The organism is Neobacillus sp. YIM B06451 (assembly GCF_032667185.1).
In the GTDB taxonomy this organism is placed as follows: domain Bacteria; phylum Bacillota; class Bacilli; order Bacillales; family Cytobacillaceae; genus Bacillus_D.
Genome location: NZ_JAVFKJ010000001.1, coordinates 863,674 through 919,446, shown reverse-complemented (window position 1 = coordinate 919,446; position 55,773 = coordinate 863,674). Strand labels below are relative to the sequence as shown.

The 55,773-nt window shown below is 44.1% G+C and carries 66 protein-coding genes (2 of these 66 cut by a window edge); 21 read left to right on the top strand and 45 right to left on the bottom strand.

Annotated features, from left to right (window positions below; translation table 11 throughout):
- Positions 1-306, bottom strand: partial view of an SDR family oxidoreductase gene (locus RB160_RS04460; RefSeq protein ID WP_396954666.1) — the beginning only. The gene continues 408 nt to the left of window position 1, outside the view; only the first 306 of its 714 coding nucleotides appear in the window; it begins with the start codon at positions 304-306; its stop codon lies beyond the left edge, outside the window.
- Positions 307-577: 271 nt separating this feature from the next.
- Here RB160_RS04460 and RB160_RS04455 point away from each other — a divergent pair, with 271 nt between their 5' ends.
- On the top strand, positions 578-808 hold the full coding sequence (locus RB160_RS04455) for a hypothetical protein (RefSeq protein ID WP_316568995.1): 231 nt from the start codon (positions 578-580) through the stop codon (positions 806-808).
- 291 nt (positions 809-1,099) lie between these two features.
- Positions 1,100-1,234 (top strand): BA3454 family stress response protein, encoded by a 135-nt coding sequence (locus RB160_RS04450; protein ID WP_316568994.1) that lies wholly within the window; start codon positions 1,100-1,102, stop codon positions 1,232-1,234.
- Between the two features lie 84 nt (positions 1,235-1,318).
- Here RB160_RS04450 and RB160_RS04445 read toward each other — a convergent pair whose 3' ends face one another.
- Together RB160_RS04445 and RB160_RS04440 are read right to left on the bottom strand one after the other, a co-directional pair.
- Complete coding sequence (locus RB160_RS04445; protein WP_316568993.1) at positions 1,319-2,017, bottom strand: hypothetical protein; 699 nt, start codon at positions 2,015-2,017, stop codon at positions 1,319-1,321.
- 208 nt (positions 2,018-2,225) lie between these two features.
- Positions 2,226-3,185, bottom strand: a complete 960-nt coding sequence (locus RB160_RS04440; RefSeq protein WP_316569058.1) for an NAD(P)H-dependent flavin oxidoreductase — start codon at positions 3,183-3,185, stop codon at positions 2,226-2,228.
- 904 nt (positions 3,186-4,089) lie between these two features.
- Here RB160_RS04440 and RB160_RS04435 point away from each other — a divergent pair.
- Together RB160_RS04435 and mntR are read left to right on the top strand one after the other, a co-directional pair.
- Positions 4,090-5,931, top strand: coding sequence for a M6 family metalloprotease domain-containing protein (locus tag RB160_RS04435; RefSeq protein ID WP_316568992.1), 1,842 nt, complete (start codon positions 4,090-4,092; stop codon positions 5,929-5,931).
- Positions 5,932-6,169: 238 nt separating this feature from the next.
- Positions 6,170-6,589 carry a transcriptional regulator MntR gene (gene mntR, locus RB160_RS04430; protein WP_316568991.1) on the top strand — a complete coding sequence of 140 codons (420 nt, stop codon included), beginning with the start codon at positions 6,170-6,172 and terminating at the stop codon, positions 6,587-6,589.
- Positions 6,590-6,685: 96 nt separating this feature from the next.
- Here mntR and RB160_RS04425 read toward each other — a convergent pair whose 3' ends face one another.
- On the bottom strand, positions 6,686-7,456 hold the full coding sequence (locus RB160_RS04425; RefSeq protein ID WP_316568990.1) for a thermonuclease family protein: 771 nt from the start codon (positions 7,454-7,456) through the stop codon (positions 6,686-6,688).
- A gap of 193 nt (positions 7,457-7,649) precedes the next feature.
- Between RB160_RS04425 and RB160_RS04420 the strand changes: the two genes are divergently transcribed.
- Positions 7,650-8,999, top strand: coding sequence for an alkaline phosphatase family protein (locus RB160_RS04420; RefSeq protein ID WP_316568989.1), 1,350 nt, complete (start codon positions 7,650-7,652; stop codon positions 8,997-8,999).
- Positions 9,000-9,250: 251 nt separating this feature from the next.
- Here the strand turns inward: RB160_RS04420 and RB160_RS04415 are convergent, their stop codons facing one another.
- A complete protein-coding gene (locus RB160_RS04415; RefSeq protein ID WP_316568988.1) occupies positions 9,251-10,489 on the bottom strand; it encodes an ATP-binding protein in 1,239 nt (412 codons plus the stop codon).
- 219 nt (positions 10,490-10,708) lie between these two features.
- A complete protein-coding gene (locus tag RB160_RS04410) occupies positions 10,709-11,197 on the bottom strand; it encodes a L,D-transpeptidase family protein (RefSeq protein WP_316568987.1) in 489 nt (162 codons plus the stop codon).
- A gap of 378 nt (positions 11,198-11,575) precedes the next feature.
- Here RB160_RS04410 and RB160_RS04405 point away from each other — a divergent pair, with 378 nt between their 5' ends.
- The gene (locus RB160_RS04405) at positions 11,576-11,728 is read left to right on the top strand and encodes a hypothetical protein (protein ID WP_316568986.1); all 153 of its coding nucleotides are present in this window, start codon (positions 11,576-11,578) and stop codon (positions 11,726-11,728) included.
- Between the two features lie 423 nt (positions 11,729-12,151).
- On the opposite strand, the gene RB160_RS04400 is transcribed toward RB160_RS04405, so the two are convergent.
- Positions 12,152-13,402 (bottom strand): MFS transporter, encoded by a 1,251-nt coding sequence (locus RB160_RS04400; protein ID WP_316568985.1) that lies wholly within the window; start codon positions 13,400-13,402, stop codon positions 12,152-12,154.
- Positions 13,403-14,192: 790 nt separating this feature from the next.
- On the bottom strand, positions 14,193-14,639 hold the full coding sequence (locus RB160_RS04395) for a ferritin family protein (protein ID WP_316568984.1): 447 nt from the start codon (positions 14,637-14,639) through the stop codon (positions 14,193-14,195).
- A gap of 511 nt (positions 14,640-15,150) precedes the next feature.
- Here RB160_RS04395 and RB160_RS04390 point away from each other — a divergent pair.
- On the top strand, positions 15,151-16,098 hold the full coding sequence (locus RB160_RS04390) for a MerR family transcriptional regulator (protein ID WP_316568983.1): 948 nt from the start codon (positions 15,151-15,153) through the stop codon (positions 16,096-16,098).
- A 41-nt stretch (positions 16,099-16,139) separates the two neighbouring features.
- Positions 16,140-16,658 (top strand): MerR family transcriptional regulator, encoded by a 519-nt coding sequence (locus RB160_RS04385; RefSeq protein WP_316568982.1) that lies wholly within the window; start codon positions 16,140-16,142, stop codon positions 16,656-16,658.
- Positions 16,659-16,794: 136 nt separating this feature from the next.
- On the opposite strand, the gene RB160_RS04380 is transcribed toward RB160_RS04385, so the two are convergent.
- Complete coding sequence (locus RB160_RS04380) at positions 16,795-18,081, bottom strand: aldehyde dehydrogenase (protein WP_316568981.1); 1,287 nt, start codon at positions 18,079-18,081, stop codon at positions 16,795-16,797.
- Positions 18,082-18,251: 170 nt separating this feature from the next.
- Between RB160_RS04380 and RB160_RS04375 the strand changes: the two genes are divergently transcribed.
- Together RB160_RS04375 and RB160_RS04370 are read left to right on the top strand one after the other, a co-directional pair.
- Positions 18,252-19,283 carry an LLM class flavin-dependent oxidoreductase gene (locus RB160_RS04375; protein ID WP_316568980.1) on the top strand — a complete coding sequence of 344 codons (1,032 nt, stop codon included), beginning with the start codon at positions 18,252-18,254 and terminating at the stop codon, positions 19,281-19,283.
- 151 nt (positions 19,284-19,434) lie between these two features.
- Positions 19,435-20,103 carry a DUF975 family protein gene (locus RB160_RS04370; RefSeq protein ID WP_316568979.1) on the top strand — a complete coding sequence of 223 codons (669 nt, stop codon included), beginning with the start codon at positions 19,435-19,437 and terminating at the stop codon, positions 20,101-20,103.
- Between the two features lie 208 nt (positions 20,104-20,311).
- Here RB160_RS04370 and RB160_RS04365 read toward each other — a convergent pair whose 3' ends face one another.
- From RB160_RS04365 to RB160_RS04350, 4 genes are all read right to left on the bottom strand, one after another.
- Positions 20,312-21,766, bottom strand: a complete 1,455-nt coding sequence (locus tag RB160_RS04365; protein WP_316568978.1) for a DUF4153 domain-containing protein — start codon at positions 21,764-21,766, stop codon at positions 20,312-20,314.
- 68 nt (positions 21,767-21,834) lie between these two features.
- Positions 21,835-22,470 carry an HAAS signaling domain-containing protein gene (locus RB160_RS04360; protein WP_316568977.1) on the bottom strand — a complete coding sequence of 212 codons (636 nt, stop codon included), beginning with the start codon at positions 22,468-22,470 and terminating at the stop codon, positions 21,835-21,837.
- Positions 22,451-22,798, bottom strand: a complete 348-nt coding sequence (locus RB160_RS04355) for a PadR family transcriptional regulator (RefSeq protein WP_316568976.1) — start codon at positions 22,796-22,798, stop codon at positions 22,451-22,453. The genes RB160_RS04360 and RB160_RS04355 overlap by 20 nt, the downstream gene beginning before the upstream one ends.
- A 73-nt stretch (positions 22,799-22,871) precedes the next feature.
- Positions 22,872-23,318 (bottom strand): VanZ family protein, encoded by a 447-nt coding sequence (locus RB160_RS04350; RefSeq protein WP_316568975.1) that lies wholly within the window; start codon positions 23,316-23,318, stop codon positions 22,872-22,874.
- A gap of 97 nt (positions 23,319-23,415) precedes the next feature.
- On the opposite strand from RB160_RS04350, the gene RB160_RS04345 reads away from it, so the two are divergent.
- Positions 23,416-23,538, top strand: coding sequence for a hypothetical protein (locus tag RB160_RS04345; protein WP_316568974.1), 123 nt, complete (start codon positions 23,416-23,418; stop codon positions 23,536-23,538).
- Positions 23,539-23,566: 28 nt separating this feature from the next.
- Positions 23,567-23,899, top strand: a complete 333-nt coding sequence (locus tag RB160_RS04340) for a hypothetical protein (protein WP_316568973.1) — start codon at positions 23,567-23,569, stop codon at positions 23,897-23,899.
- A 183-nt stretch (positions 23,900-24,082) separates the two neighbouring features.
- On the opposite strand, the gene RB160_RS04335 is transcribed toward RB160_RS04340, so the two are convergent.
- The 5 genes from RB160_RS04335 to RB160_RS04315 all read right to left on the bottom strand — a co-directional run bounded on the left by RB160_RS04335 (position 24,083) and on the right by RB160_RS04315 (position 26,877).
- Entirely contained in the window at positions 24,083-24,922 is an 840-nt protein-coding gene (locus tag RB160_RS04335; protein WP_316568972.1) for an STAS domain-containing protein, read from the bottom strand.
- Between the two features lie 204 nt (positions 24,923-25,126).
- Positions 25,127-25,459, bottom strand: coding sequence for a replicative helicase loader/inhibitor (locus RB160_RS04330; protein ID WP_316568971.1), 333 nt, complete (start codon positions 25,457-25,459; stop codon positions 25,127-25,129).
- 77 nt (positions 25,460-25,536) lie between these two features.
- Entirely contained in the window at positions 25,537-25,683 is a 147-nt protein-coding gene (locus tag RB160_RS04325) for a hypothetical protein (protein ID WP_316568970.1), read from the bottom strand.
- Between the two features lie 194 nt (positions 25,684-25,877).
- Positions 25,878-26,264 (bottom strand): DUF2500 domain-containing protein, encoded by a 387-nt coding sequence (locus RB160_RS04320; RefSeq protein ID WP_316568969.1) that lies wholly within the window; start codon positions 26,262-26,264, stop codon positions 25,878-25,880.
- Position 26,265: 1 nt separating this feature from the next.
- Positions 26,266-26,877: a hypothetical protein gene (locus RB160_RS04315; RefSeq protein ID WP_316568968.1), complete on the bottom strand. Its 612-nt coding sequence runs from the start codon at positions 26,875-26,877 to the stop codon at positions 26,266-26,268.
- A gap of 383 nt (positions 26,878-27,260) precedes the next feature.
- Here RB160_RS04315 and RB160_RS04310 point away from each other — a divergent pair, with 383 nt between their 5' ends.
- Positions 27,261-28,088: an undecaprenyl-diphosphate phosphatase gene (locus RB160_RS04310; protein WP_316568967.1), complete on the top strand. Its 828-nt coding sequence runs from the start codon at positions 27,261-27,263 to the stop codon at positions 28,086-28,088.
- A 168-nt stretch (positions 28,089-28,256) separates the two neighbouring features.
- Here RB160_RS04310 and RB160_RS04305 read toward each other — a convergent pair whose 3' ends face one another.
- Entirely contained in the window at positions 28,257-29,006 is a 750-nt protein-coding gene (locus tag RB160_RS04305; RefSeq protein WP_316568966.1) for a hypothetical protein, read from the bottom strand.
- 36 nt (positions 29,007-29,042) lie between these two features.
- Positions 29,043-29,327: a DUF6958 family protein gene (locus RB160_RS04300; RefSeq protein ID WP_316568965.1), complete on the bottom strand. Its 285-nt coding sequence runs from the start codon at positions 29,325-29,327 to the stop codon at positions 29,043-29,045.
- A 169-nt stretch (positions 29,328-29,496) separates the two neighbouring features.
- On the opposite strand from RB160_RS04300, the gene RB160_RS04295 reads away from it, so the two are divergent.
- Positions 29,497-30,255: an NERD domain-containing protein gene (locus tag RB160_RS04295; protein WP_316568964.1), complete on the top strand. Its 759-nt coding sequence runs from the start codon at positions 29,497-29,499 to the stop codon at positions 30,253-30,255.
- A 212-nt stretch (positions 30,256-30,467) separates the two neighbouring features.
- Here the strand turns inward: RB160_RS04295 and RB160_RS04290 are convergent, their stop codons facing one another.
- From RB160_RS04290 to RB160_RS04280, 3 genes are all read right to left on the bottom strand, one after another.
- Entirely contained in the window at positions 30,468-30,749 is a 282-nt protein-coding gene (locus tag RB160_RS04290; protein WP_316568963.1) for a hypothetical protein, read from the bottom strand.
- A 73-nt stretch (positions 30,750-30,822) separates the two neighbouring features.
- On the bottom strand, positions 30,823-31,077 hold the full coding sequence (locus tag RB160_RS04285) for a hypothetical protein (RefSeq protein ID WP_316568962.1): 255 nt from the start codon (positions 31,075-31,077) through the stop codon (positions 30,823-30,825).
- Positions 31,078-31,869: 792 nt separating this feature from the next.
- Positions 31,870-32,160, bottom strand: coding sequence for a hypothetical protein (locus RB160_RS04280; RefSeq protein ID WP_316568961.1), 291 nt, complete (start codon positions 32,158-32,160; stop codon positions 31,870-31,872).
- Positions 32,161-32,609: 449 nt separating this feature from the next.
- Between RB160_RS04280 and RB160_RS04275 the strand changes: the two genes are divergently transcribed.
- The 5 genes from RB160_RS04275 (at position 32,610) to RB160_RS04255 (ending at position 36,132) form a co-directional block, all read left to right on the top strand.
- Positions 32,610-33,473 carry a deoxyribonuclease IV gene (locus RB160_RS04275; protein WP_316568960.1) on the top strand — a complete coding sequence of 288 codons (864 nt, stop codon included), beginning with the start codon at positions 32,610-32,612 and terminating at the stop codon, positions 33,471-33,473.
- A 3-nt stretch (positions 33,474-33,476) separates the two neighbouring features.
- Positions 33,477-33,698: a hypothetical protein gene (locus RB160_RS04270; RefSeq protein ID WP_316568959.1), complete on the top strand. Its 222-nt coding sequence runs from the start codon at positions 33,477-33,479 to the stop codon at positions 33,696-33,698.
- A 128-nt stretch (positions 33,699-33,826) separates the two neighbouring features.
- Positions 33,827-34,657, top strand: a complete 831-nt coding sequence (pheA, locus tag RB160_RS04265) for a prephenate dehydratase (RefSeq protein ID WP_316568958.1) — start codon at positions 33,827-33,829, stop codon at positions 34,655-34,657.
- Between the two features lie 213 nt (positions 34,658-34,870).
- Positions 34,871-35,554 carry a Na-translocating system protein MpsC family protein gene (locus tag RB160_RS04260; protein ID WP_316568957.1) on the top strand — a complete coding sequence of 228 codons (684 nt, stop codon included), beginning with the start codon at positions 34,871-34,873 and terminating at the stop codon, positions 35,552-35,554.
- A gap of 266 nt (positions 35,555-35,820) precedes the next feature.
- Positions 35,821-36,132 (top strand): hypothetical protein, encoded by a 312-nt coding sequence (locus tag RB160_RS04255; RefSeq protein WP_316568956.1) that lies wholly within the window; start codon positions 35,821-35,823, stop codon positions 36,130-36,132.
- A 54-nt stretch (positions 36,133-36,186) separates the two neighbouring features.
- On the opposite strand, the gene RB160_RS04250 is transcribed toward RB160_RS04255, so the two are convergent.
- The 6 genes from RB160_RS04250 to RB160_RS04225 all read right to left on the bottom strand — a co-directional run bounded on the left by RB160_RS04250 (position 36,187) and on the right by RB160_RS04225 (position 41,191).
- Positions 36,187-36,525: a hypothetical protein gene (locus RB160_RS04250; RefSeq protein ID WP_316568955.1), complete on the bottom strand. Its 339-nt coding sequence runs from the start codon at positions 36,523-36,525 to the stop codon at positions 36,187-36,189.
- A gap of 12 nt (positions 36,526-36,537) precedes the next feature.
- Positions 36,538-37,095, bottom strand: a complete 558-nt coding sequence (locus tag RB160_RS04245) for a hypothetical protein (RefSeq protein ID WP_316568954.1) — start codon at positions 37,093-37,095, stop codon at positions 36,538-36,540.
- A 107-nt stretch (positions 37,096-37,202) separates the two neighbouring features.
- Positions 37,203-37,802 carry a response regulator gene (locus RB160_RS04240; RefSeq protein WP_316568953.1) on the bottom strand — a complete coding sequence of 200 codons (600 nt, stop codon included), beginning with the start codon at positions 37,800-37,802 and terminating at the stop codon, positions 37,203-37,205.
- The gene (locus RB160_RS04235; protein ID WP_316568952.1) at positions 37,799-38,935 is read right to left on the bottom strand and encodes a sensor histidine kinase; all 1,137 of its coding nucleotides are present in this window, start codon (positions 38,933-38,935) and stop codon (positions 37,799-37,801) included. The genes RB160_RS04240 and RB160_RS04235 overlap by 4 nt, the downstream gene beginning before the upstream one ends.
- Before the next feature lie 131 nt (positions 38,936-39,066).
- The gene (desA, locus tag RB160_RS04230) at positions 39,067-40,104 is read right to left on the bottom strand and encodes a Delta(5) desaturase DesA (RefSeq protein WP_316568951.1); all 1,038 of its coding nucleotides are present in this window, start codon (positions 40,102-40,104) and stop codon (positions 39,067-39,069) included.
- A 328-nt stretch (positions 40,105-40,432) separates the two neighbouring features.
- A complete protein-coding gene (locus RB160_RS04225; protein WP_316568950.1) occupies positions 40,433-41,191 on the bottom strand; it encodes an NAD-dependent protein deacylase in 759 nt (252 codons plus the stop codon).
- 109 nt (positions 41,192-41,300) lie between these two features.
- Between RB160_RS04225 and RB160_RS04220 the strand changes: the two genes are divergently transcribed.
- Positions 41,301-41,681, top strand: a complete 381-nt coding sequence (locus RB160_RS04220) for a hypothetical protein (RefSeq protein WP_316568949.1) — start codon at positions 41,301-41,303, stop codon at positions 41,679-41,681.
- Positions 41,682-41,793: 112 nt separating this feature from the next.
- Here RB160_RS04220 and RB160_RS04215 read toward each other — a convergent pair whose 3' ends face one another.
- The 13 genes from RB160_RS04215 to RB160_RS04155 all read right to left on the bottom strand — a co-directional run bounded on the left by RB160_RS04215 (position 41,794) and on the right by RB160_RS04155 (position 52,440).
- On the bottom strand, positions 41,794-43,572 hold the full coding sequence (locus tag RB160_RS04215; RefSeq protein ID WP_316568948.1) for a glycoside hydrolase family 3 protein: 1,779 nt from the start codon (positions 43,570-43,572) through the stop codon (positions 41,794-41,796).
- A gap of 174 nt (positions 43,573-43,746) precedes the next feature.
- Complete coding sequence (locus RB160_RS04210; protein WP_316568947.1) at positions 43,747-44,343, bottom strand: tetratricopeptide repeat protein; 597 nt, start codon at positions 44,341-44,343, stop codon at positions 43,747-43,749.
- A 58-nt stretch (positions 44,344-44,401) separates the two neighbouring features.
- Positions 44,402-44,926: a YbaK/EbsC family protein gene (locus RB160_RS04205; RefSeq protein ID WP_316568946.1), complete on the bottom strand. Its 525-nt coding sequence runs from the start codon at positions 44,924-44,926 to the stop codon at positions 44,402-44,404.
- A gap of 63 nt (positions 44,927-44,989) precedes the next feature.
- Entirely contained in the window at positions 44,990-45,457 is a 468-nt protein-coding gene (locus RB160_RS04200; RefSeq protein ID WP_316568945.1) for a DinB family protein, read from the bottom strand.
- A gap of 120 nt (positions 45,458-45,577) precedes the next feature.
- Positions 45,578-45,736: a hypothetical protein gene (locus tag RB160_RS04195; protein WP_316568944.1), complete on the bottom strand. Its 159-nt coding sequence runs from the start codon at positions 45,734-45,736 to the stop codon at positions 45,578-45,580.
- Positions 45,737-45,806: 70 nt separating this feature from the next.
- Positions 45,807-46,391 carry a lysophospholipid acyltransferase family protein gene (locus tag RB160_RS04190; RefSeq protein WP_316568943.1) on the bottom strand — a complete coding sequence of 195 codons (585 nt, stop codon included), beginning with the start codon at positions 46,389-46,391 and terminating at the stop codon, positions 45,807-45,809.
- A 178-nt stretch (positions 46,392-46,569) separates the two neighbouring features.
- Entirely contained in the window at positions 46,570-47,640 is a 1,071-nt protein-coding gene (locus tag RB160_RS04185) for an alpha/beta fold hydrolase (protein WP_316568942.1), read from the bottom strand.
- 27 nt (positions 47,641-47,667) lie between these two features.
- Positions 47,668-48,327: a TetR/AcrR family transcriptional regulator gene (locus RB160_RS04180; protein WP_316568941.1), complete on the bottom strand. Its 660-nt coding sequence runs from the start codon at positions 48,325-48,327 to the stop codon at positions 47,668-47,670.
- A 309-nt stretch (positions 48,328-48,636) separates the two neighbouring features.
- Entirely contained in the window at positions 48,637-48,771 is a 135-nt protein-coding gene (locus tag RB160_RS04175) for a hypothetical protein (RefSeq protein WP_316568940.1), read from the bottom strand.
- A gap of 223 nt (positions 48,772-48,994) precedes the next feature.
- On the bottom strand, positions 48,995-50,809 hold the full coding sequence (locus RB160_RS04170) for a S41 family peptidase (protein ID WP_316569057.1): 1,815 nt from the start codon (positions 50,807-50,809) through the stop codon (positions 48,995-48,997).
- 20 nt (positions 50,810-50,829) lie between these two features.
- The gene (locus tag RB160_RS04165) at positions 50,830-51,432 is read right to left on the bottom strand and encodes a histidine phosphatase family protein (RefSeq protein ID WP_316568939.1); all 603 of its coding nucleotides are present in this window, start codon (positions 51,430-51,432) and stop codon (positions 50,830-50,832) included.
- An 85-nt stretch (positions 51,433-51,517) separates the two neighbouring features.
- Positions 51,518-51,790: a hypothetical protein gene (locus RB160_RS04160; RefSeq protein ID WP_316568938.1), complete on the bottom strand. Its 273-nt coding sequence runs from the start codon at positions 51,788-51,790 to the stop codon at positions 51,518-51,520.
- A 17-nt stretch (positions 51,791-51,807) separates the two neighbouring features.
- Positions 51,808-52,440 carry a pyridoxamine 5'-phosphate oxidase family protein gene (locus tag RB160_RS04155; RefSeq protein ID WP_316568937.1) on the bottom strand — a complete coding sequence of 211 codons (633 nt, stop codon included), beginning with the start codon at positions 52,438-52,440 and terminating at the stop codon, positions 51,808-51,810.
- Between the two features lie 179 nt (positions 52,441-52,619).
- Between RB160_RS04155 and RB160_RS04150 the strand changes: the two genes are divergently transcribed.
- Complete coding sequence (locus tag RB160_RS04150; protein ID WP_316568936.1) at positions 52,620-53,633, top strand: S66 family peptidase; 1,014 nt, start codon at positions 52,620-52,622, stop codon at positions 53,631-53,633.
- Between the two features lie 173 nt (positions 53,634-53,806).
- On the opposite strand, the gene RB160_RS04145 is transcribed toward RB160_RS04150, so the two are convergent.
- The 3 genes from RB160_RS04145 to RB160_RS04135 all read right to left on the bottom strand — a co-directional run.
- Complete coding sequence (locus RB160_RS04145) at positions 53,807-54,214, bottom strand: GNAT family N-acetyltransferase (RefSeq protein WP_316568935.1); 408 nt, start codon at positions 54,212-54,214, stop codon at positions 53,807-53,809.
- Between the two features lie 133 nt (positions 54,215-54,347).
- Positions 54,348-55,319 carry a DUF2268 domain-containing putative Zn-dependent protease gene (locus RB160_RS04140; protein ID WP_316568934.1) on the bottom strand — a complete coding sequence of 324 codons (972 nt, stop codon included), beginning with the start codon at positions 55,317-55,319 and terminating at the stop codon, positions 54,348-54,350.
- 293 nt (positions 55,320-55,612) lie between these two features.
- Positions 55,613-55,773, bottom strand: partial view of an LTA synthase family protein gene (locus RB160_RS04135; RefSeq protein WP_316568933.1) — the 3' portion only. 1,726 nt of this gene lie beyond the right edge of the window; 161 of the gene's 1,887 nt are visible here — the last part of the coding sequence; the start codon falls outside the window, past its right edge — the gene reads right to left on this strand; the stop codon is at positions 55,613-55,615.

Below are 55,773 nucleotides of genomic sequence, written 5' to 3'. Positions count from 1 at the left end.
GAAATCTTCCTCCGGATAATCAAGCAGCATCGGCATCGGGCTGGGTCCTAGAATAGAAGCGTTGTTGATTAGGATATCGATATGGCCGAACCTTTCTTCTGTCAACGCGACAAAACGCTCAACATCACGTGCGATTGATATATCCGCCCGAATTGCAAGAACCTCTTCAGCCCCGGCCTCCTCGGCTTCCTTTTTCACCTTTAGCAATGCTGCCTCACTCCGCGCGCAAATCGAGAGCCTCGCCCCCTGTTTAGCAAATGCCAGCGCCAATGCTTTTCCGAGTCCCCGTGAAGCTCCAGTAATCATAACGTGTTTTCTGTTGGTCAATTTGATTTCCCCTTTCGAATTTCGCTAACTGGTTTTCATGCTTTTATGATAGCCGGTTCCAGAAACTGAAACCTCGGAAAGAAGCTTGAACTTCCATACAACTTTAGTCTGAGATTAGGGAAACTAAACCAATTGATTCCGCTTTATTAGGAATTGTATTTATTAAAACTATTTTTAGCGAAAAAGGGAGGAAAAAAGCGTTTTTTGGCGAAACTAGAAAGAGAGTTGAAAAATGAAGGGGGACGTTGAAATGGATAAGGTAACCAGCATTGCATTCATTCTTTTTCATGCCACCGATGACCCTGATGTAAAAACAAAAGCCGTGGATTTGCTCAATGGAGAGACCGATCTTCGAGAGCTGAGATCTGATCCGGACATTGTAAATCTTTTGGAAACCGCCGAAGCGGCATTGAAAAAGCAGTCCGTCAACAAGGAAGAAATCCAGAAGTTTGTAGAACAGTATTTGTTTGTAGAGGCATAGAGTCATGCTCCCTTTTCTGGGGGCTTTTTTTGTGCATAATTTGTCACAAAAACAAGTTAATTATAGTGATTACCCCTATTGTTTACCACTTTCCTGCGTGGTAAGATGAGGTGCTGGTATTTTCTTGCAGTTTTCTATGGAACCAGATTCTTTTTTAAAAAATAGTAGGCATGTCCGTCTAAATTGTGAATAAGATGGAAAAAGCATACAGGTTTAAGCTGTCTGGTTAGTTGGTATATAGAAGTACTGCTTGTTATAGCAGTAAAGTAATTTTTCGAAAGGATGGTTGAAATGGTTCAAGTAAACGTAAAGGTTGAATACCTTGGCAGGAATTACATGACGAATGTGATTACGACCCCTCAGGCAAGCGATGAGGAAATCATGCAGCAGGCTCTTGAGCAAGTCAAGAAGCAATGGTCGGAATAAGATGATAGCCTCTGGGGAAGAAAATAGACAATAGACGGAGCTGGCCCACTTTACAAAAAGGGATTGGCTCCGTCTATTTTAGTTTTAATCGAGTTCGTAGCCTTTCATTTTATCCATGTGGCTAGCGATCATTGCGATAATCGTACCCGCTTCTTCTTTTGTAAAAATAAAATTCGTTTCATCTTTCACTAGTTCATCGTCTTCTGTCCAAATCCGGTTTACCCTACGAAGAACTCCGTCGCCGGTGCCCTCCACAACGCCAAACTGGTAGGTCACTTCCACCTCGTCTTCCTTTTGAAACGCGGTAATTTCAGGGGTTTCCCACTCAACATCTATTTCCTCATACACCTCATCGTCGGAGTAAGCGATAATCGTGACATCTTCGTCCCCCGCTGCATCAAGGATGTCATCAATCTCATCCTCTTCTTCCTCGTCATCATAGAGCTCGTAATCAAAGTCTTCTGGATCATCGTTCATAAATTCATGAAAGCTTTCATGGACTGCATCGATGATGTTTTCAATATCAGGCAAGATTGTCCTTGATGGCTGTTCAAGGTCAGGGTCATACGTTTCAACATAAAACTCTTCATTGTGCGGGTCAAAAAATAGCGTGCAAAAATAATCGCGTCCGTCGCAATCATCCGTTTCCACAAAGAAATCAATCCTCGGGTGCCTCGAACTCCGTTCAATTGACATTTGGCCCGCCTGGTCGTATTTTTCACAAATAGATTCCAAATGGTCCTGCAATTCAGAAGTTACCCGGTCAAACCACTCCAATGACATATGCATCCTTCCCTTCGGCTGTTTTCTGGGTTAGTATGCCACTTGCAGCGGTAAAATGAGTTGGCACATTTTTGAAATGTTGTGGGTTTCAGAATCCTAAGCCCAAACTTTCGAGGTCACAAATCAACTGCCAATGGCCAGGATTTTTTAATCTTTTTCATGAGTAAAGCCAAAAACGCCGACATGAGATATGCCGGCGTCCGTGGTATTATCCTGCCTGCTCTGTAGCAAAATAGTATTCGCTGGCAATCGTTTCTATGATTTGGCTGACGGATAGGATGTCCGAAATTTCTCCTACTCGCGCCCCAGCGAAAACAAGGCCCATATCCACATCGCCATTCAGCGAGCGAACAAGTGAATCCATCGTGCAGAAACGGTATGTGCAGCTTTTCAGGCAATCCAGGCATTTAGCGACCTTGAATTTCCCGTCATCCTTAATAATGTCTGTAAAAGCATTGCGGATTGCCCTGCCCTCTAGGCCGACTGTTGTTTTTACAAGGACAAGGTCTTCCTTTTTCGCTTCAATATATTTCTGTTTAAACGCAAGCGGCGCATCGCATTCTTCGCTTGCTACAAAACGCGTTCCCATTTGCACGCCTGATGCGCCGAGCCTGAACGCTTTGGACACATCCTCCCCGGTTAATATGCCGCCAGCCGCGATAACCGGTATGTTCACCGCTTCAACGACCTCAGGCAGAATATCAAACATCGGGCGATCTGTGCCAAGATGGCCACCCGCTTCAAATCCTTCCACTACTACCGCGGCAGCGCCCAGCCGTTCCGACAGCCTTGCAAGTTTGGCGGTCGATACAATGGAAAGTACAGGGATGCCCGCTTCTTTCCCCCAGGCATACATATCACGGGAAATGCCAGCGCCGGAAATAATAAAGTCAACTTTCTCTTCCAATGCCGCCTTCATTTTCTCAGCAAAATCCTTCACTGCAAAGAGGACATTGACGCCAATATAACCGTTTCCGTTAGAAAGATCGCGAGCCCGCCTTATATGGAAACGCAATTCGTCAATCGTGATTCCGGTTCCAGAGATGATCCCAATCCCTCCTGCTGATGCTACGGCGGACGCTAGGCCGCTAAGCGAAATACCTACCCCCATACCCCCTTGGATGATTGGGTAGTTCGGGGCGATATCCCCGATTTGTAATTGTGGCATCTTCAACGTACATTCCTCATTTCCTTATCGACTATATATATTCTTCCCAATTTTAAACCCGAACTGAAGAATTTTCCGTGATTTTTATCACCAGTTACTAATAGCTGATGATATTTTTTAAGATATTGTAAAGCTTGTTGTTTATTGCTCTTAACCTTAAAAGTGGTTTTAACGAATTGGTTAATACCTGCCGGGGGTTAAAAGAAGATTTATTGACGAAATATCAACATGTGGTTTATTTTGGCAATTCTTTTTTTGGTTTTTCCCGTTTATTATTTTTAGTACGAGGTATATAGATAATGCAAGACCAAAACAACACAGGAGGGACTGGTTAAATTGCAATACGCAATGGTAACAGCGACTCAGGTTTTTGGGCTTGCAAGTGGTGAAGGAACATTTGCAGAGCTGTCGAAAGGCACGCTCGTCTATAATCGATATATTTAAGATCGATTCGACCCCGTGCAAATCGTAACTTCGCCAAAGTCTGGTAAGTCCTGATATTTCGGGACAAATGGTATGGTAGGTCCTGCTTTAGCGGGACAGAAAAAAGGTGCGAACATTTATGTTTGCACCTTTTTTCGTTGTCTTGAATTTCAAGCCCTTTTTCCACGCTAAGTTATTAACATTTTTGATGGAATCAGTCAGGGCCAACTATCTGATCTCTCCCCTTGTAATTATTTCGCCTCCCTAAAATTTTTTTGAATGTAATCTAGTTATTTGCGACTTAAAAACAGGTCTAAAGCCATCGTTTTTTTAAAAAAACATCCGTCTTTCGTATTGATTTTTTATGTAATTTTTCAATTCCTGTGTTTTATATGGGGGAAATTTGAATAGAAAGTCTCGTTTAAATTAGCGAATTATTCTGATATATTCGAATAGTAAATTCTTAAAGGAGTGGTGATAATTGTTAAAAGTTCTTTCTAAATCTGCAATTGCGCTTGTTTTAGCTGGAAGCATCGGCTTTGCAGGCGTACAAACTCAGGCTGAGCCTGCGGCAAAAGCAAAGGCGTCTTATGACCTAAGCCTTGCGAATTATATTAGTGCCGCTCCTGAACTGGCCGACAAGGCTAAAGAGCTTGGCATCGACCTTTCCAAAGCTGATCCTGCCGAAAAATTCGCAGAAAAAACCGGCGCCAAGTTCAAGCAAGCAGGCAACAATCAAGTTGCTTACAAAAAAGCGTCTGGAGATATTCCGGTGCTAGTGATCCTAGCCAAATATCCGGATGAAGATGAACCGGTCGGGGACATGCCTGGACAAGTACCGGCACATTATTACGAGGATCTAATTTTTGGTACGGAATACAATCCTTATGAATTGCCGCAATTCAAGAAGTATGCGGAAGTCAACGGGGTTAAGGCTCCGACTAATAAAACAATGCAGAATGTCTATAAAGAGTCCTCTTATGGGAAAACGAACCTTGTCCACCTTGAGGATGCCGACTTTGAATGGGTGGAAATGCCTAAGGGCGCTTCCTATTATCTTGACCAGGAAGGAAAATATGCTGAAAACGGAAAATATGTGTATGGAAACGTCAACGGGGATGCACACACTGGTGAATTCGTGCGCGACCTTTTAAAAGCCGCGGATGAACAAATCGACTTCTCAAAATACGCCGAAAACGGCGAAGTGCCGAATGTGTTCATCGTCCATGAGGGAACCGGTGCGGAATTCAGCCGCGACCCTGCTCAATGGTGGTCCCACAAATGGAACTTGCTGAGCGCGCTCTATTACGGCAAATACTATGAAACTGGCAAACCTGCTGATGTCCATGCTGGCATGAAGCAGTCAGACTGGATGAACAAAACGATTGCTGAAGACATGACTTACGATGGCGTGATTGTAAACAACTACAACATGCAGCCTGGAATTGGCGGAAACGTTGCGGGTTATGATGCGGCAACCGACACGTATAAAGAAGAATTAAAATCGGGCCCTTTCCCTGCCCAAACAGGGGTTTATGCCCATGAGTTCGGCCATGCGCTTGGATTGCCGGATTTCTATGACACAGTTTATTCATCTGAAGGTGTAGGAAACTATTCGATGATGGCCGGCGGTTCGTGGATGCGTTTCCCTGATGCCGCTCCATTCTCAGGCAACTCACCTACCCATTTCGACCCGTTCTCAAAGATCTTCCTTGGTTGGGTTGAACCAGTTGAAGTAAAGCCTCAAGATGGCGTCAAGACAATAACCCTTCCTCCAGTCAATGCCGCAAAAGCAGATAATGCGATTGTGAAAATGGAGGTTCCGGGTTCAAATGGAACAGAGTACTTCCTATTTGAAAACATCCAGCAGCAGGGCTTTAACCAAGGCTTGATCCGACAGGGCAAAGATTCCAAAGGCCTCTTAGCTTGGCATGTTGACGAAAATGTCATCAGCCTGTATCAAACGGCCGGGTTCCGCCCTAACAATGTTGAAAACTGGATGAACAAACGATTCCAGTACAACCAATCCCAAACGGCCAGCGATGGCACCGTTGTCACCCATTACGGCCTATCTGTCCTTCAAAAGGACGGCCTGTATGAGCTAGAAAAGAACTTGAACCGCGGAAATGCCGGCGACTTCTTTAAGTCGGGCAACAAGCTTACCCCGGTTAGCGGGAATGTCCATACTGGTTCATATTACTTCTGGAAAGGCTACAGCGACACGCCAGCAGATTCAGGGATCCATGTAACGGACATTAAGGAAAACAAGGACGGTTCCATCACCGCTAAGTTCTTCTATAATTTCGATAGCTCCAAAAAGTAATTTCAACGAAGCCGGGTCCGATTTTCGGGACCCGGTTTTTTTCAAAAAATAAACGTTCAAGTTTTCGGTAAACACTAGTTGGGATTATTCAATATGATCTTTTGCGGCATCCCTCGCTTTTAAATAATCCCCCTCCCCGCCGGACTCCAGCACATCCCAGCAGAATAGTTCGATATCTTGTAAGGCTCGGCACAGTCTTATATAATAGTAGATAGTATAGGATGAAAGTGGGAAGAAAATGCCGACACCGAGCATGGAAGATTATATTGAACAAATTTATTTGCTAATTGAACAAAAAGGCTATGCCCGGGTTTCGGATATTGCTGTCAATTTATCTGTCCAGCCTTCCGCTGTTACAAAAATGGTCCAAAAGCTCGATAAGGATGACTATCTTGTTTATGAAAAATATCGCGGGCTGGCGCTGACTCCTAAAGGACGTAAAATTGGTAAGCGCCTTGTTTACCGGCATGATTTGCTTGAGCAATTTTTAACCCTCATTGGCGTAGACGAGGATAATATATACGAAGATGTAGAAGGAATCGAGCATCATTTAAGCTGGAATGCAATCGACCGGATTGGCGACCTTGTCCAGCTCCTCCAAGACGATCCAACCCTTACAACCAGGCTGAAAGAACTTCAGGAAAAAAACGAACTTTAAAAAAGGAAGCATCCGTTGTAGCGGACGCTTCCTTTCTTAATAGTAAAAGAGTGATTAAAGCTGGTTAAACAATTGTACTCACCCAAGCTGTATTTCTCACCTTTTTGACTTCCGGTAGCCTGCCTTCCGGGCATCAGTTTCCGTGCAAAACCAGACAATTTCCTTAATGTCCGATTCGTAATATGTGCCCCCAGGAACATGATAAATTTTTGAGTTCGCATTCCCCTTTATTTTTCCTTCACATTTTTCCTGGATTTTGGATGCATCCCCGCCGTTTGTTCCCTTAGCCGAAATGTCAGACTGGTACCCTTCCTCTTTCGCATAATTTTCAATGGACCAAATACCAACGGCTTTCTTTTTCGCTTGATCTTGGATTTTATAAAAACGGTCTACATATTTTGTATTTGGCGGATACACATAGGCTACCCGGGCAAGGCCTTTTTCAAGTAGGAGTTCATTGAACATTTTGCCGTCAACATACACATAGGCAAGGAGCCTTCCATATTTGTCCCTTCCCCAGTTAATACCTGGCTCAACCTCAATTTCCTTTCCTTTATGGAGAACCTTTTTTGCAAAATCGGATGCTTCCGGCCCGAACGGCTGGACACCGAGGCGGGGGTGCTGCGTTTCAGGAGTATCCACACAAAGAAGCCGCACCGTTTCTTCCTTTCCTTTCAGCGAAATGACAACTGTGTCCCCGTCTATGTTTCTAATTACCTTTGCTTTATAAAGCACCTTAGCCGATTTTATTTCGGCTGGAACTTTTCCTGTTTCAGTGCCCTCGGTTTTCAAAGGAAGAGAGCATCCTGTCGCGACCAATAAAGACAACAATGCCACAAAAAACCATTTCCAACCTTTTGATGCCATAATCCCTCCACCTTCTTCTAAGAAACACCTATTTCGCTTTTGAAAGGCTGTACTTTTAACCCATTATCTGACGCAGTCTATTCTTATTGTGGTAAAATTCAGGAAAGGCGCGTCCGAAGTTTTTGAAGACGATCTACTATGTTTAACGCACCGCTTTTCTTTCAATATACCATACTCTTTCACGGAGGATGTTATGAACCCGCTAACCAATCACCTTATCGTTTTATCATTTGATTGCCTTTCTTCACTCGATGTCCCAGCGCTGTTAAAGCTTCCAAACTTCAAAACATTCATTGATGGTAGCTCGTATTGTACCAATGTCCAAACCATTTATCCTTCTGTTACGTATCCTTGCCACACTTCAATTATTACAGGTAAGTATCCTAGTAAGCACGGTGTCGTGAACAACACTTTCATTCAGCCGGGAAGGACTTCCCCCGACTGGTACTGGCATCGGCGCACTATTAACGGGACAACGCTGTATGATGAAGCGAAAAAAGCTGGTATGAAAACAGCCGCGCTCCTCTGGCCGGTAACTGCCAAAGCGAAAATCGACTACAATATGCCTGAAATTTTCGCAAACAGGCCTTGGCAAAATCAAGTGATGGTGTCCCTTTTGAATGGCACTCCCCTTTATCAAATGGAAATGGAAGCCCGGTTCGGCAAAATCCGCAGAGGAATCAAACAGCCTGAGCTTGACGACTTTGTCCTTGAGTCAACCGTCCATACAATCAAGGCTAAAAAGCCCGGGTTGATGCTCGTCCATTTTGTTGACCTTGATTCGCAGCGCCATCATCACGGCTTTTCATCGAAGGAAGCGAATGCCGCACTAAAACGCCATGACAAAAGGCTTGGAAGGGTGTTACGGGCTATTCAGGAAGCGGGATTGTCTGACTCCTCTACGGTCTTTATTCTAGGTGACCACAGCGCTCTGGATGTATCGAAAGCGATAAAGATGAATGTGCTATTAAAGGAAAAGGGTTTGATCAAAACAGACATAACCGGAAAAATAACCGGCTGGAAAGCTTACTGCAAAAGCTGTGACGGGTCCGCCTATCTGTATGTAAATAACCCAGCGGATACTGAAACGAAGAGAGCAGTTGAAAACGTGATTGACTCACTCCATCACGATAAACGGAACGGAATTGAAAAAGTCTACTCTAGCCGTGAAGCTAAGCAAATGGGTGCTGACGGAAACGCTGATTTCATGCTGGAGGCAGTAAAAGGGTTTTATTTTGAGGATAATCATGAAGGAATGTTCCTTGAGGATGTCACCAAAGAGTCTGTTTTGAATAAAAACTTTTCGTTTGCGTGCCACGGCTATTCTCCGTTCAAGGAAAACTACAGCACAGTCTTTTTTGCTAAGGGCAAGGGCGTGCTTAATGGGGTCCGCATTCCTTCGATGAAGCTTATTGACGAAGGGCCAACGTTCGCAAGGCTGTTAGGCGTAAGCCTCGGCGATACGGATGGCCGGATTTTGGAGGAAATACTGGAATTAGCACCTGGCAACGTTAAACTTAATAAATCATTCATCACTTCCTGAGTTTTAAAGGCATCCGTTAAAACGCCGGCCGTTTTGGCCTAAACCGCTGGATCGTTCCGTTCATCCGCAAAACAGTTTTCTAGGTAAAAGAATCGCCAATCACACTGCATAAAAATTTCTGGAAGTGTCAATAATAGGAAAAACCCCTTCTCAGGAAACGCCCAACTCCCCCGGGCCGTCTTCTGAAGGGGTTTCTTTGTATATTTTTTAAGTGAATAAGGAGACCCAGTCACATACCTATCGTTTTATCCCTACTCCTCTATTTCCTTTTTAAGGTGCGACCTCGTCATGGCCGGCAAGACGATGATAATAGAAGTCCCTACTCCTACCTTACTTGAAAAAATAAGTTTGCCATTGTGGCTTTCAATGATTTTGAAACAGGTCATCAGCCCGAGCCCAGTCCCCTTTTCCTTTGTCGTGTAAAATGGCTCGCCAATCGTTTTCATTCTTTCCTCCGGGATTCCGACTCCTTCATCCACTATTTTTACAAACACTTCCTCCGGCTGGGATTTCTGGACACTGATATAAATATTTCCGCCTTCAGGCATGGCTTCAATTGAATTTTTTAAAAGATTGATAAAGACCTGCTTTAATTGATTCTCTTCGCATATGATTGGTGGAATATTTGGCCCAACAGCAGTTGTGATTTGAACATTGTTCAAAGCGGTTTGCGTGTTAATTAACGTGACAACGTCCCGTAAAATCTGTACGAGATTGCCTTCCCGGAAAACAGCGGCTGTGGGTTTTGCAAGCAAAAGAAATTCGCTGACGATGCTGTTTATTCTGTCCAGTTCCGTAAGCACGATATCGTAATATTCTTTTTTATCGTTTTCGGCTTTGAAAAGTTGAATGAACCCTTTAATAGAAGTTAATGGATTCCGGATTTCATGTGCGATTCCGGCCGCCATTTGGCCAAGGAGAGCAAGCTTTTCAGATTTCTGGAGGAGCCGGTCCGTCTCCTTCTTGCGGTTCGTAATATCTTTCCCAAGTGTTAGGTGGCAATCCTTTCCCCCATATGTTATCGCCATTGAGGAGGCTTCAAAAAAGAAGGGTTCCCCGTCCAGCCGCTTTACCTTGTATTCCATGATGGAGAGTGGCCTTTGTTCCTGCTCAGCGAGGTTGATTCTTTCTTTTACTCGGTCAATATATTGGGAATCGGTGTATTCAAAAATATTCAGGCCAATGAGCTGCCCCTTATTTTCAGCCCGCATCATTTTAACCGCTGCCTCATTGACATAAAGGACTTGATAACCCCTGTGGATGATGACGGCTTCCGGCAACGATTCGATTAAACGCTTGTAACTGTCCTCGCTCTCCTGCGTTTTTTTTACATAATAAGAAAGCCTGTCGTATTGCCACCCAACAACAAACGCCATCACAATGAAGAAAAGGGTGTGGAGCCTAAAAAAATTTTCCCCATAGTAAAACTTATCAAATAATAGCAAACCAAGCGACAGGATCACCATCGTTATCCGTCCGACAATCTTCATGAAAGCACCCCGCCATTACAGGTTAAGAGCGTATAAAGGTTTGATTAAAAGGGCCGATTTTAAAAACGTTATGGCCTACTCCTTTACATTCGACAAAAAAGACGGGAATCCTTTAAAATTTTCAAAAAATGGCAAAAAATAGTGAAGCAATGTTCGGTTTTTTAAAAGTTTCCTTTCATGTGGGAGCTTTTTAAAAAACGAAAGGGCCAACATCCGGAGTCAGTTCCGGATGATGACCCTTGTTCCATTCGGGACGATTGATGCCAGTTCGAGAACATCCTTATTGTGCATCCTCACGCAGCCATGGGAGACAGCCTTCCCTATCGAAGAAGGCCGGTTTGTGCCATGGATTCCGTACCCCGCACGCGATAGCGACAGCCACATGACACCGAACGGGCCGCCTGGATTCGGCTGTCTGTTTACAATGACAAACTCCCCTGTAGGCGTTGCAGTCAGCATTTTCCCGACCGCAATCGGATAAACTTTCACGAACCTTCCGTCTTTAAAGAGGGCCAGAGTCCTCTTTTTTACCGAAATATCAATATGGTAAGGAATCGAATTCGGATTGGGCAGGACTGGAATCGTGATCCGCTGTCCAGGCTGTACTGCCGCGACGCCTGGATTGGCCCTTCGGAGGCTGCGGAGGCTGACTCTGTAGTTCATCGCAATGATGGCAAGCGTCTCGCCCGGTTTAACTATATGCACCATTGGTTTCACGCCTTTTTTTCATATCCTATTCATGTATACCCGGGCAGTTGCCTGCTCTTCCCTATGTCCCAAGGATTTTATGGCTTGGAAATACATTAAAAATAGCACCCTTTTCCTTATAAAAAGGCTATTTCAATAGCGTGGAGGCGACTCATTAATGGTACTAATGCGGAAGAAAAAAATATACAATGCTAAAAAGCCATGAGTTCAACAATAATTGGAAATTTATATTGGGTAAATTTTGTTAATCGAGGGTGAAGAATTTAACATTTGCCGCCTACTCTTGTAAAGAATTGTTAATTTAACTGTTTTTAAGTTCTTTCTACTGTATGATAGGCCTGTAAGTCAATCTCGCAACTATTAAGGAGGCAAAGGAAAATGAAAGATATAAAGGGAATGAAAAAAGGGCTATTAGCGTTCTTGGCAGCTTTCATGTTAACAGGTATTGCCACAGGTTGCAGCAGTGATGATACAGATGCAGAAGATCCTGACACTGAAGAAACCGAAACTGAAGAAGATTCAGAGGAATAAGTTTAAAGTATTCAGACCCCTGCCAAATCGGCAGGGTCTATTTTTTAAAGGAGAAGAATATTTTACTGTTTTTTATAACCCTTCCCTAATCTATCGTAGGCATCTACATACTTTGCCTTGACATTTCCAATCCAGCTCGGAGCATGGTCCATATCACTGCCCTCCATCCACTTTAGCAATCTCGCAAATAAATATCATTTGCAAGCCGACGGAAACAAGAAAACTGATCCAGCCTTTTATTGTTTATCGGTATTATCGTATGATAACAGTTAATAAAAGACTGTGCTTGCGGACTAAAAGCCTCCACTATCATCAATAAAATCATTATGTGCGGTGACAATATCAAAAACATGATTTCAATCCAATAAAATAGGCTCAGTGCTAAAAAAGCGCACAGCAAAAATTTGCTCTACGCCTCCTTATTTATATTCCTTCCTTATGTCCAATGCTGCCCGGATTCTTTTTCAATAAAGGCAGCAGGACGATAATTCCAATAATGAGAAGAATCGCCGATGTTTCGTAAATGTAAACGATCGATAAATGTGTCTTTAGCCAGCCTGCAATCGACATTGTCAGGACCGTAGCACCCATGAAAATCGGATTTAATAATCCATTCACTCTTCCAATGAAAGATTCCTCTGTGTTTTGCAAAATCATTGTATTGATTCCAATTTGAATGCATGGCATGAATAAACCTGAAAAAAACTGTGCTGCAAGGGTCAGCCAGAGTGCTGTCGACATGCCCATTCCAATGAAACCAATGACACTTGCTGCCATCCCAATGGCAAGAAGCACCTGGGGCTGTACCTTTCGGGCAATTGCTACTGTTATGCCTCCACCAAGAATCATGCCGACTCCAAATGCAGCCATGAGCCATTGTAAATTTTCTTTAGGAAGCCCAAGCCTCTCTGTGATCAGGAATACACCCAGTGGCTGCGTCAAACCGATAGCCAACCCGGATACAGCAAAACAACCACCAAGCAAGATTAAGGCCCTGCGGTTCCAAACATAACGGAAACCTGCCTTCATTTCGTCTACCAATGTAGTCTTCTGCTTTACTTCTGTTAAAGCCGGATCAGCCGGAAGCATTAGCAGGACAGCTGCCGAACAAATAAACGCAAACCCCATAATGGCAATCGCTGCCAGGATACCAAAATGCTGATAGACGAATGTGCCCAAAACCGGTCCCAAAATCAAAAAGAAAGCAAAAAGTGTTTGGTACATGGACATCCCCATCTGGACAAGTTCTGCAGGAACATGCAGTTTAAACAACTTCATGCCGGACGGCTGTGAAAATTGTGAAAGGATTGAAGATACCAACGTTGCAAAGAAAACTACTTTCCAACTGCCAAAAAATAACGTCAACATTACGATAAATACAGACACTGCACTTAATATGTCACACCAAATCATGGTCTTCTTTGGCCGCCACCTGTCGGCAAATGTTCCGCCTATAATTGAAAATAAAAAGATTGGTGCAAACTCAGCAACTGAAATAAGCGAAACCGCAATCGGGTCGCTATCGGTCTTTTCAATTACAAATAACAGAATGGAATAGTTCCTAACCCAAATTCCAATTTGCAGGAATAACATAGACATCAATATTGTCCTAATTACCTGGTTACGGAACAATGCCCCCATTCCCAGTTTTTCATTTCCAGTTATCTCGGACATAAAAAATCCCCCTATCCCTTTCTGGACAGAAGGCTATCATTTGGGCAAAAGAAAACAGGGTCCCCCCGCAATTCTATTTCACCTAAAGACAATACCTATCCCATCCAGAAAAATGTGTTTGTCTCCAATTTAACTGCGAGCGTTTTTCTGAAATAGGATTATATCATCATCGCCCCAGGCCACCCTTTCTCGCTTTAGTATCAACATATTACCTTTTTATCCCTTAAATATCAATAGGACCAATGTTATTCTGGTTGTTAAAATTTGGTTAAAGGCGGGCGGATAAAGTGAATCATCAATCAGGCTTTTACGGGTGGTTGTTTCAAACTTGGATTCTTGAGGAGGGGATCTTACTTCCCATTAGTGAGGGGCATTCTTTAAGTATAGCAAGTAAAATAATTGTTTTCACTTTGGCAGTACTGGATTATATAACGTGACAGGACTTGAGGAAATATATCATGGGAAGAAATTATGCGATTGATTTTGTTAAATTTTTGCTATTACGGCAGTTGTAATCATCCACACATTTTCTAGCACGACCAACTGGGCTATTTTTTCTTGATCATTTTTCAAAGTTTGCAGTACCATTTTTCTTTACCGCGTCCGGGTTTGTGGTTTTCGGTATGACATACAAAAGATTTCCTTCTGGTGCATGAAACATTTGATGACTAAAAACAAACAGGCCATAGGGTTATCCATTTTGGCCTGTCTGCGATTACAAATCCTTTTCCCTGCCAGGAGTGGCATTAAAGGGTTTTTTGGATAGGTTCTGTAGGGTTAATGCTTTATCTCAGCGGCCGGCCGTCATGAAATACAAAAACCAAACTGCATGGTTTTGCTCATCAGCCGCTGCATTCCTGAAAGCTTCCCGAACTTCAGGGGACGTTGTTTCCAGCGCTATTCGGTGATAGAAATCAACTGTTTCCTGCTCATCATGGAACGCGAAATCAAGGCCTTCTCTATAGGTTGATGGACAGACTTCAATTGCCTGGACATCCGGCTGCCTTCCAGTCATGCGTGTGTAAATCCTGACAAACTCGTTGTAATGCCTCTGCTCATCCTCCCTAATTTCCCTAATTTGCCGGCGTACCCGTTCATTTGGCGCGAGTCTCGCAATCCGCTCGTAGCACTGGATTGCGGAAAATTCCCCATTGATTGCCCGCAGTATATCGGCCGCAAGCTGCTCCTGCTGCCTCCTGTAAAAATCATTCTCATAATAATTTGGGTACATTCTCATCCCTCCTCCTTCCTTTAATATATGGGCGGACTGGGAAGCTGGTGAGTAATGCTTACTGTTCGGTGGCGGTATTTGATGTCTAGTAATCTAATTCGTTCATAGGACCGTTACAAGCGAACCTGTCTTGATGGGGTGTGTCAGGACCGTTTTGAGAGCTTTCCCTTAGCGAAAAGGTCTTAACGATGGGTCTCAGGACCGTTTTGAGTAATTTTTCTTAGCGAAACGGTCTTGATGAAGAAACGTGCCCTGCAGCAATCTTATGGAGGCGGTTTGATTGCCTTTTTCGGATAGCCTAAAAAATTTGTCTGTATGTCGGGAACATTATTTTTCGCCAAAGCTTTTTCGTGTCGAGATGGCAAATTCTTTAGCCTTTGTTTGATTTGCTCAGTTTCCCACTAGTTTTGATAGCTTTTGTCATGATGCAGGAAAACGCCGCTTTTTCAGCTAAATTTATAAATTACCAATTTTTTTAAAGCTTTGAATGACATTTTCAAAGAGAGGATGCGTGCAGATGAAAGAAGGACAAATCATGAAGGCATATACAATCAAGGAGGTTTCCAGGATTATCAATGTTCCCCAAGGTACGCTCCGCCAGTGGGAAAGCGACTTCACTGGGCTGCTAACGATTCCACGTACAAGGCAGGGTTCACGGTTTTATACCGATACGGAAATCAGCCTTTTAGTAAAAATCAAGCAAATGCGCGAGAAAAACCTTGGCAAGGAAATGATCAGGGAATTAATTCTGGAACATTTCAGGCAGAGTTCGGAGGCAGCTTCCGAAACGCTCGCAGCACCAATTACGGTAGTTGGGGAAACAAAGCCTGTCCCTTCCGAACCTTCTTCGCCAACTTTGGATATGGAAGCATTTTTCTCAGCAATGGAAATGTACAAGCAGGATTTTCTTGCTGGAGTTAGGGAAGAAATTCGAGGTACGATTCGAAAGGAACTAATTGAGGAAGTAAAAAAGGAGGTATCGAAAGGATCACTTAACACAGTAAAAACCTTATCCGATTCCATTTATAAATCCGGGGAACGTGTTGCCGCGGAAGTTGAAGAACTATCTTTTGAGGTTGCGAGGTCTTCGGAACAAGCTTCCGAAACAGCCCGCTTCCTTTCCAACAGCATTTCGAATGTTTCGAAGGCAAGCTCCGAACAATTCGCAAACCTACACAAAAGGATAACCCAACAATCGGAACGGTCGTCAAAAGAAATGAAAGCCCTGATCAAATCGATGGCGGATTCCAATTTAGTAACCGAAAGCGTAGTGGAGAGCTTTAATGAAACAATGGCCAAGGACAGGGAATTTTACCTAGAAACCTTGCATATGGAGCGGGTGGTACATAGCCAGGAAATGGATCGGCGGGAAGAATTGCTTCAAGAAATCGTCTCAAGCTTTAGGGACACCGCCGCCGCAAAAGAGAAAAGATGGTGGAAATTCTGGGGCAGACAAACGAATTGATGTTTTTTTAAAAAGCTCATTATCAAAACGGGGGAATAAAAATGAATTCAAGCGAAGTTGCCAAACTTCTTGGAGTGTCTACAAGCACGATTCAACGATGGGTCAAACAGCTGAATTTACCGATGGAACGGAATGAGCGCGGCCACTATACCTTTAAAGATGAAGACATCGCCCTGCTTGAAAACATCCGTGAACAAATCCAGAATGGCGCCCTTTTGCAAGACATCGCACCCGTGAATGAAAAACAATCGAGAAAAGGAAATGTCAAAGCCATTGAAGTGCATCCTGACATGGACAAAATCCTGGATATGTTTACTGACCTGGAAAGGCGGATAGATACGAAAGCCGATTCGGTTACCGCCTATCAGCTCCTCCAGCACCGAAAAGAAATCGAGGAACTCCAAACGCAGGTGGCCATCCTTACCGCTGTCATTGAAAAGTGGGAACAGCCTGCTGCAACAGTGGAGCTTCAAAGCGCGGCACCACATGGGCTGGATACTGCAACACTTGGAAAAAGAAAGAAAAAACGCAAATTCATGAGTATGTTCTTTGGATTTTAAACTCTAAAAAGGCGCACAACAGCCGTGCGCCTTCTTTCTTTTGAAGGTAGCGGCTATTTTAAAAACAATTTGATTTTCCTAAGCGCATCTTTTGTATGCTGGTACCGGAAGGGCAAATCGAATTTGGTTGTCTGTTTCATGATGCTTTTATCATGGGAAAAAACATCAAAGCTGGCCTTCCCGTGGTAGGCACCGATCCCGCTCTCCCCCACCCCGCCAAACGAAGATAAGGTGAAGCAAGATGCATGACAGTATCATTGATGCAGCCGCCGCCAAAGGAAATGTTCGCGAGAATCTCCTTCTGAACCTCTTTGCTTTCGGAAAAAAGATACAAGGCCAGGGGCTTCGGCTGATCATTTACCTTTCTGACAACTTCAGATAGCGAATCGTACTCAAGCACTGGTAAAATAGGCCCGAAAATTTCCTCCTGCATGACAGGCGACTCCCAGTCCACGTTGTCAATCGCGGTCGGTTCAATCAAAAGTCGTTCAGGGTTTTGCCTCCCTCCAAAAAGAACCCTTCCGTTCACAAGGAATCTGCTGAGCCTGTCGAAATGGCGTTTGCTGACGATTCGTGTGAAGGTTTCCCGCTCATGCGGCGCTGAACCGTAAATTGTCGAAACTGCCTCGCCAAGCAGGCGAATAAACTTATCCTTTATCGATTTTTCCACATAAAGATAATCAGGCGCGACACAGGTTTGTCCAGCATTGATGTACTTTCCCCACGCGATCCGTTTAGCGGCAAGTTCAAGGTTCGCGTCACTGTGGACGATGCACGGGCTTTTCCCGCCTAGTTCCAGTGTTACCGGGGTAAGGTTTTTGGCCGCCGCCTCCATGATAATCTTTCCTACAGGTACGCTTCCTGTGAAAAAGATGTAGTCCACATTGGAGTCCAATAATCCTCGGCTTGCTTCGGCGTCCCCTTCAACAACAGCGATGTAATCTTCGGGGAACGTTTTCCCAACCAAATCTGCCAAAAGCCCCGATGTTGCAGGCGTCAGTTCGGAAGGCTTGAGGATTGCGCAGTTACCTGCTGCAATCGCGCCAATCAGCGGTGCAACCGCAAGCTGGAAAGGATAATTCCAAGGGGATATGATGAGGGCGACACCGTATGGTTCCGGATAAATATAGCTTTTAGATCCGGCCATGGCGACCGTGGATTTCACTTTACGGGGTCCAGCCCATTTGCCAATATGCTTTTCGGTAAAATTCAATTCACTTACGACGACGCCAATCTCCGTTAAATAGGCTTCAAACTCACTTTTATTCAAATCCCGCTTCAATGCATCCATCAATTCACGCTCATGCGTTTTTATCAAGCTGCGTAGTTTTGACAGGGCCTCTTTCCTGAAATGGATATCCTTAGTCTTTCCTGTTGAAAAAAATGCCTTCTGCCTCTCGACCAGGCTAGAATATGTACTCATAGAGGAAGCCCCCTTCGTATTGCTCGCTGTTGCTTCTATCGTAAAGTTTCCCATTGGCGAGTGCAAGATTACGGCCTTTCCATTCCAGCCTTCCAGAGCACCCCGTTTTGAGAAAAGGCTTTTCCTTGTTACAATCACTTTGACAGCAATAATTGAAAGAAGTGATATTAATGACGATAAATAATAGAAAGCAAGTCCGCTTTTCTGTCCTCGACCTTTCCCCTATTGTTGAGGGCAGCACAGCAGCAGATTCACTTCGGAACACAATCGACCTCGCAAGAAATGCGGAAAAATGGGGCTATACACGCTATTGGCTTGCTGAACACCATAATATGCCTGGCATCGCAAGCTCCGCTACTGCCGTTGTAATTGGCCAGGTCGCCGCCCATACGGAAACGATTCGGGTGGGATCAGGGGGCATCATGCTGCCGAACCATTCTCCTTTGGTGATTGCCGAGCAATTCGGTACGCTGGAATCCTTATTTCCCGGCCGGATTGACCTTGGGCTTGGACGCGCACCAGGAACCGACCAGCTCACTACCTCGGCCCTCAGAAGGGATTGGCGAATGAACGCGGATGATTTTCCGAACCAGGTGGAAGAGCTTAGGGCGTATTTCGATCCATCAAGGCGTGAAGGCGTCATTCATGTTCGGGCGATTCCGGGAGAAGGCTTGGATGTCCCAATCTGGCTGCTTGGATCAAGCGGCTTTAGCGCGCAGCTGGCTGGAAAGCTTGGCCTGCCATTCGCGTTCGCCAGCCATTTCGCGCCTGAAAATACCCTGGCCGCTTTAAACCTTTATCGGCAAACATTCCAGCCTTCAGAAGTACTGGAAGATCCATACAGCATGGCAGGGGTCAATATCATCGCTTCCGATTCAGAAGAAAAAGCCGAATTCCTCGCAACCTCCATGCAGCAACAATTCCTTTCCCTGCTTAGGAACCGCCCGGTAAAACTTCAGCCGCCAGTGGAAAACATTGAGGAGATTGCCAGTCCATATGAACTAACCCTTCTCGAGGGCAGACTTTCCTCGACGATAACCGGCACAAAGGAATCCGTAAAAGAAAAGCTTCATGCCTTCCTAGAAGAAACTGAGGTAGATGAAGTCATCATCAACGCGCAAATCTTCGACCATCAGGAACGGCTCAAATCGTTTGAAGTAGCAGCTGAAATCATGAAGGAATTGAATCATACTGAAAAATAATGGATTAAATACGGTAAATCCCGCCAAAATTCGGCGGGATTTTCTTCGTAGTAAGCCAACATTTTCAATTTCCAGTAAAATCATACAACCAATCTCATCCTTTTTGCTATATACTAGCAATATAATTACTATTTCTATAGGGGGAAAGAGATTGAGAATCAGAGACATTAAGAAAGACGCCCTCGCTTCACTTAAAGGGCGGTGGGGAATTGCGATTCTCCTAATGATTATAACGTATGCGATTTATTTGATAGTCCCTATGGCCGCGGAAATAATCGCTAGTGGAGGCTTTGGAGCCTGGGTTAATCAGGACTCGAATCCTGCTGCTGCCGGACTATCAACCGTTATTTCGTTGGCTTTTGCTCCGTTGCTGTTAAGCTTATATTGGGTGTTCCTGGATATACGGCGAGGCCGCGAAGTGACTATCGGCAGCCTTTTTAGCAATCTTTCGGGGATCATGTATATCAAAATGCTCGGCCTTTACTTGCTTGTAACCATTTATACAGTCCTTTGGTCACTGCTTTTGTTCATTCCTGGGATAATTAAAGGACTCGCCTATTCGCAAACTTTCTTTATCCTTAAGGATAATCCGGGAATCGTCCTCAACGACGCAATCACACAAAGCAGAAAGCTGATGGACGGGTACAAAGGCAAGTACTTCCTTCTGAACCTTAGCTTCATCGGCTGGGGCTTGCTCTGTATTTTGACGCTTGGAATCGGCTTTATCTGGCTTGCTCCTTATATGACGGCGTCACTTGCATCCTTCTACCAGAGGCTGATTGAAAACCGCGACGCCCAGATGGCGGCAGCAATCGAATAACTGGCTCTTTGAAAAAAATGGTGTAAATTCGAATAAGCTAAAAAGCGGCCTCCAGTGTGGTGGCCGCTTTTTACGTCCCCTCCTGTACAGGGACAGACACAGTATCTTTGCGTAACTGCTATGAAGACATTTTTGAATGGGTTTCCCCTCCGAAAGTGTCTTCATCAATTACTAGTTATCCCTTCCCATCCCTAACCACCATGCTCTACTACTCCAACCCAAGCTGCTTCAACGCTTCTTCTGCCTTTTCCCTTGTCAGGTTAAAAGATTGCCAGCGTTCTTGTTCCGGCAAGGATTGTTTCTTTTCCAAAAGCAGTTCCTTTAGCCCTGGTGTTTCCGGCTGTTCGCGGTACAGTTTGATCAGCCCGAGTGTGCCTGTATCCGACATGTACGCCAAATAACGGAGGTCAATTTTTCCCGTCTCCTCGAATCTATCGAGGTTACGGTCGACCACGATCTTGTCGATGCCGACAACGTTAATCGCTGTATAAAAAATAAGCGCGGAAATGAAGTAAAAATGCAGAAGCGACAGCCTGGCGAGCCAGATTTTAGCGAACGTATAGCAAAAAATGACAAGTAGGAAAATCATGAATGAATGGACCAGAACTCTTGTAAACGTAAAACCGTATGCTTCTTCATACATCATCAGCCTCATAAATGCGGAAGTCAGGATGACGCCGGTCGAAAGCACAAGAACCGAGAGCGCCCCCTGAACCGTTCTCCAAAGGCGGAATCCCCCATTTTTTGAAAAAGTAAGAACAGCTACCGTAACGCTCAAATTTATCAATGAAACGAATACAAGTTCGAAAAATCCCCGACGCGCATACTCCGCATACGTAAACCCTTCACCAAGCGTCCCGCTGAAAAAGTATTTGAACTGGACGGCGACGAACATGACATACACAGCATCAAGAATGACAAGAACAGTCAGAGCAGTAACAGGATCGATCAGCGCAGCTGGCCCTCCATTTTTCAGCTCCTGGATTTCCAGCCTTCTTTTTAAATTGACCTGGAGGAACCCGAAAAACGCAAATGTGTAAAACAAGGCAGCTACAATCCGGAAGACATTCTCACCGCTAAAACTGAACCAATCCGGGAATCCCGATAAAATCCTTTCGAATTGGCTATCCGCTGAAATTAGCAAGTTGAGGACAACCGCGAGGACAGGCAGGGAAACGACGGCACCAATCAGGATTTTCTTTGCGACAACCCCTTTCCCCCCGCCTGTTTTCCGAATCGCAAGCCGTCCAAACAACCGTGTAACCCCCAAATTATAGGCAATCGCACCGCCAATCCTTTTTAAAATAATTACCAGGAATACTGGATGGGCCCAGTTAACTTGCTTCGGGCCCGTGATGAGAGCAATATGGAACACGACAAGGGCTGGAATGGCAAGGAGATTCAATCCGTAAAAAACATCAGAATCAAAAAGGAAATAACTTGCTGACAGCAGCCAAATTGCTCCTAGCACGAGCCAGCCCAGGCGCTGGTGTCTGAAAGGGAAGCCGCGGAACCTCCAGAAGAAAGCCGAATAGAATGCCGCAATGAAAACAAAATACGAAATACCAATTTGGCTTCGTGTAAAAGATTCCTCCGCTAAAATTCCAATACCGAGGCAGATCGCCAAAAAAAACCAATCCTCTTTTCTCATTCTAATATCCATTGTTTTCCCTCCTGGTATATAGTTTACCTTTATATATAGATTTACTAGGTATATGTGCAAAAAAAAGCTTATACCGATGCCTTGCGCCCCCATTTGTATGCGAATAGGCAAATTGGATACAGCGCGGCAGTCAAGACGATACAAGCTGTAATAAAGGCTTTGGTCAATAGCGGATGGAACCACTCATGCGGGATCGCTCCGGACACCGTCAGCAACATCAGAGTCAAATTTGGGATAAGCGCCAGCAAAAAGGTTTTTTTGACGAGTGACCTTCCCTTATGCCCGAAACTCCGGCCTATTTCATAGCCGAGCAGCGCCCAAAAGAATATGTAGACAAATGCGATAATGAACGGTATAGATGTCAGGTAGCTCCATAAATATCCGAGCCATTCCCATTCCAAAACATTATGAGCTACTGTCAGAGCCGCCCCGCCGGTAAACAGGAAAACATTCAGGAGCACGAAAAGCCACTTCATATTACTCGGTGTGACTGAAAGTTCCTCTTTCCAAATGGCGGCGATTTCTTCAGGGCTCCCGAGCCTTTTGTAAACCACCTTTCTGGCTTCTTCCTCATCGGATGACATGAATTCGACAAGCATTTCATCGAGATGCGATTCGTATTCGAGCAGGATGGAATCCTTTTCTTTAAAGGATCCCAGCCTCCGTTCAAGTTCACTTAGAAAATCATTCTTCAGCTGTTCCATGGTCCGTTCTCCCAATCATTTTGTTCATCATTTGAACAAAATCCTGCCATTCACGTGTTTTTTCTATCAGCAGATTCCGGCCCTCTTCCGTAATCCGGTAATATTTCCTTGCCGGGCCCTTTTCTTGCTCCTGCCAGTAAAACTCTATATATTCCTGTTTTTCAAGCTTGTGAAGCGCTGGGTAAAGGGTGCCCTCCTTCACGGTAAAACCGTTGCCGCTCCTTGCTTCTAGTTCCTTGACGAGCTCATACCCGTACATATCCCGGTCTGCGAGCAACTGAAGGAGCAAAAGCGATGTGCTTCCTTTAACAAGTTCACGATTGAACATCTTTATCACCTACCTAGATTTGTTAGGTATATAGAAATACTACACTTAAAGTCCACTGAATGTAAAGTCATATTTAAATATTTTTGCTAATTGGAACAACTCTTCTTAACAAAGCGTAAACTCCAAACCCAATCATCCCTCCCAATGTATTGAGGAACAGGTCATCAACATCAAAAGCGCCAACCCTGAAAGCAAACTGGGCTATTTCAACGGAAAGGGACAACAAAAACGAACAAGCCACTATCTTGGCCCAGGTGGCCAATTTTCCAAAAAGAAAGGGTATGAAAAAACCGAACGGAAGGAATGCTAGGATGTTTCCGAAAAATTCATCCGTTAACAGGCTGGGCCCCAAACCGTTCCAGGAAGAAAAATACCGTTGTATTGTGTGAAAAGGGATAAGGTTATAATCAATGATTCCCTTCACCCCTGTCCGATAGGCGGAGAAAAATAAGAGATAAAATAATACGATTGTGTAAAAAGAAAAACATGTCCATACAAATGCTTTCAGGATTTTCTTCACTCGTTTCCGCCCACTTTCTGTTGGTCTTTTTACATTGTAAATGATTTCTGGCGGTGTGATAATGAAAATGCGAATTAATATTTAGGAGGGTTGGAAAATGGGAATGAGGTTTCGCAAGAGCTTCAAAATAGCGCCTGGGGTTCGGATGACGGACTTCAACGGCCGGATTTCCCGGAAGCGGGTTATCCTATTCATCTTCGAGCGGTGGCAGGGCTTATAAAAGTGAGGCGTATAGGAGGAGAAGCGAATTGGCGCGGCTCGAACGGGAAAGCCTAAAGCTGCAGGAACAGGAATATGCCCGCCTTCAGGTGGAATTGTTTGATAACAAACTGGCGATGCTGACCTCCATCCATCATGAATGCGACGAGCCTATCAATTGGCTAGAGGTTGCTAGCAGGAAGATAGACTTTGATAGCAATAGTCTCGGGCCAAAGGAAAAAGCAGCGCTGGCAAGGCTTTCATCGTATGAGCCTGGCTTTTTCGACCGGCTTTTCATGAGGGCCGATAAAAAGCGGCAGGAACTCTTGGCAAATGTCGAATTGGCGAAAAAAAGTGAGTATAATCCTAATCCTTTTGGTTAAATACGATCGGGATATGGTGAATAGCCTTCATTTCATGGTGCTGGACCCTTCCGAAGCACTGGGGAATTTTCCCCATGAAATGATGTTCAGGAAAACAAAGGGTTTTGCTGAAGTAGAACCCATACTTTCTTAAAAACAAATGGCCCCACCGCTTGCTGGAGCTGGAGGCCATTTTTCTATCGGTTAGGAGTGCTTTATCGAATCAAGTGCCTGGGTAAGCGATGGCAGGATGGCTACATTTTCGAATTTTAGGCCAAGCTGAACAGCCGTTTGCGCGATTTCCGGCCGAATCCCTGATAAGGTTGTTCGGACGCCGATCAATTTCAGTGCCTTAATAAGGTTAAACAGTTCATTCGCGACCATTGTATCCATTATCGCAACTCCGGAAAGGTCGATGCACAGGCTTGAAACGCCCTGTTCGACGCACTGGGTCAGGGTGTTTTCCAGAATAATTTTCGCGCGGGCCGTATCAATGTCTCCGATTAGCGGCAAAAGGGCCGAATCTCCTTGAAGCTTGATAACAGGTGAACTGAGCTCATTGATTAAATCGTTTTGAGAGGTCAGACGAAGCATTGTCTTTTTGTAATAGCTTTCCACAAAGATTGCGATTGAAAGATTGAATGCGTTTATTGTCGTTTCGTACCAAGATAGCGCCTGCTCCAGGCTTACGCGTTCTTCGTTTTGCCGAATGAATTGGTTTATGTATTTTAATGCTACTTTCTGGCTGTTCATGTATTCCCGGATCACATAATGCAACGGAGTTTCCAAATGCTTGGCGTCGTCAGCCAAATCCTGTGACCATTTCCTGAATTCACCTTGTAGATGGGCCTCGCCTTTCGTAAACAGCTTATAAAAGCGCAGGAAATACTCCTGGTTCTGCCGTTTCAGTTCGGCTATGATGTCAGGGTTATTGGTTGAATAAACGGAAGAAGGATCTTTGTCATCGACCATAGCATACCAGTCTTCCGATAGCTGCCATGTTCTGCTCATAAAAAATTCGTATAATTCGTTGTTTAATGCCATGAATTTCCCCCCCATTTTTGCCTGTCTATCCTATTTTAGCGAATATAATCGAATATCTAAAATCATACGCTGCTTCTATCCATAAAAATTAGTTCCCAATATGAAAAAGCCCGCGATATGCAGGCTTTTAGGGGTTCAATTTGTTATTTAATTGGCTTGTGCGCATGCGTTGAAAGGTTTTTTGCGGCTTTTCTTAAGGTTTTTTTATAGGCCTGCAAAATATTCGTTCTGCCATGGCATTTGCGGCGGCTCTTTTGGCAGAAGGCTGTCATGCTTCATTTGAATCCATCCCTCTTCTTCCAAAAGCATGCCTTCCCTTCCGCTTAATAGATCATCCTCATTGTATACGGCGATTTCGGCCATCAATGGAGGATAAGGGCTTTTCCTGATATGGGCGGAAAGCTTTTTCATCACCAGCGAATAATCCATTTCCCGGCAAACAGCAAACCAGTTCTCAACCGTTTCATCTTTCACCGTAAACTCAGGATAAACAGATTCGATCAGCACCAGAATTTTCATCAATTCATGCTTCTCCATTCACTTTTACCTCCCGCTATATTGTCCCAAATCCTGTCTGGCCCGCCTTTACCAAATAAAATAAACAGGAAATTCGGTTACTCGCCGTGGTCAAGAGAGTAAGGGTTCTTGCCAATGCTCAGCCTCGCTTCATCCGTGAGGACGAAAGGCTGTGAAATTGCCTGGTTCTCCTCGTTTCCCTCTGGATGAATGCTGCCATCAAAATGAAGTGGTTTCATTTCCATCTGTTTTCCCTCCTTGTCGGCTTACTTTTCCACAAATTCCATGTGTTCATGCATACAAGGATCCTGTCTATTTTTTAATATTCCTACTTTTCAGTATAGTTTATTGCTCTAAAAATTGCCAGTACTATTGATGAGAGACAAATCCAATTTGGCATTGTCGATATATAGGAGGGGTCTAGCCTTTTCTGGCTTGGTTAGAAGTCTTTCGCTGCAAAGGCTTTTGTGCGGGTGAAACCATGGTATCGGGTGCCCTGGAATGTCAGTTCTCCCGCATCACCTTCCGCGAGCTGGCCAAATTCCTGCCCGTTGACTGCAAATTCCATTCTATCCCCGCTCTCGACTTCAAATGTGGTGTAATACCACGTTGATGCGGTGGAATCGCCGGAGCCGCCGCTTACCTCTGTTCTCTTAGAAACGACGACCGCCTTCACATTCAAACGAGGCTGTTTGTTGTTGTTAGACCATTCGCCAATTCCTTTGAAAACCGTAAAAAGAATAAGTCCAATGACTACCACGAAGATAACCGTGACAAAAACAGGAACCATATTAAACATAAAGGAATCTTCAGGAAAACCACCCATCTTACCCCTCCTTAACCTTTTTTCGCTTTAACAATTCATCCCTGTAATATGTTGCAGACAACAGTTTTATACCTCTTAATTTTGAAATATGCGTATCCAAAAGTGATAAAGCTTCCGAATAGTTGCCCATTATGGCGTGTTCCTCGACCTCAAGCCATGTCCGGTAATCTTTGTCAGCCACCTGGCCGCGATGGTTGTTGTAGCCCGTTTCATCCCCTTCTTCAAGAGCAATCACAGCGAGGTAATAATGTTTAAACGTACCCTCTTTCATTTTTAAAAGGAGTCCCCTTGCATCACCAAATTGCTTCTCCTTCAGGTACAGCATGGCATGTGCCATATCCTTTATGTAGCCCGCCCTCATCTTATTGGCAATTTGCGCCGCTGAATCCGTTTCTCCATTAAGTAGATAATACAAAAACCGATAATATAGATTACGCGATTTTTGTAAATAAGCGAACATCCTTTTGGTATCCTTGCTCCAGAGAAGCGGCATAATATAAGGGATGCTTACGATTATGTACAACGCAACAGCCAAAAAGGTTAAGAACGGGGAAAAATCCAGCATCCCCATAGTAAAAGCAAGAATGAATAAGCCCAAATACCAAAAAAACATCTTTGTACCTCCTACAATTTCCAAACCATTCATAATATTTACTTTACCACAAATTAAATTAAGTTGGGGGACGGCAATTTGTTTACTATATTTATGTTATGTAAACTAGATTCGTTTTCCTTTCCCCTTTTTCCTTGTCTGATTCAGCAAATTCCTTTATCATTTACTCTTAGGCAAATAAGAAAAGCGCAAGCGCCCGTTTAGCGCCGTATGGACTGGAGGGCCCCGATGGAGATAAAGGAAACACGATGAACGTAAGTGAATCGATGTTGACTTATCGTAGCGAGGGGACCGAAGTACACTAGGCGCTGGGCGCTGGAGCTAGACAGAGTTTACACATTTCTTTTTGCTACTAAATTGCTACTAGAATTGGAGTTTGAAAAATGAATTTTTGGGAATTAATTGTTGCACTCATACTTGGAATTGTTGAAGGTTTAACCGAATTTGCGCCTGTTTCCTCTACAGGCCATATGATACTCGTTGATGACTTGCTGCTACACTCAAAAGAACTTTTCACACCGCCAGTAGCCAACACGTTTAAAGTTGTTATCCAGCTTGGCTCGATACTCGCAGTCGTTATAGTGTTTAAGGAACGGATCTTGAGCCTACTCGGCCTCTCGAAAAAAACACCAACCGAGGCAGCCGGAGAAACATTAAGCCTTCCGAAAATTTTCGTTGGCCTCCTCCCCGCCGGAATAACGGGGTTAATGTTCGAGGATTATATCGATACTTATCTTTTTTCGGTGAAAACCGTCGTTATTGGCTTGGTACTTGGAGCAATTTTAATGATTATCGCCGATTATGCTCGGCCAAAAAAGCCAAAAGCGGAAACCGTCGACCAAGTTGGCTACAAGCAAGCACTCGGGATTGGTTTATTTCAGTGCCTCGGTCTATGGCCGGGCTTTTCCCGTTCGGGTTCGACGATTGCGGGCGGTGTCCTTCTCGGAATGAGCCACCGCGCCGCATCGGACTTTACGTTCATTATGGCGGTACCAATTATGGCGGGAGCAAGTGGAATCTCCCTTTTGAAAAATTGGCAGTACTTCACCATCGACGTCCTGCCCTTTTTCATCACCGGATTCATCGCCGCATTTGTCGTCGCGCTTATATCGATCCGCTTTTTCCTGAAGCTAATCAACCGGATTAAGCTTGTACCGTTTGCGATTTACAGGATTTTGCTTGCAGGATTCATTTATTTTCTCTACTTTTAACGAAAAGTGGACTCCTGAATTTTAGGAGTCCTTTTTTCATGCAGGTGAATCACACTACTTTGCGGACCCTCATCGTCTGCACAAAAATAAACCTGGACCACAGCGGCCTAGTTCCATCCGTGCTTGTGGCAAATCAACCACACAGTATGAGCCTTATTATTCGCTATTTTATTTGCCCGGGGCTTTATGATCCATAAAAAATTGATCGAGATTTTTCTCTGCCTTATTCTCCGGCAGTTGTTCTTTTGAGGTGCGCCAGCTGTACGCTGGGATTTCTTCTTTCATCTTAAAAACATCGGGGTCTTGTTTTCCTTCCTCGTAGTAGAGCCATTCAATTGAGAAATCCTTAAGTTCCCTCTGTTTTGTGTGGTCAAGTAAATCGGCAACCTTGCCTCTTTCTTTTTCCTTATCAAACGATTTTTCGATTTCTGCAATAAAAATGTACTCGCTCATTACATGTTTGTGTTTTTGATAGATTTGATTATATGTATCTTCCAAATTATATTGTTTGGCTACATCTTCCGGAATACTGATGTTAATCGCATAGGAAACGTGTCCAAACTTACCCATGAAAGGCTTCCAGGATTGAATTGCTTCACTTCTCCATTTTGTTTCCTTAAAGGATTCGTCAATAATTTTGCCATTTTCCGCGACGTGGACCTGGAACGTTAAATGTTTGTCGCCAGCTGGGTACACCATCGACGTGTATGTCCCTTCCCTGTCGCCAAGCGCCTTTCCATATTCTATCTCACTTACCTCGAATTGTTTGCCATATGTTGCTGAAAGCTGCTCCAGCATCATCTCCTCCGCGGCTGCCAACTCCTTTTTCGGCTGGAAATAAAAATAATAAGCAAGGACGCCGGTGCCGAACAAAAGCAACATGATTATAATTGCCGCATAACTCGATTTTCTTTTCATAGAACACTTCCTGTCACATATTTTTTTTAGTACTGATTACCTTTTGTGCAGCCTAAGCTTTTGCGGGCTTTCCCCACTTATTCTTTCAATCACGCCTCTAGCTTCAAGATCGAGCTTCACAGCGGTACAATACCAGGAAGGCGAGCCATCAAAACTGCCTTTCAAACGGTTGCCAACCTCCTCCATAAGCTCCTTGAATGTGATGGTTCCTCTATCGTTAAGGATAGCCAGGATCGTTTCCTTCACAGTGAGATATTTTTGTTCTTCGATTGCGGCACCTTTTTTTCCGGGTACCGGATTTAGCAGTTGAATCTTAGTCATTTTTTTCCACTCCCCCTTTATTAAAATAAATGATTTCCACCATCTCGACAATTATTAATTGAATTACAGTCACTATTCGCTTTTATGGACAATTTTTGTAAAATTTATCCTTTCCTGGCGGTTCATTATGGTATGATAGTCCTATATGTTGTTAGTGGGAGTTGTTTGTATGGGTACTTTCCTGGCAGATCTTTTGGATACGTTCAAGGAGCTTTTATTCAATCCGGCTTCCTTCAAGGGAAGGGTTGGTGAAAAACAGGTCAGCAGGCTCTTGCAGACGCTTGAAGCTGAAACCCATATCCTGTTGAATGACTTGTATATTCCCAAAGAGAATGGCCAAACAAGCCAGATTGACCATATCTTTATCTCCACCAAAGGGATATTTGTCATAGAAACAAAGAATTACAACGGATGGATAACGGGTACGGAGACCAGCCCTAGCTGGACCGCCATCAACTATAAACACCGTTCTTATTTTCCAAATCCAGTTTGGCAAAATTACGGACACATAAAAGCAGTGAAGGAGTTCCTAGGCGATGCTGCTGCGGACATCCCTTTTTATTCAATCGTGGTGTTTTGCCACAACGCCACCTTGAAATTAAAACAGCCTATAAAGGGGGCGGATGTCGTCCACATCAGGGATCTCCTGCCCCTGATTGTGTCGAAGCCGTCTGACAACCCGCTAACGAAATTCCGACAGGAAAAAATTAGACTCCTTCTATCGAAATTATACATACACGACAGGCAGGCCAGAAAAATCCAAAGCGACAACCATATTAGGAATATTAAGAGTACGATGCAAGAAAGGAAACTTCAAATCGCCAACAATATTTGCCCCCGATGCGGTGGCCATCTTATCACCCGAATTGGCAAAGGCGGCTCATTCAAAGGCTGCTCCAACTACCCAAAATGCCGGTTTATTGCCTAAAGCTCTTTCACAGACATTAAACAAAAAAAGTAACCGAATCTGGGTGTAACGGGTTTACTTGTGAGGTGCAAAACATTGATTCATAGTCCTAATCGCACAAGATATCACAACACAAATCACAGGGCAAAAAGGCTTAGTGTTGTTTTCAACCCTAAGCCTTTTTTGTATTATATTATTTAGCTAAAGCACTAGTTTGTTGGGTATACAACCACTTAACTTGCTGTTGTGTTAGCACTAAACTTTAAAAAAGTTTTTACAACAAGCACAAGGGCAATCAACAAAGTAATAAAACTTGCAACAAAGAAACCAATTGCATAGGTAGGAATATTTGCTTCTGGTACTCGGTCATTTATTTCTAATCCTAAAAAGGTTACTCCAATGCCATCACCATCCACATTTGTACCAAGAGACCATAAATCTAATCCTTTATTGACCATTAAAACGGAAATGAAAGCAAGAAAAATAAAAACAATCCAACGATAAATAGCGTTCATTTTACTTCCCTCCGAATTTTAAAAATATATGTTGAATTAAACTTCCCTGTTTGTTGAATAATCTCAAACCCGATTAATATTTGTTTAATTTGGAAAGCAACAGTTGGGCAATATTCCGTTCATTCTTATTTACATAAAAATCGTATATAACAGGTTGCCTAAATTCATCAGCACTAAACGGTTGACCAGGTGAACTATTAGGGGATTGTTGTTTAACCTTATACTTCAATCCACCATTTTTGAATGCTTGGGCTACTTTAAAATAATCATTGTGATTTGTTGCCGTATATACTATTTCTTTATTAAATAAAACGTCTAATATAGACAAGTTAATTACTCCCTTCAATAACACATTAATACTTTTTATAGAATGAAACTTATTGAGCTCCCCGTTAAATAAAGCTGCCACTTTAGGCAGCGCATAAAGAACTTTTCAATAATATTTATCATTAATTTCTTCCGTCACCTTTTGTTTCGAGTAGAAGTATGTCTTCACTAATCCAACAGCCAGAAGTGACAGGATACCGTTTAATATTACGGAGAACAAAGCTAAATTAGGGACCTCATAAACCACTGAATAGGTATAGCCTATTAACATACTTAGTAACACAACTACAATGAAAACTGTAATCTTTGGGAAAAAGAAACTTATTAGTCCGCTTAAAAGCATTACAATTGAACCCATAATAAAGAAGTGGAAGCTAAAGATCATTAAGAATTCCAAGGTAATGCCCCCTATATTCTTATTACATTTTAAATTCTAACAAAAAGCGGAAATTCCTTCTTGCACTATTTTGCACCGTTAGCGTAAGTACATCTTTGCACAAATTACTTAATTTCCCTACTATCCTTTTAACATAAATATCCAAAATGCTTCGTGATTGTAACTCATTTCACTCACTAAATCACATACAAATTCACACACCTTCCAATAATGAATTCATATCTTGTGATTTACTGTGTGATTTAATCCGGATTGAGCGATTAAAATAAGCAAAAACGTTGATATATCAATAAAAAACGCACTGTGAATTATGCTGTAAATTCAAGTGCGTTTTTCCTATGTGTTTTATATGTTTGCACCTCTGTAGTAAACCCGTTAATCTGGTGCTTTTCGCTTTTAAAAAGGGTCGTTGTTTGGATTTGTATACGATTCAATTGCCTGGTCCAATGCATTGAACGCCTCCCCGAATGCAGCAGAGGATGAATCCGTTCCCGCATGTTCAAGTTCAGCAGCGGCATTCCTCGCCTGGGTAAGCGCAGTAATCGCATCATTAATCATTGTCCCTTTATCGCCGTGATGTTCAAGCGCAGATCGGAGCTTGGCAATACTCTCATCTAAGTTATGCATTTCCGGGTGGTCAAACGCTTTTTCCAACTCTTTTTTTACCTGCTGTAAAAGTTCCTTCATCTTCATTCCCCTTTCCGAGTGACTGTCAATCCCACGGTAGTGTGCCCTCCCCGGACGCGGGCTATTCGCTTCGTCACCGAGTATTAACCCCCAATGTGTAATATTAGTGAGTTTTTGATTATGGGTCAGTAGTTATCCTGGTTCTGACAGCTTTTCGGAAAATTGGGGCAATCAAGTCAGAAGATGCCTTTACTTCTGACAGCTTATCATAAAAATGAGGCAATCCAGTCAGAAGGTGCTTCAAGTTCGAACCGCTTTCACAAATTCGAAGCAAACGAGTCAGAAGTTAACCTATATTCTGTACAGCATTTCGTAAAACCAGACGTACCCGCATTTAAAAAGGCATGTGACGTTATCTGGACGCAGCCTCTTGTACAATTTCGCTGCCTCGGTTACGAATAGAAACCCCCTTTCTGCTGAAGGCTAATCAAAAAAGGATGTGGCCCGAAATGATATTCGGCTGCCATGTGAGTATCCGTGGAGGGTATCTATCCGCCGCTAAGCATGCAAAGCAAATTGGCGCCCAGGCGTTTCAATACTTCCCGAAAAATCCCCGAAGCCTTTCAGTTAAGGAATTCGATCTTGCTGACGCTAAAAGCTGCAGGAGATTTTGCGAAGAGAATGGGCTTTTTTCAATCGCGCATACTCCCTATCCGACGAGTATCACCCCTCCTACTGAAAAACAAGAGCTGAATATCGTTTCGATCCTGAACGATCTCGCTATCGCGGATGCCTGCGGTTCTAAGGGAATCGTCGTCCATTTCGGGAGCCGGATTAGCGAAGAAAATCCACTTGCGAGCTATCACCTTATGTTGGAAATGCTCAATTCAATCCTAGAAAAATGGGACGGTGACTGCCTGCTTCTTCTGGAAAACAATGCGGGCAAACAGGCAGCTCTCGGCACCGAACTTGAAGAACTTGTCCAGGTAAGGAATTTATCCCAGTATCCGGCGAAAATTGGTTTTTGCCTGGACACTTGCCATGCCTTCGCAAGCGGAATGTGGGATGGCTCGAATACTCTGGCATTCAAAGAAAAAGCCGATTCTCTCGGCTACACGGAACACCTGAAGGCAATCCATTTAAACAATTCTATGCATCCCCACGGATCAAGGAAAGACCGGCACGCCAATATCTATAAAGGCGGCAAAATCCTTCCTGAGCAAATGGACGGCATAATATCCGCCTTTTCAGACATTCCATTCATTTTGGAAACTCCGTCCGAATATGGCGTTTCACACGAGGAAGAAATAAGGGTCCTAAAGCGGTTAGAGCTTTCAAGACCGGCAAAAACTACACGGAAGAAAGGAGAATGAAAAATGAAGAACGTCCGTTATATCATCCAGGACGGTTATGATGCGGAAAAAATCGCCGAAGCGCTTAGGGTACAACTAAACGTTAACCGATTCGAAAATGTTGGGATTACAGCCGTTGGGCAAAGGAATGAACTGATTGTCCAGATACCGGAAAACAATGAATCCCTTGAGGAAACCCTTGGCAGCTTCATGGCAGGTTACCAAGACGGGGTTATTTTAGAATAGCAAAAAAACCGGGATTGAATGGAAGAATCCCGGTTTTTTGTCGATAAATTTGAAAAAATCCGAAAAACGCTAGACCTCCCGCCGCCATTGTGTATACTTAATTACATGGCAAAAAGGAGTGTATAGAAATGAAAGTAGCGTATTTAGGACCTCATGGAAGTTTTTCAGAAGAAGCTGCGTTACGGACGTTTACCGACAAGGATGTCGATTGGCAGCTATGCGGCTCAATCCTCGAGGTACTCGAGGCGGTTGGAGACAGGAAGGTTGATAAAGGCATCGTGCCAATTGAAAACTCGATTGAAGGAACGATTAATATAACCGCGGATGGACTCCTGGCGAACAATCTTTTCATTGAATCGGAAGTCATTTTCCCTGTCTCGCTCAAACTGCTTGTCAATGAAGGGGCCTCAATGGAAACGATCCGCGAGGTTTGGTCGATTTCACCGGCGCTTGCCCAGTGCAAGGATTTTATAAAAGAATCCCGTGTGAAAACGAAGGAATTCGACAGCACCTCTTCCGCTGCGAAAGCATTGAAGGAACAGGGAAGGACGGATGCCGGGGCAATAGCCTCCAGCGCCGCCGCCAGGCTGTTCGGACTTAAAATAGCCAACGATTCTGTCCAGGACAATGGCGAAAACCATACCCGCTTCCTCGTTGTAGGAAAACGGAGACCGGACGTCCTGCCTTTCCATAAACGGAATAAAGTTATGCTTCTCATCGCCCCAGGACTTGATCAGTCGGGCGTCTTGTCGTCTATTTTGAATGTATTTTCCGCACTGTCCATCAACTTGACGTGGATTGAATCTCGCCCTACGAAAAAAAGGCTTGGTACATACCACTTTTTCATCGAAGCCGAAACTGGAATGGATGAAGCAAAAACAGGAAAGGCGCTCACGATCCTGCGCGCGTTTGGCCACGAAGTCCAGGTGCTCGGCAGCTATGATACGAGCAGGCTATAATAAATTGCCAGTCATTGTTTCTTACTATACCTAACTTGAATTTACCTGGAGAACGCCATTTGGCGATGGTGCTCAGTAAATTCCACCCATGTGAAAAGTCCGCTTCCAGCGGGCTTTTTTCGTGCTAGCGCGATCCTACTCCCTAACAAAACGTTTAAATAGGACAAAAGGTGGAAACATAAGTAGGGTAAATACTGTAGGGAGAGGATATTTATGGAAGTTATTGCCCTTGAAAAAGAAGTAAGCGGTTATATAGGAAAGCTTCTTCGGGATAATTTTGGCCGGGGCCCGGGAGCGGTCCATTGCACGTACGCAGAGCCATTCATCACCGTCCATATTACAAATTTCCTATCCCCGATGGAAAAATCGCTTATGTTCAGCAAGCAAAACGTGTATGTTGAAAAAACGCGCGATCTTCTTATGGAAACATTAATTGAGGAAATTAAGAGCTTTTTCACAATAAGTATTGGGCGGACTGTTGAAGAATTTTACTATGACTGGAACCTTGAATCGCAGACCGGTGCATTCATAGTCGTGCTCTCCCCTACTGGATTCGCCAAGCTTCGAGAACCATACAGGAACAAGGAAAAGATCCACAGGGAAATCATCGATATAAGTATAGTTGCACAGAAGCCGCCGGAGGAAACCTATTCCGAGCTTCTGAGCTCAAGGGTCCTTCTGATTGCAAGAGCAGGCATCCTTGTCCAAATCGAGAAAGAATTAATCCTGCTTGGCTTCGAAGAAACGTTAAAACTAGCGAAACGAAGCCTTGAAAAGAAATTGCTTGGTGAACACCAAGCGGCTTTTGAAAATTACCTTCACACCCAGATTGACGATGTATTCGTCGACTGGAATTTCCAAAAGGATTTGAGCTATATACTGTTAATTTTAAAATGATAAAGCGAATGATAAAACGGGAAAATGTATTGATTGCCCCTATTGGCAATGTTACAATAATGGAAGGGTAAGACAAAAATCTTAGCCAGCCAACTTTTCAACCAAATTAAACAGTTAAATAGAATTCATTCTGATCGCAATGGATGGACACGAGCCAAACATAAGTCAGAAAAGGGGAAGCCGCCGCTTCTCCTTTTCTGGCTTTTTTTATTATCCATTTACTGTTTATTCATCATGCACCGGAAAGGAATGAGACTTATAAAAAAATGATAAAAGATTACGGGGAAAATGTGATTATCGAAAAAATAGACAAAGTAATAAAAGAAAAACAGGAAAGCAAGCTTGCGCCAGGAAAATCGCCAACAATAAAGAAAAATGAATTGGAACGCTATCTGGAGGGCTTGGCCAAAGCCTCGTCGATTCAATTTACGAAGCAAAGCACCCCACTGAAAACTACGTATCTAGCTGAATATAACAACCAGCAGGTACAGCTGGAGCTGTTTTACCGCTATTCGAATTTTTATACGAGGCATCAAGCCATTATTTTGTCTGACAACATACCAACCAATTCCGAATAAGGAAATCCGTTATATCCGCACGGCATCCAACTGTCAAAGCTCCCTCCCTCCTCCCTACTGAAGGCATTTTTCAGGAACGATGCGGATTGCTTCCCAGCCCCCGCCCGGTTTCTTCCTATACTGGGCGGCGAGGATATCCGTATGGTTTGCAAGCTGGAAAAAGATGAAGCGGTATTCATTTCCATCCGTTCCGGCAAATTCGATTGTTTTCCGGTGTCCCTCCAGTTTAACGGGTTTGAGCTTCTCAACAAGCTTGCACCATTCTCCGAATTTTATTTCAACGACTGCCACTGCATCATGATCCCATCCATGAAAGGCAGCGCATAGAAAATCCTCTCCGAAAAGCCGAATCGAATCAATTGTATAAAGTCCTTTCTCTTTTACTACATCCACATACCCGTAATATTAGGCAAAGGTTGTGACGCCCTTATCCGACCCTTCGATCGTTTCTAGTTCGATGAAAAATGTATCCGTGCCATGGCGGTCGGCTGGCACTTCCTCTAAAACGAGCAAGTGTGTCCGGCCTATCCCTTCAAAGGACTTCAGGTAGTTTGAGTAGCTGAGTTTTTTACGGTATTGATCGCTAAGCATCTTATACGCAATGGGAAAGGGAATATTCGCCATTCCGACTGTCCCGCATCCCCCCTTCTTCCCCTTCACCAGGTTTTCAGCGTCGCGCAAAATACTAAAATAATTCAGGACGGTATCACGCGGGGAACGTAACAATGAATGCGGTATGACGATTTCTTTATAGGATTTTTCGTTGAATGGGGTGAAAAAGCTGAAATCTGTGTAATGGTTGTTCAAAACAGCCGAACAGGATGGGCGGAAATAGGCTTCGTTGGGGAGCTGCCGCATTGTTGGGGTTTCGATTTCCGCCGAACGGTGTGCAATCGGCTGCTTTTTGTATTGGGCTCCCATCCGTTTGTGGGCGCCAAAGGCATTTTTCCAAAAAAAGAACATCCCTGGACCTCCTAAGAACGTATATCCTTAGGTTATTATTGTGGGGAGTTTTCGCACCCGGGGGTTTTTGACAAATAGAAAAAACAGCGGGTTGGACCCGCCGCTTTCTACTTGAACCAACCCTTTTCCTTGGAGTGGGTGATGGCTTCGATTCGGTTTTTAACTTGGAGTTTGTCGAGGATGGTGGAGATATAGTTCCGGACAGTTCCGGTGGACAGTGTGAGTTCACTAGCGATTTCCTTTGTGTTTTTGCCGTCGGCGATGAGGCCGAGGACGTCCATTTCTCTTTCTGTCAAAGGGTTGTCCTCGCTGTATAAATCGTCCATTAGCTCCGGTGCGTAGATTCGTTTTCCCGCCATGACGCTTCGGATTGAGCCGGCGAGTTCTTCGCTTGGGCCGTCTTTGAGCAAATATGCTGTGACTCCTGCTTTCAAGGCGCGCTTGAAATAACCGGGGCGGGCAAACGTTGTAAGAATCATGATTTTGCAGTCCGAGTCTTTCAGTTCTTCCGCTGCTTCAAGGCCGCTTTTGCCCGGCATTTCAATATCCATGATGCACACATCAGGCTGGAGCGAACGGACGAGCTTGACTGCCTCTTCCCCGTTCGCTGCCATTCCGACAACCTCCATGTCTTCTTCAAGGTTTATTAGAGACCCGAATGCGCCGAGGAGCATCCGTTGGTCTTCCGCAATGACAATCCGAATCATCTCAAGCCCTCCTTTTCTAAATGTTTGACGATGGTCGGTACGCGTATCAGCAATTCCGTTCCTCCGTTCGATTCAACATCAAGAGTTCCGTTGACAAAATCAAGCCGTTCCCTCATGCCGGACAGTCCGCTTCCTTTTGAAAAATGCTCTTTGCCGACATTTCCTTTTCCGTTATCTTTCACTGAAAGCAAAATTTCTTTATTCGTGTGGGTTAATGTTATTTCACACCGGGTTGCGCCGCTGTGCCGGACGACATTCGTTACGGCTTCCTTTAGGCACATGCTTAAGATGTTTTCGACAAGGAGCGGTACGTTCGGAAGCGACCATTCCTGGCTTCCGGTAAATTTGATTTGCGCGGCTTCGAGCAATTCCTCGACGCGGACGATTTCTTCGCTGAGCCGGATTCCTCGCATTTGGGCGACCATTTTTCGTACTTCGTTCAAGGCTGTCCTTGCTGTTTGCTGAACATCCTTTAATTCGTCGGCTGCTCGGGCGGGATCCTTGGAAATCAGCCTCCTCGCTAGGTCGCTTTTTAGGCCGATCAAGGATAGCTTTTGGCCAAGCGTATCATGGAGGTCGCGGGCAATCCGCTGGCGCTCCTCGATTTTGATCAGCTCGGAAATCCGCTTGTTCGCATCCTCGAGCTTTTCCTCAAGCAACCCACGCTCGTTCCGGTGGCGGAGGCTGAATGGCAGGAGGATCAGGCTAAGGACAACGATGACAACGAGCGGCAATTGCCTCAGCAAAAATTCATCGCGCAGGATGAATTTTAAATTGATCGCGATGACCATTCCTGCAAGGTTGATGGAGTACAGGACGTAGAACGGAATCTTGTTGCGTATATTGCCAATGAAATACGCGATGAAAAACGCGAAATACACGTAGCTGAACAAGCTTGTAAGTGCGATTGATATGCCAGTTAAGAGGAGCGTCCAAATATAAACCGTCCAGCCCTTTGAGATAAAAGCGAGCCGGTAAATCGCGAAGAATGAAAGTGTCAGGATGATCCCCGCCATTATTTTCACAGTCGAGGAAGTAAGGTATATAAAATAAAACGGGAGGATTCCGAGGATTGTCCAAATATAGGGTGAAATCCCCGTGCTCCCGAGCAGAGCCCAATATTTTTTAAACATATGCGAACCTCGTTTTAGTGAAATCTCTTACCGGTATTTTACCATATTACTTTGTTTCCTCCACCCTAGCTATACAAAAACACTCCCCTTCAGTGAGGGGAGCGGAAAGTGGAGAATTTCACTTGCTGGATTTATTCGGTTTCCGGCTTCATTTTGATGGAAGCAGGCTTTTTGGAAAACGATTTTGCTGCAGAATAGCCGACGAAGCGTTTCTTTTCCTCATCCCATAGGCGGAATTTCAGTGATTCAAGGCTTGTCGCCAATGTCACTGTCGGAACATGCTGCAGTGGCTGTGTGTTGTTATGGACTTCCTCTAGATTGTAGTTCGGAACCCTTGGCGCAAGGTGATGGACATGGTGGTAGCCGATGTTCCCTGTCACCCATTGCAGGAGTTTCGGAAGCTTGTAAAAAGAGCTGCCCTCAACAGCAGCCAGGACGTATTCCCACTCTCCATCGTGTTCGAAGTATGAATCTTCGAATGTGTGCTGGATGTAGAAAAGCCAGATGCCTAGCACGCCCGCAACAAACATGATTGGAAGCTGGACCATAAGGAAAGCCTTCCAGCCGATTGCCCATACTAAAATCGCGGTAATGGCGACAATCAGTACGTTCGTGAGCCAAGTGTTCATTTTTTCAGGCATGCGCGCATCGCGGCGGTTAAACCTGTTTTTGATGATTACGAGCCAGATTGGGCCGAGGCCGAACATGACGAGTGGGTTACGGTACAGCCTGTACCCCAATTTTTTCATTGGCGTCGCTTTTGCGTATTCTTCGACGGTCATGACCCAAATGTCGCCTGTGCCGCGCTTGTCCAGGTTTCCGCTTGTAGCGTGGTGGATGTTATGGTCGCGCCCCCACTGGCTGTACGGGAAAAATGTCAATACGCCAGTGATGGTGCCCACGAACTTATTCGCTTTCCTGTTTTTGAAAAAAGAATGGTGGCAGCAGTCATGGAAAATGATGAACGTCCGCACCATAAAGCCTGATGCCATGATAGCCAGTGCAAGAGTTAACAAATAGCTGATCGGCAATGCTTTGTAAGCAAGGAACCATAAGCCCAAAAACGGGATGATTGTGTTCAAAATTTGGATTACGCTTTTTTTAGTGTCGGATTTTTCATAAGGAGCAACCTGTTTCTTGAGAGCTTTTTGCTGGTTTTGTACAGTCATTTTGTTATATAAGCCCCTTTCGTTTTTAATCTAAGTATCATGATTATATAGGAAACGGAAAAGGCTGTGCAGTAGCAGCTGTCATGTGTGTCATATGACAAATGTCATGTTTGGGAGTTATTTTTATGATTTGGTGCTAATATTTAGTGCTAAACTCGCTTGAGTTTGCTTGAAATGTGGCGGAAAAGTGACAGAACCGGATATGTGGGTTGAAACCCGGATAAGTGGGCTAGAAACCCGGATAAGTCGGCCGAAAACCCGGATAAGTCGGTTGAAAACCCGGATAATGTTAAAAAAGCACCTGATATTTTTTACCCACCATAAAAAATCACAGCAATTTTTCGATCTCCACAAGGGTTTTCCCTATCGAATCATGGATAACAACCGTGTTATGGGCGTGGTCGTACGGTGTTTCATCCATATTTATGATGATCAGCGGCACATCCGGCCCACGATGCTGCGGAAACGATGAAAACGGGACAACTTTCAAACTTGTTCCGAGCACCAAAACGCAATCCGCCGCGCCAATCCGCCCAAGAATCGTGGAAAAGCCTTCCGGCGTGAACCATTCACCCGCATCACCAAATAGAACCACATCCGGCTTGATAAACCGATCTCGTTCCTTCCGCGTTTCACACTCGCTGCATACATAAAAGTCTTCCAGTTCATGGTAGCGGTGCAGCATTTCCTCCGCGCTGTACTTTGATCCGCAGTTCAGGCAGCTCGCAGTATTCATCGAGCCGTGAAATTCAATGACCTCCCTGCTGCCAGCTTTCTGGTGGAGGCCGTCAATGTTCTGCGTAATGACCTGCACGACGCGGCCTACCCTCTCCCACTTGGCTAAAATTTCATGGCCAACATTCGGCTGAGCATCCGGGTGATATAAATTTTCCAAGGCAAATTGGTAAAACTCTTTTGGATTCCTAAAGAAATAATCGAGCGATAGGATGTATTCCGGCGCCATCTTGTAAATGCCTGTCCGGGACCTGAAATCCTTGATTCCCGACTCCGTGCTAATCCCAGCTCCGGTAAGGACGACCATGTTATTCGACTTCGCGATTATTTCAGCCGCTTTTGCAAACTTCATAAGGCTCACCCCCTAAATTAATATCTATTTAGAATAATACGCATTTCTCGGAAGGATAAACAAATACAACCTAGAATTAATTCTTAAACAATTTTTTGGAGGAATGATTTTGGAGAAAATACTTTACGAAATTAAGGATGCTCTACAAACAAATGAATTGTTCGGTATTCCGATTGGAGGAGATATTAACAAGCTTCTTTCCAGGCCTGAATTCTCGGAGCCATTAAAGATTGAAAAAAACAATTACGATTATGGCAAGTTCGTAGTTGAAAGATACGAAGATGTTATCCTCGTAGTACGGATGCGTCCCGAAAAAGAAGTTACTCTCCCGGATGTCCTTTCGATTTTCGGCGAGGGAGAGGTAAATACGACAAGCCAAAATGAATTCCGCTCATATTCTACTGACAAAGTATATATTCTCTTTACATTTGAACTTGAAACCGGTATTCTGCAGCGCATCGACGCAGCTTCGACGATTTTTATGGATTAATGAAAAAGAGCAAAAACCGCCTGTCCTTGCGAACTTTCTAATTTTATAAGCCAGAACAAAAAGCAGGCGCGCAACGGCAGCCTGCTTCTTTTTTATCCCCTTTTTTCTACCCTTAATAGGTCAACCCAGTTCCATAACCATAAAGTCCAGGTATGCTTACAGGAAGTTTGCCAGCAGGATTAACTTCCCCTGCCAGAACCCTCGACAATGCATGGATGGACACATCGCGGTCGCCATAAGTTGTGAGGTAGGCGCTAACAGTCGGGAACGCCATCAAGTCATATGGATTGCGGATTGCCACGACATTTACTTTTTTACCTGAATCCTGCAACGCTTTGACAAGTTGCTGCTGTCCAGCGTTGGTGGCCCCATTGTAGGTTGTGACAATAACTTTGTCGGCCTGTTTCGCCCTTTCCACCGCGGCTGCAATTTGTGCAGCAGTTGGAGTAGGTGAAGCGGAAGATGCGCTTGCATTGAAGCCCTTCGCTTTCAAAAGATCAGCGAGCATTGTAGGCTTTCCAGATGACGGGCCCGCAATAAGAACAGATTCTGTTTTCTTCAGCGGAAGCAATCCGTCGTCATTTTTAACAAGCGTGATGCTTTTATTGGCAATTTCATCAGCAGCGGCAAGGTGTTCCGGCGCGCCAACCGCTTTTACCGCGGAAGAATCGGTATAAGGATTGTCGAACAGTCCGCGCTTCATTTTGTATTCAAGGATACGGTAAACCGATTCATCAAGGCGTTTCTTGCTAATTTCACCGTTTTTCACGGCATTTAGAACCGCATTGTACGCTACTTCAACGTTCGGCGGGTTCAAAAGAATATCGGAGCCAGCCTTGAACGCTTCTACCGCGATTCGATCAGCCGGTACGACTTGCGCGCCGGACATATCAAGGCTGTCCGTGATAATTAGGCCGTCGAATCCAAGTTCCTTCCGGAGCAAATCAGTCAGGATCGGTTTCGACAACGTAGCCGGCAAACCTGAATCATCAAGTGCCGGGACAACGATGTGGGCAGTCATGATTGAATCAACGCCCGCCTCGATTGCCGCTTTGAACGGCGCCAAATCAACTTTATGAAGTGTTTCAAGGTCATGGTTGATAATCGGCAGGCCGTAATGCGAATCAACCGCCGTATCGCCATGGCCAGGGAAATGCTTCGCCGTCGCGATTACGTTTTGATTTTGGAAAGCTTTTACCTGGGCGACTGTCAGATCGGAAACAAGCTTTGGATCTTCCCCGAACGACCTTACCCCGATAACCGGGTTCGCAGGGTTCATATTCACATCGGCAACAGGCGCGAAATCCATGTTTACGCCAATTGCCTTCAGCTCTTTTGCTAAAATATCAGCTGTTTTCGCCGCGTATTCAGTCGACCTTGTCGCTCCCAGCGCCATATTGCCAGGGAAGACCGTCCCAGGAGATGTTAGCCTCTGGACAATGCCGCCTTCCTGGTCTGTCGAAATATACAGTGGAATCTGCATCCGCTGGGACATCGCAATTTTCTGGAGTTCGTTTGACAGCGCATTTACTTGAGGCGGATCGGCTGGTGTCGTGATGTTTTGGCTCCAGTTAAAATAAATGACTCCGCCAATTTTGTATTTCTCGATAACTTCTTTAAAGTTTTTGCCGCCCCGGTTGTTCGTCAAATTCGTTTGTTCATAGGCTGGGTCCTCGGCTTTTTTTCCATAAACATGGACGATGAAAAGCTGGCCGACCTTTTCTTCAAGCGTCATGTGCTGCAGCTTACTCTGAATCCAGCCCTTTTTGGCTTCGCCTTCCTTCCATCCCGGCTTAACAGGATCCTGCCAGCTCGCATGGGTGTAAAACGGCAGACCAAGCAAGACAAGCGACAACACCATTGCCATGATCAAATAACGGTTAATCTTCAAAAAAATCCTCCTCCTCCTTTAAGGTATATGGAACGATTCTCGGCAGGCAGCCGCTGGGCATTTTCAATCGGTTGTATGTAAGGGCTTACAACTGCCGCCAATTTTACCCTAACAGGGAATCTTTTTGATGTCTATGCAGCTATTGGCCTAATAATTCACAGTTAATTCTGAAAACTATTCCTTTCTACCTAGGCTTGTGGAATCATTGTTTAGAGGATCGCCGGAATTGGCCCTTTCGGCGCAAACCGAGAGAGCATGCCGCGTCGATATCAGCAACTCTTCATTTCCCTTTGTATTTCTAATGTGAAGTGCTTTTTTAAAAAAATCCTCCGCCATCCAATAGTTCTTTTGGTCGAACAAATTCCTTCCCTGGTGCTGATATATAAAATCGAGGTATACTTCCAGGATGTCCGATTTTTCCGCTTCGTCGATTAGTTTCGTGAACAGCTTATTAGCCTGATGGAAATTTCCTTCCCATTGGTACGTATGAGCGAGCCTCAGCTCATTCACGAACAGTCCCTTTTTGTTGTTGGCTTTCCTGTTTAATTCAATGGCCACCTGCAAGTTGGATTTGCTTTCCTCGAATTTCCGCAGAATTCTTGAGTAAACGCCGACCAGCCCATAAATGGATGCTTGTTCCGCTTCGGATGTAGCTAACCCGGCAAGCTGCTTTTTCAGGAATTGAACACCTTGTTCCATCTCAGTTTGTGAAACCGGAACTTCCCATAAATTTTTATCAAACGTAAACTCCATATTAAAAGGTATGTTCATGTTCCGTCCCCTTTTATGAAAAAACATGCAGCCACCTGAGCGACTGCATGTTTCTTTTTTATCGTCCTTCAGCTGCCTGGGCTGCTGCCATTTCTCTGTTTTCCTGCGACTCATCCCAGCCCTTACACACATCTGCCCAGCCTCGTGCAGAAGAATATGTATACAATTGTTCGAGGGTTACTTCAATCGCCGAGTTGGCGCTCCCGCACGCCGGAAAAACAGTAGTAAACCGTTTCAGCGACTCATCTAAATAAACGTCGAGATCGTTTTTCAACCCAAACGGGCAAACCCCGCCAATTGCATGGCCGGTCTGTTCGAGTACCTCATCAGGATTCAGCATCCTCGCTTTGAAGCCAAAGGTTTGCCTGAACTTTTTGTTGTCGACCTTTGCATCCCCCGCGGCGACTATCAAAATGGCCTTATCACCTTCACCCCTGAACGACAAGGTCTTGGCAATCCGCGCGGGGATAACGCCGAGTGTTTCTGCCGCCAGCTCGACAGTTGCGCTCGACGTATCAAACTCCATGACATCCTGTTCCCTGTTCCATTGTTTCAAATGTTCTTTAACGCTTTCAAGCGACATAGCGCAACCTCCTTTTTAAGTAATCTTAAGCCAAGGGTTGCTGGATGTAAACCAATCTGCGTTTTATTCGAACAGTGGAACTCCTGGATCTTTATGAAGACAATGGACGAGGATGGCGTGCAGCTGGCCGCGGTGATGGGAAAGATGGGCGAGGATTTCGAGCAGCCATTCGAACCTTGAGTACGACACGCCCCAATAAGATGTAATCCGTTCATTTAATTCTTTTACTGACAATCCCAAATACGCTTCTTTTAAAATTCCGTAGTTTTCCGCAATCGCAGCTTTAATTTCCGGAATTGTTTTATACGAGTGCTCCGAGTAAAACTTCTCCATCTCCTCTATAGACAAGCCTTGCGATATCCGAAGGTCCGCCAGGCAAATCATTGCCATGTGCTCGAGCAATTCCCCGACGGAGTGCTTTTTTTCCGTGGAACGGAATTTCAGGTCTTCTTCCTTAAGCTGATCGGTGATTGCTGTAATGGTATCCAGTACAAATCGTATTTGATTCAATACGTTTTCGCAAAAATTCATTTGTTCTCTCCCTTATTAGAAACCGACATATGCATTCTTTTGTTCTATTTAAATTGGTGTCTGTCTGTTTTTTATCCTGGCTATGTAAAAAAGGCCGAATCCCGGCCTTTTGTGCAAACATCACTTTTGATTTTTTCCTTGTGTCATCGCTTTGTTCAGGCGTTCTTCATTGGCGAGGCCTCGGTCGCTGAACGCGTTGTCGCTTGTGAACTCGTTGCCCGCGGGTCCTCCGCTCATTTTATCCGTTCCGATTTTCTTTTCGTTGTCATTCCTGGCCATCTGGGCGTCCTCCTTTTGGAAAATCACTTTTATCTTTTCCAAAAGCTCTGCTGCTATGCAAATCGGGCCATTAAGATGAAATGCGTTGCTGAAGGCTATGAAGTTTTTCCTCGAGCAGCTGGGTGTAATGTTCCCTTTCTTCCCTTGCGGCTGATGGAATTTCGATTGGTTCGCCGAAAATGATTGAAGCACCTTTGAATGAAAACAATTCCTTGAATGTATTCGGCCCGCTGTAAGCAGCCGGGATGATTGGCACTTTGGAACGCATGGCAATCGTGATGGCACCTTGCTTCAGCTCAGCCTGTTCTTTCACTCGTGTCCCGCTTGGAAAAATGCCGACAATTTCACCTTTTGACAACAGGCGATGTGGAATTTTCAGCACGCTTGGCCCAGGGGCGTCCCTGTCGACCGGAAATGCGTTCAGCTTTTTTAAAAACCAGCCGCCAAACCGGCTAGCGAACAATTGTTTTTTTGCCATATAGTGAATTTGCCTTGGAAGGACAGCTGTCCCAAGGACGAGCACATCGACCCAGCCGGTATGGGTACAGGCCAGGACAAAGCCCCCTTCTTTAGGGAGAACCCCTCGATTAACAACCTTTGGCCTTGTAAAAAAAGCCAGGATTCCTTTAGCCAAATAACCTACGAACGTATACATGATGCATGCATCCCCCACCTGAAAAGGCCCTCTCTGATTGCTTAATAGAAATACGGGCAAACGATGAAAGAATCCCCTTCTTTATAAAAATCTTCCTTCTATTAATCATTTAATCACAAAGGATGCAGTTTGCAAGAAGAATTTTCCTGCTAGTCAGGTGGGTGGCGCACGAAAACGTTTAACGGAAGCTGTAAAATCTTTCAGAAGTATCTGCCTTGGCGGCATGCTTTTTTTCGCCAATCAAATACTGCTCTATTATTTTCGTATCGTCTGGGTGGAAAGCATGCGCGGATTTTTCCGCCCAAATGAGCTGCTTCCCTTTTTCAGCCTTTAACATATCGACATATTTTTCGACAAGCGCGCCATTGACATGGAAATCCTTTCGGCCGTGTATAAAGGTGACCGGTATCGGCAATTCCTTCGCGGTTTCCATAAAATTAGTCGTGGCAAGTTCTTCAATGAACGCCTGGTGGTAGACGAGCTTAAACCCTTTGGCAAACGTATTGTAAATATCCTTCAGCCTATAATCCGGGGATTGGAACATGGAGAACGTGATGCGGATAAGGCCCGGATGCTTAATTTCAGCGTCTGAATAAATGATTGTGTTGAATTTTTGCTGCCACTGGCGGATGACCGCCCATTGCTCAAAGCTTTCCAAAAACGGCGGTTCACCGACAGACTCAAGTTGTTTAAGTGCTTTCTGATTGCCACGGCGTTTGGCTTCCCCTTTTAGCCAATTGAGTGCCAGCCTGTCATTTTCCGTCCAGCTGACAATTTGGGACAAACCGACATAAGAATAGAATTTCTCCGTATATGTGGAAGCAAGGGTAAGAGCAACCGTCGATCCCCATGAATGGCCGGCCAGAAAGATTTTTTCGACGCCGAACCGGCTCCTCAAATAATCCGTTAACTCATTGGCATCCTCGACGATTTGGGCGAGGCTCATTGTTTCCTGCGGAATGTCAGGGTAGTAGGATTTTCCTGTTCCCCGCTGGTCCCAGAACACGACGTTGTAGTGCCGGACCAATTCCTTTGTATTTGTAACGATTGTGTAGTCCCTTCCCCTTGATGATACACCTGGCAGCGGCAGCGACGGACCGCCATGGATTACGAGCAGAACCGGATTTTCTTTATCCTGGCCCTGAATCAAAATCGTTTGCTCCAATCCCCCTATTTTTATTTTTTCCACCGAACTGATCCCTTTTGATATAATTTCAAAATCTGCTTTTTTTGTAAAAATTCCAGCCATCCCCATTTTCCCCCTTGAAATCGTGCATTAGGATACCGCTTTAATGAAAAACTCAATATGGTCTTGCAGCCTCTTTTCAATTTCTTCTGTTGGTTTCCCCTCGAATTTCAGCACATTGTATTCCATGATAAGCGTGAAAACCGAATAATGGTATTCCGCCGAAAGCATTTTCCCATCCTCCTGGTTTGGCAGCTTTCCGAGTTCGATCATCTTTTGGAAAATCGCTCCAACACGATCGATCGTCTGGTTGATAATGGTCTCAAAATAAATCGCCCTTGCCCGTGAATCGGAAAATAGCTCATTGTAAATGATCCGCCAGATTTTTCGCATAGTGAGGTGGTTGATGTGATTCATAAAATTTTGCAATCCGCGTTCCAGGAAGCCCCGCGGATCCATCAACCTGGCAATCTGTTCGACCCAATCTTCAGGAGGAAGGATTTTTACAACCTGCACTTCAAAATTCGCGAATATCGTATCAAGGATTTCATCTTTATTTTGAAAGTGTTTATACAATGAACTTTCCTTAATCCCCACATCGCCGGTTATTTGGCGGATAGACACTCCCCGGTAGCCCCTCTGCGAAAAAAGATCAATTGCCACATACAAAATCTTATTTTTCGTTGCATTCGCAATCGGTTTTAAATCCTTATCAAGGAATTGCTCAATCTCTTGGTCGTTTTTCATCATTTCTACTCCTTGCATGCTAGTAAGATAACAACTGTTAGCTTGATTATAGGATAACAGTTGTTAGCCGTCAATAAAAATAGTTATTTTTTGTTAAAATCATTTTTTAGTGGGATTCCTTTAGGGTTTGGTTGCTCCTAAACTTGATTTGAATGACACCTTTTCCTATTTTGGCGAATCTTTGTCGTTCAAACGGATTTGTGCGACACCTTTTGGGCATTTGGGCATATCTTTGTCGCTCAAACAGTTTTATGCGATACCTTTTCGGCATTTGGGCAAATCTTTGTCGTTCAAACGGATTTGTGCGACACCTTATTGGCTTTTGGACGAATCTTTGTCGTTCATCGTGATTTGTGCGACACCTTTTCGGCTTTTCGGCAATTCTTTGTCGTTCAACGTGATTTGTGCGACACCTTTTTGGCCTTTGGACGAATCTTTGTCACTCACCGGGATTTGAGTGACACCTTTTTATCTTTTGAGCGAATCTTTGTCCCTCAACGAGATTTGAGTGACACCTTTTTGGATTTTAAGCAAATCTTTGTCCCTCAACGGGTTTGAGTGACACCTTTTCCGGATAATGCCTAATCGCTGTCACTCAACCTTCTTCCGTAAAACGAGGCAAATAACAAAAAACCATCCAACTAATAAGTGCTGAATGGTTTTAAATGAGTTATCTTTTTATAAGTTCAAGGGCTTTTTCAATGTATTCATCTCGGCCTTCTTTTACAGCCTGGATTGTTCTTGTTATCGGGACGGTGGGTTCTACGCCAATGAGATGGTGCTGGCTGCCATCATGCTTAAGAACTTTGCCCCCTGTAAAATACACCGATGAATTTGAATCTATTAAATCAACTTTGATTACTCCTCCATTATTCCCCCCTGTTGCCTTCCCAACAGTTTCACCAAGTTTATATTCTTTTACGATATCGAGAAATAGTTCAGGCATACTTAAGGTTCTAGGATAAGTTAAAAAAACCATTTTTCCTTTAAGTTTAGGGCTGGCAGGTTCAATTGGCCACTGAGCATTGTTAAATTCTACCTTTTCTTGGTCTGGATATATAATCTTAGGGATGAGAAATTGCGGTGATAGAACAGGATTATCAATTAAGTGGCTCATCAAAGCAACATTCGCTTGAGGATCTGATGGATAGCCGCGGTAATCAAAAATGACTCCTTTCGCTGAAGCAAACTTTTCAATATTGTCGTAAACGTCATCTAAGCGTGTCTTGTTCAAATCTATATAATAGATGCCTTCCTCGATTTCATAGATTGGATTATTCGCTTCTCGATTGAATTCGTCCATCAAATACCCATCATAGTTGAGTGTAATGGGCGCTAATTCCTCGCCATTCCTGACTAAGGTCAAATTAACTTCATTCTCATTTGGGCCCACAGCGGATATTTCCTCAACCGCCATATATCTCTTCCATTGAGGAGAGCCGGGTATCCTTGCCTCTGCCTCTACTAGATAAGTGATTGTGTCTACCCCATCTACCGCGACAATCCGGTCACCGATTTTAACTTTGTCATGCTTTGATTGAATGACAACTAATTGCTCTTCCATCCATTCCAGCCTTACCGCCAAGTAATTCTTCTTAAGAGGATAATCCATAGTATTATGGGCATCGCCGCTTGCTGCCAGCATCAACCTGAAGCTTTTTTCCATTTCCGCTGGATTTTTAGCAGTAATAATTCCCTTTAGCGCGTTGTCAAGTTCCTTCTCCCAATCCACCGTAACAACATCAAAATAAGGATAAAAATGCTGGTATGCGTTCCACGTAAGGATCGTATTAGCTAGATACCTTGTATTCTCCTCATGTTTAATAGCAGCCAATTGTTGAACGCGCTTTTTGAAAGCCTTCTTACTCGCCGCGGTTCCCCCAAGTGTTTTATCCCCATCATAATACAGGACGAGCGGAATTCGGGCCTTTAGTCCATCTGAAAGGACTTTTTCGACACTCGTGCCGGCTTTCAGCTTTTGTTCGAACAGCTTTATTTCCTTAGATGAATCTGCAATAATTCGTTCGCTTTTGTATCCTTGTTCAGCCCCATTTTTCATGTTCAACCCTAAATGCTGCCACGCGATCAGCTTGTCTCCTTTTTTCAAATCCTGCATTTCGGGCTGCTCGCCTTCAAGAAAGATTTGCAGCGTCGGAGCAATTGGATGAAAAAGTTCCTCAAGCCTCTCTTTTAACTCTTTGTCGCTCCCGGCATTCATAATTTGCTGGACTCCGTACACCGAAAACCTTTCCCAATCTAGTACGAACGCTTCGTCGCTCGGGTGAAAATAATACACATAGCCAAACAACTTTGCGAACGCCCGAACGTTTTGCACTGTCCGTGCTGCCGATTGCTCAGCCGACTGTTTAGTTTCCGGCTTTCCGGTTGATTTCCCGGATTCCTGAAATGGCATGTTAAATCCAATAAATAAAAGAATGATTGCAATCCCGGCCGATAGAAAGATCCACTTTTTTCTCCCTGTCACCAAAACCCCAACTCTCCATTTTAGTTTGCAAGATGGATCTGGCTGTTGAGTATACGAATCATTTTCCTGCCATTCTTTGTTTGAAGCACGTGGAATCCCGTATCCCCCGTTGGAAAAATGGTTTCATTGGTTACAGGAAGCCCAAGAAACGCGTTAATGAGTTTCGAAATCGTCCCGCCATGCGAAACGATGGCAATCCGTCCGTCCGCAGGCTGTTCATGGAGAATTTTTTGCAAAACAGATTCCACCCGGAACCGGAATTCAAGCTCCGATTCACCGCCTTCAATCGGGATATAAGGCGGGCGCCCTCCGGGAGGAAGTGGATATTTCGTTGCGGCTACCTCCCTTGGAAGTCCCGCAAGCACCCCATTGTTATACTCCATAAGGTTTGGTTCAGCGACCAATTCGCTGCCCGTTGTTTTCTGTAAAAATTGGGCCGTTTCCCAAGCGCGTTTCAGCGTGCTCGCCAGGATGATGTCCGGCTTCCATATCACAGCTATATAAGCAGCCATTTTCTTCGCCTGTTCCCGCCCATGTTCAGTCAATGGAAAATCGGCCCTTCCTTCGTGGACTCCTAATAGATCAGCTTCTGATTCTCCGTGGCGTATGATAATCAATTCCAAAACATTTTCCCCCTATTAAACTTCCAATATTATTTTTCTCCAATGACAAGCCCCAAGAATACCAAAGATAATTGTCCATTACCCCTCAAAATTTGTCTCTAAAGGCTACTTTTCTTATGTATTTGAAAACCATAACAAACGCAGTACAAAACAGGGTTACTCCAAACAAAATAAATCCAATTGAATAATAGATTATGTGTCCGGCGGGAATACGATCATTTACTTCAATTCCCAAAAATGAAAGACCAATACCTTCACCGTCCACTAAATGAATAGCGCCAAGTAGGCTCATTCCTTTTTCAAAAAATAGTACACCTAAAATGCTAAAAATCATTACCCAAATGATTTTCCGTCCCATCACTCCACCTCCCAAGCTTAATATAGCCTTGTAGCGTAGCCTTCCTGCAGTTCTTTTTCAACATCCTCCGCAGTCATATCAGGCATTTTGCAATGGTCGGCGAGCATTTTTGGCATGGAGGGCTGGGAATCTTCCGAAAGCCAGGTGTCCGGCTTCCAAAGCCCGGAGCGCAGGAACGCTTTCGCACAATGGGCAAAACATTCCTCTACCTTCACGCCAATTCCGAATAAAGGCGTTTTCCCATATGCCGCTGTCCTTTCTAGAAGTTCCTGGTCCCGGCACACATACGCTTTCCCATTAATCCTGAGCGTTTCTCCTAGCCCGGGTATCATAAACAAGAGGCCGACGTTTGGATTGTGAAGGATGTTTTGCACAGAATCCATCCTCTTATTGCCAGGCCACTCTGGAATGAATAAATGATGGTCATCCAATACAAGAACGAATCCTGGCGCATCCCCACGTGGCGAAACATCGCATCGACCCCCAGCCCCCGATGTGGCAAGTGTCAAAAATGGTGACTTCGCAATGAATTCCCGGCAATGGTCATCCAAATGGTCAATCACCTTGTTTAATGCGCGCACGCTCGGTTTCCCAGCTTGGGCTCGCAATTCCAGAAATTGTTCCTCACTTGTAAGAATGTCTTTAAACATGTTGCAAACCTCTTTTCTCTTATTGTAAAAAAATAACTATCCATCCAAATGTAGGTCTACCTAATATCAGAATAAACGAAAAATATACTTTATGAAATAGAAAGACTGTTTTTAAATAGAGGAAATAAGCATTTAAAATAGAAATATAGAGATAAGATTGAATGAATGGGGTATTGCAGATGATTACTTATCCTTTATTACAAAAAAGGACCACAATCGGGGTTACGGCGCCATCATCAGGCGTCCCGGAGGAATTACACGATATTGTGAAACAGGCGGTAAAGAGACTCGAGGTGAAAGGTTATAAGCTCGTGGTAGGTGAAACGGTTTGGACGGATGACAAAACTCGTTCCGCACCAGCCACTAAGCGCGGAGAAGAATTCACAGCCATGATGGAAACTGACGAAATCGGAGCCATCATCCCGCCATGGGGCGGCGAGCTGCTCATTGAAATGCTTGAACACATTGACTTCCATTCGTTGAAAAACAAGTGGGTTCTCGGCTACTCCGACACGAGCGCATTGCTCTTGGCTATTACCTTGAAAACTGGAATCGCGACGGCGCACGGCACCAACCTGGTCGACCTGCGTGGGGAATACTCCGATCCAGTCACCGCACAGTGGGAAATCGTCCTTTCAACCAAACCCGGCGAATCGGTGATGCAATCCTCGTCGGAAAAATTTCAACTAGAGTGGCAGCACGGTAATTCGTCCCCCTGCGTCTTCCACCTTACTGAACCTACTATTTGGAAGTCCATTTCATCTAGCAAATCAGAAATGAGCGGCAGGTTGCTCGGCGGCTGCATCGATATCATCAGGCATCTGGTCGGCACGCCTTTCGGAAATATTCGCCGTTTCCGCGAAAGCCATATACCTGGTGAGCCAATCATCTGGTATTTTGAAAATTGCAATATGAAAACGACCGATTTGCGGAGAACGCTGGTCCAAATGAAGCTTGCGGGCTGGTTTGAAGGCTGTTCGGGCATTTTGTTCGGGCGCAGCCCCGCGAACGAACCAGTTGATAATTATACGATAGAAGATGTCTATCAGGATTTGCATAACGAACTCAGCGTGCCGATCGTCTACGATATTGACTGCGGCCATATGCCTCCACAGCTTACGCTCATAAACGGCGCTTATGCAGAGGTAGTTTATGGGGGCGGCAAAGGCACCGTACGCCAAACTTTCAAATAAGCTTTTCCAAAATCCAAGAAAACATGATGGTCCGGCGATCATCATGTTTTTATTTTGTTAGATTACAAGCTTCTCCTATTTTTAAAAATAGATTTCCTCGTCACAACTGCAAATTATTACAAAGAAAAAACCTTGTATGCGTGTTAGTCAACAGCCCATACAAGGTGCAGTTTTTACCGTTTTATATCCTTCTTCAACCCAATCGTAAATCTATGAAACCCAAGCTTTTCATAATACGGTTCCAGGCTTTCAACACACATGAGCTGAGGAATGACGCGATTTTGCTCGCAATGCTGCGCCAGCCTTTCCACGATTTCGCTCCCGATTCCTTTGGATTGATATTCGGGATGCACGCAAACCCCGCAAATGACGCCGTTAATGACGCCATCCGAAATCACCCGCCCCATGCCAATCAGCCTGTCGCCATCGAACGCATACACCGCAAACCAGCTCTGCCGGCACATCTTCTCCATCTCTTCGGCGGTTAGGTTCAGCGAATTCCAATCGAGCGCTTCGTAAAGCTCCACCAATTGCCCGAAATCAACCGGAGCTTTGTTAGTATAAAGGATTCTATGTTCCATAAAGTCTCCTTTCTCTTTGTATGGAAAATTGTCCATGAACTCACACCAGTTACTGTATTTAATACGAACGAGGTAAGAGTAATATGAAAAATTAGCGCCTTGAAAATAAATAATAGTTTAATCATTATGTATATTATTTATAGTTTTCTTGGTATTTTCCTTTCTCAAAAATTTCTTTTGAACTTATGGCAGTCCATTCTTCTGGAGAAAGATTTGGGTTTAAATCAAGATAAGATTTAACCATTTTATAACCCTCGCTGTAACCATAAAATCTGGGAAGATCTTTTCCACCCATTATAATTTCTAATGATCTTTTTCCGTCAAACTTTTCGAGATCTATCGCAACTTTTGACCAATAATCTTTATAGTAGTTGAAATCGACGGGGGTAAAATTAATTTCTGGGTAAATTAATTTTTCAAACATAACAGCTTTTCCTTCAAATACAAGATTATCCAGGACGGTTGTTAATGCATCTTTCTTTAAATGCTTTTCAGCCCAAACACTATGATGATATTCGTGAGCTATACCTGCCTTTAACATTTCATCGGTAAAATATCGATTGTATAGGACAATTATTTTACCAGCCCCCACGGTTACCATTAATGGGCTTACATTTGTGGAGGGGAAAACACATACTGTTGTTTTAATATTAGATGGTATAGAGTCAGAGGATTTCACAAGTACTTCTTTTATGCTATTTTCCATGTTCTCGTTCTCAATTTTTTCGCTTAATAGTTCAATTTCCGTAAATCGTTCAGGTGCCACATTTAGAACTTGATCAGCCATATGAAGATATTCACCATTCTCAAAACAATCATTATAAATTGGTTTTATTACTTCTTCTTGATAAATTTCTGCCTTTGAGTCGTTATTATTACTTTTAGCCTTCTCTACATACGAATAAAAAAGTTTATATGCATTAACTATTTTAAACTTTTGATGGGTTTGTTGATGCTCGAATGTTACTACTATACTTTCAATATCTTGTTCTTTATTTGAATCGGGAAGATTGTTTTTCGCTTTTTCTGTTTGTATACAAGAAGTAAGCGATAAAATTGAAATTATTAAAACAAATACCCGAATCACCTTTAGATATTTTGTCAATAGAATCCCCTCCTTTACAATATTTTACCATATTCTCATCCTCCATACTTTAAATTGTAAGAATACATCAATACTCCCCTTTTGTTACAAAAAGGTATTCAACAACAAGCCGTGTAAATTCTTGAATGTAAAAAAGGTTGTAGGGCTTCAAAATATAAAAAGACCAAATCGCCGGTAAGCAATTTGGTCAACAAATTGAATCTTTTTTTATATAGCTAAACTTTAAGTAAATAATCTTGTTGTAACACGTACCCAAACCCGTAAAAAATTGCTTAATAAGACGCAACTTTACTCTATCTATTTGGTAAATTTTCAAGGTAAAGGTCGGAGTATTCGAGTAGTCTAAGTGTTTTATTGTAATCTTCTTCGATTTTATTTTTGTCAAACCCGTTGTCCATTCCGTTTAAGGATAGTGCATTAGAATCGGAGGATGAATACATAAATTTGTCGTTGA

Bases quoted from the DNA above. Each gene is read 5' to 3' on its own strand.
- RB160_RS04275 (WP_316568960.1), top strand. From the start codon at position 32,610: ATGATATTCGGCTGCCATGTGAGTATCCGTGGAGGGTATCTATCCGCC.
- RB160_RS04185 (WP_316568942.1), bottom strand. From the start codon at position 47,640: ATGGCTGGAATTTTTACAAAAAAAGCAGATTTTGAAATTATATCAAAA.
- RB160_RS04420 (WP_316568989.1), top strand. From the start codon at position 7,650: ATGAACCCGCTAACCAATCACCTTATCGTTTTATCATTTGATTGCCTT.
- RB160_RS04380 (WP_316568981.1), bottom strand. From the start codon at position 18,081: ATGAGTACATATTCTAGCCTGGTCGAGAGGCAGAAGGCATTTTTTTCA.
- RB160_RS04385 (WP_316568982.1), top strand. From the start codon at position 16,140: ATGAATTCAAGCGAAGTTGCCAAACTTCTTGGAGTGTCTACAAGCACG.
- RB160_RS04195 (WP_316568944.1), bottom strand. From the start codon at position 45,736: ATGGCCAGGAATGACAACGAAAAGAAAATCGGAACGGATAAAATGAGC.
- RB160_RS04395 (WP_316568984.1), bottom strand. From the start codon at position 14,639: ATGAGAATGTACCCAAATTATTATGAGAATGATTTTTACAGGAGGCAG.
- RB160_RS04415 (WP_316568988.1), bottom strand. From the start codon at position 10,489: ATGAAGATTGTCGGACGGATAACGATGGTGATCCTGTCGCTTGGTTTG.
- RB160_RS04290 (WP_316568963.1), bottom strand. From the start codon at position 30,749: ATGAACGCTATTTATCGTTGGATTGTTTTTATTTTTCTTGCTTTCATT.
- RB160_RS04410 (WP_316568987.1), bottom strand. From the start codon at position 11,197: ATGGTGCATATAGTTAAACCGGGCGAGACGCTTGCCATCATTGCGATG.
- RB160_RS04190 (WP_316568943.1), bottom strand. From the start codon at position 46,391: ATGTATACGTTCGTAGGTTATTTGGCTAAAGGAATCCTGGCTTTTTTT.
- RB160_RS04405 (WP_316568986.1), top strand. From the start codon at position 11,576: ATGAAAGATATAAAGGGAATGAAAAAAGGGCTATTAGCGTTCTTGGCA.
- RB160_RS04270 (WP_316568959.1), top strand. From the start codon at position 33,477: ATGAAGAACGTCCGTTATATCATCCAGGACGGTTATGATGCGGAAAAA.
- desA (WP_316568951.1), bottom strand. From the start codon at position 40,104: ATGACTGTACAAAACCAGCAAAAAGCTCTCAAGAAACAGGTTGCTCCT.
- RB160_RS04145 (WP_316568935.1), bottom strand. From the start codon at position 54,214: ATGGAACATAGAATCCTTTATACTAACAAAGCTCCGGTTGATTTCGGG.
- RB160_RS04200 (WP_316568945.1), bottom strand. From the start codon at position 45,457: ATGAATTTTTGCGAAAACGTATTGAATCAAATACGATTTGTACTGGAT.
- RB160_RS04180 (WP_316568941.1), bottom strand. From the start codon at position 48,327: ATGATGAAAAACGACCAAGAGATTGAGCAATTCCTTGATAAGGATTTA.
- RB160_RS04280 (WP_316568961.1), bottom strand. From the start codon at position 32,160: ATGAAGGAACTTTTACAGCAGGTAAAAAAAGAGTTGGAAAAAGCGTTT.
- RB160_RS04360 (WP_316568977.1), bottom strand. From the start codon at position 22,470: ATGGAACAGCTGAAGAATGATTTTCTAAGTGAACTTGAACGGAGGCTG.
- mntR (WP_316568991.1), top strand. From the start codon at position 6,170: ATGCCGACACCGAGCATGGAAGATTATATTGAACAAATTTATTTGCTA.
- RB160_RS04425 (WP_316568990.1), bottom strand. From the start codon at position 7,456: ATGGCATCAAAAGGTTGGAAATGGTTTTTTGTGGCATTGTTGTCTTTA.
- RB160_RS04160 (WP_316568938.1), bottom strand. From the start codon at position 51,790: ATGGGACGGAAAATCATTTGGGTAATGATTTTTAGCATTTTAGGTGTA.
- RB160_RS04375 (WP_316568980.1), top strand. From the start codon at position 18,252: ATGACGATAAATAATAGAAAGCAAGTCCGCTTTTCTGTCCTCGACCTT.
- RB160_RS04305 (WP_316568966.1), bottom strand. From the start codon at position 29,006: ATGAAAAGAAAATCGAGTTATGCGGCAATTATAATCATGTTGCTTTTG.
- RB160_RS04390 (WP_316568983.1), top strand. From the start codon at position 15,151: ATGAAAGAAGGACAAATCATGAAGGCATATACAATCAAGGAGGTTTCC.
- RB160_RS04255 (WP_316568956.1), top strand. From the start codon at position 35,821: ATGATAAAAGATTACGGGGAAAATGTGATTATCGAAAAAATAGACAAA.
- RB160_RS04365 (WP_316568978.1), bottom strand. From the start codon at position 21,766: ATGGATATTAGAATGAGAAAAGAGGATTGGTTTTTTTTGGCGATCTGC.
- RB160_RS04260 (WP_316568957.1), top strand. From the start codon at position 34,871: ATGGAAGTTATTGCCCTTGAAAAAGAAGTAAGCGGTTATATAGGAAAG.
- RB160_RS04450 (WP_316568994.1), top strand. From the start codon at position 1,100: ATGGTTCAAGTAAACGTAAAGGTTGAATACCTTGGCAGGAATTACATG.
- RB160_RS04225 (WP_316568950.1), bottom strand. From the start codon at position 41,191: ATGAAGTTTGCAAAAGCGGCTGAAATAATCGCGAAGTCGAATAACATG.
- RB160_RS04345 (WP_316568974.1), top strand. From the start codon at position 23,416: ATGGGAATGAGGTTTCGCAAGAGCTTCAAAATAGCGCCTGGGGTTCGG.
- RB160_RS04150 (WP_316568936.1), top strand. From the start codon at position 52,620: ATGATTACTTATCCTTTATTACAAAAAAGGACCACAATCGGGGTTACG.
- RB160_RS04440 (WP_316569058.1), bottom strand. From the start codon at position 3,185: ATGCCACAATTACAAATCGGGGATATCGCCCCGAACTACCCAATCATC.
- RB160_RS04400 (WP_316568985.1), bottom strand. From the start codon at position 13,402: ATGTCCGAGATAACTGGAAATGAAAAACTGGGAATGGGGGCATTGTTC.
- RB160_RS04455 (WP_316568995.1), top strand. From the start codon at position 578: ATGGATAAGGTAACCAGCATTGCATTCATTCTTTTTCATGCCACCGAT.
- RB160_RS04315 (WP_316568968.1), bottom strand. From the start codon at position 26,877: ATGTTTTTTTGGTATTTGGGCTTATTCATTCTTGCTTTTACTATGGGG.
- RB160_RS04335 (WP_316568972.1), bottom strand. From the start codon at position 24,922: ATGGCATTAAACAACGAATTATACGAATTTTTTATGAGCAGAACATGG.
- RB160_RS04330 (WP_316568971.1), bottom strand. From the start codon at position 25,459: ATGGAGAAGCATGAATTGATGAAAATTCTGGTGCTGATCGAATCTGTT.
- RB160_RS04155 (WP_316568937.1), bottom strand. From the start codon at position 52,440: ATGTTTAAAGACATTCTTACAAGTGAGGAACAATTTCTGGAATTGCGA.
- RB160_RS04240 (WP_316568953.1), bottom strand. From the start codon at position 37,802: ATGATTCGGATTGTCATTGCGGAAGACCAACGGATGCTCCTCGGCGCA.
- RB160_RS04235 (WP_316568952.1), bottom strand. From the start codon at position 38,935: ATGTTTAAAAAATATTGGGCTCTGCTCGGGAGCACGGGGATTTCACCC.
- RB160_RS04300 (WP_316568965.1), bottom strand. From the start codon at position 29,327: ATGACTAAGATTCAACTGCTAAATCCGGTACCCGGAAAAAAAGGTGCC.
- RB160_RS04210 (WP_316568947.1), bottom strand. From the start codon at position 44,343: ATGAACATACCTTTTAATATGGAGTTTACGTTTGATAAAAATTTATGG.
- RB160_RS04355 (WP_316568976.1), bottom strand. From the start codon at position 22,798: ATGTTCAATCGTGAACTTGTTAAAGGAAGCACATCGCTTTTGCTCCTT.
- RB160_RS04310 (WP_316568967.1), top strand. From the start codon at position 27,261: ATGAATTTTTGGGAATTAATTGTTGCACTCATACTTGGAATTGTTGAA.
- RB160_RS04320 (WP_316568969.1), bottom strand. From the start codon at position 26,264: ATGGGTGGTTTTCCTGAAGATTCCTTTATGTTTAATATGGTTCCTGTT.
- RB160_RS04245 (WP_316568954.1), bottom strand. From the start codon at position 37,095: ATGTTCTTTTTTTGGAAAAATGCCTTTGGCGCCCACAAACGGATGGGA.
- pheA (WP_316568958.1), top strand. From the start codon at position 33,827: ATGAAAGTAGCGTATTTAGGACCTCATGGAAGTTTTTCAGAAGAAGCT.
- RB160_RS04325 (WP_316568970.1), bottom strand. From the start codon at position 25,683: ATGGAAATGAAACCACTTCATTTTGATGGCAGCATTCATCCAGAGGGA.
- RB160_RS04205 (WP_316568946.1), bottom strand. From the start codon at position 44,926: ATGTCGCTTGAAAGCGTTAAAGAACATTTGAAACAATGGAACAGGGAA.
- RB160_RS04445 (WP_316568993.1), bottom strand. From the start codon at position 2,017: ATGTCATTGGAGTGGTTTGACCGGGTAACTTCTGAATTGCAGGACCAT.
- RB160_RS04295 (WP_316568964.1), top strand. From the start codon at position 29,497: ATGGGTACTTTCCTGGCAGATCTTTTGGATACGTTCAAGGAGCTTTTA.